Below are 55726 nucleotides of genomic sequence, written 5' to 3'. Positions count from 1 at the left end.
CCCGCTGGACCCACTTAAGGTGCGGGGCCGGATTTGCCGGCCTCGCTGTGCGGAACCCGCGCACTGATGCCCACTAGAGCTTACTGGAGAAAACGCCTTGAAAGACTTACTGAATTTGCTCAAGTCCCAGGGACAAGTCGAAGAATTTGACTCCATTCGGATCAGCCTGGCTTCGCCGGAAATGATTCGATCCTGGTCGTTCGGGGAAGTTAAAAAGCCCGAAACCATCAACTACCGTACCTTCAAGCCTGAGCGTGAAGGTCTGTTCTGTGCCAAGATCTTTGGCCCGGTGAAAGACTACGAGTGTCTGTGCGGCAAGTACAAGCGCATGAAGCACCGCGGCATCATCTGTGAAAAGTGTGGCGTTGAAGTCACGCTGGCCAAGGTGCGTCGCGAGCGTATGGGCCACATTGAGCTGGCGAGCCCGGTTGCTCACATCTGGTTCCTGAAGTCTCTGCCCAGCCGCATCGGCTTGCTGCTGGACATGACCCTGCGCGATATCGAGCGGGTGCTGTACTTTGAATCCTACGTGGTCACCGACCCAGGTATGACCACGCTCGAGCGTGGCCAGCTGCTCACCGATGAGCAGTACTTCGAGTCGATGGAAGAGTTTGGTGACGAGTTCGAAGCGAAGATGGGGGCGGAAGCCATCCAGATCCTGATGAAAGACATCGATCTGGAAGCGGAAGTTAATCGTCTGCGTGAGGAGATTCCGAACACCAACAGCGAAACCAAGATCAAGAAGTTCTCCAAGCGTCTGAAGCTGCTGGAAGCTTTCGTTCATTCCGGTAACAAACCGGAGTGGATGGTGATGGAAGTGCTGCCGGTATTGCCGCCGGATCTTCGTCCTCTGGTTCCGCTGGATGGCGGCCGGTTTGCCACCTCGGATCTGAACGATCTGTATCGTCGCGTGATCAATCGCAACAATCGCCTCAAGCGGCTGTTGGATCTCAACGCGCCGGACATCATCGTGCGCAACGAAAAGCGCATGCTCCAGGAATCCGTGGATGCCCTGTTGGATAACGGTCGTCGCGGCCGCGCCATCACCGGCTCCAACAAGCGCCCGCTGAAATCCCTGGCCGACATGATCAAGGGTAAGCAGGGCCGGTTCCGTCAGAACCTGCTCGGTAAGCGTGTGGACTACTCCGGTCGTTCGGTGATCGTTGTGGGCCCGACCCTGAAACTGCACCAGTGTGGTCTTCCCAAGAAGATGGCCTTGGAGCTGTTCAAGCCGTTCATCTTCAGCAAGCTGGAGCTGCGCGGCCTGGCCACGACCATCAAAGCCGCCAAGAAAATGGTAGAGCGTGAAGAGGCCGTGGTGTGGGACATTCTGGACGAAGTGATTCGCGAGCACCCGGTTCTGCTGAACCGCGCACCGACTCTGCACCGTCTGGGTATTCAGGCGTTCGAACCGGTTCTGATTGAAGGTAAGGCGATTCAGCTGCACCCGCTGGTCTGTGCGGCCTACAACGCCGACTTCGACGGTGACCAGATGGCGGTACACGTACCGTTGACTCTGGAGGCGCAGCTCGAATCCCGCGCCCTGATGATGTCCACCAACAACATCCTGTCACCGGCTTCCGGTGACCCGATCATCGTACCGTCTCAGGACGTGGTTCTGGGCCTGTACTGGATGACGCGCGAGCGCATTAACGCTCAGGGCGAAGGTATGGTGTTCTCTGATGTGGCGGAAGTGTCCCGTGCTTACTATGCCAAACAGGTGGACCTGCAGGCACGCATCAAAGTGCGGCTGAAGGAAACCCTGGTGGGTGCCGAAGGTGAGCGCGAAGAGAAAACCCACATCGTCGATACCACGGTGGGCCGTATGCTGCTGTGGGAGATTGCTCCCGAGGGCATTCCGCTCGAGCAGATCAACCGTCCGATGGTGAAAAAGGCCATCTCTGCGGTGATCAACTATTGCTACCGCGTGGTGGGCCTGAAAGCGACCGTTATCTTCGCTGACCGCCTGATGTACATGGGTTATGACTTCTCCACCAAATCCGGTGCCTCCATTGGTGTGAATGACTTCACCATTCCGGAAGAGAAGGCCGGCATCATCGGCCGTGCGGAAAAAGAAGTTAAGGAGATTGAAACCCAGTTTGCCTCCGGTCTGGTGACTGCGGGCGAGAAATACAACAAAGTCATCGATATCTGGTCCCGGGCGAACGACCTGGTAGCCAAGTCGATGATGGAAGGTATCAGTAAAGAGTTTGTGACCAATAAAGAAGGCGAGGAAGAGGAACAGGATTCTTTCAACTCGGTCTTTATGTACGCTGACTCGGGCGCTCGTGGTTCCCCGGCGCAGATTCGTCAGTTGGCCGGTATGCGTGGCCTGATGGCCCGTCCAGACGGCTCCATTATTGAGACGCCGATTGTCGCCAACTTCCGTGAAGGTCTGAACGTACTGCAGTACTTCATCTCCACTCACGGTGCTCGTAAAGGTCTGGCGGATACGGCTCTGAAAACCGCCAACTCCGGTTACCTGACCCGCCGTCTGGTGGATGTGTCCCAGGATCTGGTGGTCACCTCCGTGGACTGTGGCACCGATGAAGGTCTGAAGATGTCGCCGGTGATTGAAGGCGGTGACGTCATCGAGTCACTCGGCGACCGTATCCTGGGTCGTATTGTGGCTCGCGACGTGATTCGTCCCGAAAGCGACGAAATCCTGGTGCCTGCGGGTACCATGATTGACGAGGCCTGGGTTGAGCGCGTCGAAGCCATGGGTATCGACGAAGTGATTGTCCGCTCTCCGGTGACCTGTGCCTCGCGCAACGGCGTCTGCTCCATGTGCTACGGCCGTGACCTTGCCCGCGGGCATCGTGTCAACCAGGGTGAAGCGGTGGGGGTTATCGCCGCCCAGTCCATTGGTGAGCCGGGTACCCAGCTGACCATGCGGACCTTCCACATCGGTGGCGCGGCCTCCCGGGCTTCCGCCGCCGACAATGTGCAGGTGAAGCAGGAAGGTAAGGTTCGTCTGATCAACGTCAAGGTCGTGACCAACAAAGATGGTCACCTGGTGGCGGTCTCCCGTTCCGGTGAGCTGGCTGTGGCCGATGCTGCCGGCAGTGAGCGTGAGCGTTACAAGATTCCTTACGGCGCCCTGATTACCGTCAAGGATGGAGACCAGGTTGACGGTGGACAGATCATCGCCAAGTGGGATCCGCACACTCACCCGATCGTGAGCGAAGTGGCCGGTAAGGTGCGCTTCTCCGGAATGGAGGATGGTCTGTCGGTTCGTCGTCAGACCGATGAGCTGACCGGCTTGAGTTCCATTGAGGTTCTGGATCCAGCGGAGCGTCCATCGGCCGGTAAAGATCTGCGCCCGGCAGTGACTTTGGTGGATGAGGCGGGGAATGAGCTTATTCAAGCCAACTCCAATGCGCCAGCCCACTACCTGTTACCGGCCAAGTCGATCCTGAGTATTGCGGATAACGATGACATCCAGGTGGGTGACGTTATTGCCCGTATCCCGCAGGAAGGCTCCAAGACCCGGGATATTACCGGTGGTCTGCCGCGCGTGGCTGACCTGTTCGAAGCGCGTAAGCCGAAAGAGCCGTCCATTCTGGCGGAAATCTCCGGTACCGTCAGCTTCGGCAAGGAAACCAAAGGTAAGCGTCGTCTGGTGATTACCCCGACGGACGGCCAGCCGTTGCCGGATGGTTCCACGCATTACGAGGTGCTGATTCCGAAGCATCGCCAGTTGAACGTGTTTGAAGGTGAGAAAGTCGAGAAAGGCGAAATGATCTCGGACGGCCCGAGCAATCCGCACGATATTCTGCGGCTGCAGGGTATTGAGGCTCTGGCTCACTACATCACCAACGAAATTCAGGATGTTTACCGTCTGCAGGGCGTGAAAATCAACGACAAGCACGTTGAGACCATCGTTCGTCAGATGCTGCGCAAGGTTGAGATCACCGAAATGGGCGATTCCAGCTTTGTGAAGGGTGAGCAGGTTGAATTGAGCGCCGTTCTGGAAGAAAACGAGCGTCTGCGTGCAGAGGATCGTCAGCCGGCCCAGTTTGAGCGTCTGTTGTTGGGTATTACCAAGGCGTCTCTGGCGACCGAGTCGTTCATCTCGGCGGCATCGTTCCAGGAGACCACGCGGGTGCTTACCGAAGCGGCTGTCACTGGCAAGAAAGACGTGCTGGCAGGTCTGAAAGAGAACGTGGTCGTGGGTCGTCTGATCCCGGCCGGTACCGGTCTGGCCTACCATGCCGAGCGTAAGCGCCGTCGCGACACAGCTCTCAATGCCCCGGATTCGGGCGTGAGTGCTGAGGATGTCGAAGCGGCGCTGACTGAGGCATTGAAGTCCAGCAGCTAACAGAAAGTGGTGGCGGGTCGGCTTTCGCCGGGCCCGCCAGGCGGTGAGGGACACTTTGGCTTGACGCTGGAGGTTGACCTCATTACAATGCGCCACCCACTTTTTCCAAAGTGGGGAGCGGACTTGACCGCTCTCTTTAATCAAGCCTTCCAGGGGAAGGCGTTTTTATACTTGTGGAGTTTATTTTCATGGCAACGATCAACCAGTTGGTTCGTAAGCCGAGAAAACGCAGGGTTCAAAAGAGCGACGTTCCCGCTCTGCAAGCCAACCCTCAGAAGCGCGGCGTTTGCACCCGCGTTTACACCACCACGCCGAAGAAGCCTAACTCGGCCTTGCGTAAGGTTTGCCGTGTGCGCCTGACCAATGGTTTCGAAGTGTCTTCTTACATCGGTGGTGAAGGGCACAACTTGCAGGAGCACAGCGTTGTTCTGATCCGTGGTGGCCGAGTGAAGGACTTGCCGGGTGTGCGTTATCACACTGTGCGCGGTTCTCTGGACACCTCCGGGGTCAACAACCGTAAGCAGGGTCGTTCCAAGTACGGTACCAAGCGACCCAAGTAACCCTGAGCGGGCCATCTGGCTCCCCGGGTTGTTATGCGTTTTCGGCGGCGCCCCCATGGGCGCGAACCGAGTAAGGCTAAGCGCGGCGCTGACCTGATGGGATAGTGACCGGAGTCTTAGACAAATCCTGAAGAGAGGCTATTTAAGATGCCAAGAAGAAGAGTTGTCGCCAAGCGCGAAGTTCTGCCGGATCCTAAGTACGGCAATGTGACGCTGGCGAAATTTATGAACCACGTGATGGTCAGCGGGAAGAAGTCCGTGGCCGAGCGTATTGTGTACGGTGCTCTGGAGTCGGTTGAGTCCAAGCTGAATCGTGACCCCATCGAAGTGTTCGATGAGGCGCTGGAAAACATTGCACCGCTGGTGGAAGTTAAGTCCCGCCGCGTGGGTGGTGCCACCTATCAGGTGCCGGTTGAAGTACGCCCGAGCCGTCGTATTGCCCTGGCAATGCGTTGGTTGGTGGATTTCTCTCGCGGTCGTAGCGAGAAATCCATGCCACAGCGTCTGGCCGGTGAGTTGATCGATGCCTCCCAAGGCAAAGGTGCAGCGGTCCGTAAGCGTGAAGATGTTCACCGTATGGCCGAGGCCAACAAAGCCTTCTCACACTATCGCTTCTAAGGCCGTCGCCTGAAAAGGGCCGATAGATAGAGAGGGTGAGGGCAGCCAAGCGGCTGCCTTTTCCCGTTTTAATGAATTTGCAATTGGAGATACAGTCGTGGCACGTAAAACTCCTATCGCACGCTACCGCAACATTGGTATCGTCGCCCACGTAGACGCGGGTAAGACAACCACTACTGAACGCGTTCTGTTCTACACCGGTCTGTCTCACAAGGTGGGTGAGGTTCATGATGGTGCGGCCACCATGGACTGGATGGAGCAGGAACAAGAGCGCGGTATCACTATTACCTCTGCTGCGACGACCTGCTTTTGGCAGGGTATGAGTCAGCAGTTTGATCAGCACCGGATCAACATCATCGACACCCCCGGGCACGTCGACTTCACCATTGAAGTAGAGCGTTCCCTGCGGGTTCTGGATGGTGCGGTTGTGGTGCTGTGTGGCTCCTCCGGTGTTCAGCCGCAGACCGAGACTGTATGGCGTCAGGCCAACAAGTACGAAGTGCCTCGCATGGTATTCGTTAACAAAATGGACCGTACTGGCGCCAACTTCACTCGCGTAATTGACCAGCTCAAGACCCGTCTTGGTGCCAATGCCGTGCCGCTGCAGATGACCATCGGCACCGAAGAAGAGTTTAAGGGTGTTGTTGACCTGATCGAGATGAAGGCCATTCTGTGGAATGAAGCCGATCTGGGCATGAGCTTCGACTACGCCGAAATTCCGGACGACCTGAAAGAAACGTGCGAAGAAATGCGCGAGTTCATGATGGAGGCGGCCGCCGAAGCCAATGAAGAGTTGATGGAGAAGTACCTGGAAGAAGGTTCTTTGACCAACGAAGAAATCAAGGCGGGCATCCGCGCTCGTACCCTGGCCAATGAAATTGTCCCGGTTCTGGGCGGTTCAGCCTTCAAAAACAAGGGTGTTCAGGCGGTGCTTGACGCCGTGATTGAATACCTGCCGGCTCCGAACCAAGTTCGTGCCATCGAAGGTGTTCTGGATGACGGTAAAGATACCGTTGAGAGCCGCGAAGCCGACGATGATGCGCCGTTTGCCGCTCTGGCGTTCAAGATTGCTACCGACCCCTTCGTGGGCACGCTGACGTTCTTCCGGGTTTACTCCGGTAAGTTGAACTCCGGTGATTCGGTGTTCAATCCGGTGAAAAGCAAGAAAGAGCGTGTCGGCCGTATGGTGCAGATGCACTCCAACAACCGCGAAGAGATCAAGGAAGTGCTGTCCGGTGATATCGCCGCAGCCGTCGGTCTCAAGGACGTAACTACCGGTGACACCCTGTGCGATCCGAACCATGTGATTACCCTGGAACGTATGGAATTCCCGGATCCGGTAATTCACGTTGCGGTTGAGCCGAAAACCAAGGCCGACCAAGAGAAGATGGGTGTGGCTCTGGGCAAACTGGCTCAGGAAGACCCTTCCTTCAGCGTAAGAACAGACGAAGAGAGTGGGCAGACCATCATCGGTGGTATGGGTGAGCTTCACCTGGACATCATCGTTGACCGTATGCGTCGCGAGTTCAAGGTTGAGGCGAACATCGGTAAGCCGCAGGTGGCCTATCGTGAGGCGATCCGCAATAAGTGCGAAATTGAAGGCAAGTTTGTTCGTCAGTCCGGTGGTCGCGGTCAGTACGGTCACGTCTGGATCCGGTTCGAGCCAGGCCAGGACGAGGACGCCGAAGGTCTGGAATTTGTCAACGAAATCGTGGGTGGTGCCGTTCCGAAGGAATACATCCCGGCGGTACAGAAAGGTATTTCTGAGCAGATGCAGAACGGTGTTCTGGCCGGCTATCCGCTGCTGGGCCTGAAGGCCACTCTGTACGATGGTTCGTTCCACGATGTTGACTCCAACGAGATGGCCTTTAAAATTGCCGCCTCGATGGCCACCAAGAAGTTGGCGCAGCAGGGCGGTGCGGTACTGCTTGAGCCAGTCATGAAGGTGGAAGTTGTGACGCCTGAGGAGAACATGGGTGACGTGGTGGGTGACCTCAACCGTCGTCGCGGCATGATTCAGGGCATGGAAGAAGGTGTTTCCGGCAAGATTGTTAACGCTGAGGTACCTCTTGCGGAGATGTTTGGTTATGCGACGGATCTGCGCTCGGCCACTCAGGGTCGCGCAACCTACGCGATGGAGTTCAAAGGCTATGCGGAGGCTCCGCGTAACGTAGCCGATGAAGTGATTGCCAAGAGCAAAGTGGCTAAAGACGATTAATTTCTGATTTGCAGACATTCTAGAGGAAGAAGACAGTGGCAAAAGAAAAGTTTGAACGCAGTAAGCCCCACGTCAATGTGGGCACCATCGGTCACGTTGACCACGGTAAAACCACGCTGACCGCGGCTCTGACCCGCGTGTGCTACGAAGTCTGGGGCAGCGGTTCTGCCATGGCCTTTGACGGCATCGACAATGCGCCGGAGGAGCGTGAGCGTGGTATCACCATTGCGACCTCTCACGTAGAGTACGATTCACCGACCCGTCACTACGCGCACGTAGACTGCCCGGGCCACGCCGACTATGTGAAGAACATGATCACCGGTGCGGCTCAGATGGACGGTGCGATCCTGGTGTGTGGTGCCACTGACGGCCCGATGCCCCAGACTCGCGAGCACATCCTGCTGTCTCGTCAGGTAGGTGTACCCTTTATCGTGGTATTCCTGAACAAGGCGGACCTGCTGGCTGAAGATTGCGGCGGCGTAGGTACTGAGGAATACAATGAAATGCTGGAACTGGTCGAGATGGAGCTGCGTGAGCTGCTGTCCGACTATGATTTCCCGGGTGACGACACGCCGATCATCGCCGGTTCCGCCCTGATGGCTCTGAACGGTGAAGACGAGCACGAGCTGGGCACTACCGCCGTCAAGAAGCTGGTGGAGACTCTGGATGAGTACATTCCGGAGCCCGAGCGTGCCATCGATCAGCCGTTCCTGATGCCGGTAGAAGACGTTTTCTCTATCTCTGGTCGCGGTACCGTAGTAACCGGTCGTGTAGAGCGCGGCATCGTGAAGGTGGGCGAGGAACTGGAAATCGTCGGCCTGAAGGACACCACCAAGACCGTATGTACCGGTGTTGAGATGTTCCGCAAGATGCTGGACGAGGGTCGTGCCGGTGAGAACGTTGGTGTTCTGCTGCGCGGTACCAAGCGTGACGAAGTTGAGCGTGGTCAGGTACTGGCCAAGCCGGGTTCAGTGACCCCGCACGCCAAGTTCGAAGGCGAAGTGTACGTGCTGTCCAAAGACGAAGGCGGCCGTCACACTCCGTTCTTCAAGGGCTATCGTCCGCAGTTCTACTTCCGTACCACTGACGTGACTGGCGCTTGTGAGCTGCCGGAAGGCGTTGAGATGGTTATGCCGGGCGACAACGTGAAGATGAGCGTGACTCTGATTCACCCGGTAGCGATGGAAGAAGGTCTGCGCTTTGCGGTTCGTGAAGGCGGCCGTACTGTAGGCGCTGGCGTGGTCGCTAAGATCATCGAGTAAGCGATACAGGCTCTGAAAAAGGCCCCTGCGGGGGCCTTTTTTTGTCTCCGGAGCGATTTTAGACGTTCTGTCGGAGAGATAAGTCTTTGATTTTAAAAAATAATGGTGCGTTTTCCGGAATTCCGGGAATATCATGGGATATCCCTTGACAGGGGGCTGCCCCGCCATTAGAATTGCGCCTCCATTTTGCAGGGTATCAACGAGCTCAGCTCGGACGCCATCGCCAATTTGGATAGTTCTTTAAAGTTTATTACTGGAGTTTGGTTCACATGCAGAATCAACGCATTCGGATTCGCCTGAAGGCCTTTGATCATAAGCTCATCGATGCCTCTACCCAGGAAATTGTTGAGACAGCAAAGCGCACAGGCGCACAAGTCCGTGGCCCGATTCCGCTGCCGACTCGCAAAGAGCGCTTCACTGTATTGATCTCCCCGCACGTCAACAAGGACGCGCGTGATCAGTACGAGATTCGTACACACAAGCGTTTGCTGGACATTGTTGAGCCCACTGAAAAAACCGTTGATGCCCTGATGAAGCTGGATTTGGCTGCAGGTGTAGAGGTTCAGATCAGTCTTAACTAATACAAAGTAAATGTTAATCCCGGTTTCGGCCGGGTTTGTGTAACGCTCTGAAATGGGCGGCCATAGCGGGTAAAAGCCCCGTACACTGAGAGGTTAGCAACATGACGATTGGTATTGTCGGCCGCAAGAGCGGCATGACTCGCATATTTACCGATGATGGTGTTTCCATTCCTGTTTCCGTGATTGAGGTTGCTCCCAATCGCGTCACCCAGGTGAAGAATGTAGAAACCGACGGATACTCTGCAGTGCAGGTTACCGTAGGGTCTCGTCGCGCCTCACGTGTTACCAAGCCCGCAGCGGGCCACTATGCCAAGGCGAATGCCGAAGCTGGACGTGGTTTGTGGGAATTGCGTAACGATACTCAAGAATCCTTCGAAGTTGGTGCAGAGATTACGGTTGACGCCTTTGAGGCTGGCCAGAAGATCGATGTCACCGGTTCTTCCAAAGGTAAGGGCTTTGCCGGTACCGTCAAGCGTTGGAACTTCGCCACGCAGGACGCTACCCACGGTAACTCCCTTTCTCACCGTGCCCCCGGTTCCATCGGACAATGTCAGACTCCGGGTCGCGTCTTTAAGGGCAAGAAGATGTCAGGTCACATGGGTTCCGAGCAGGTTACTGTTCAGAATCTTGAAGTGGTCCGCGTCGACGCTGAGCGTAATCTGCTGCTGGTCAGAGGTGCCATCCCCGGAGCTCCGGGTGGTGACGTCATTGTTCGTCCCGCAGTTAAAGCGCGCAGTAACGGTTAATTGTCCGAGGGGAAACGACCATGGAATTGAATATTGTAAAGCCCGATGGTGCCAAAGATACGCTCAACGTATCTGAGGTGGCGTTTGGCAAAGAATTTAATCAAGACCTGGTGCATCAGGCGGTAGTCGCCTACCTGGCGGGCGGCCGTCAGGGCACCAAGGCTCAGAAAACTCGCTCTGAAGTGTCTGGCGGCGGTAAGAAGCCGTGGCGTCAGAAGGGCACCGGTCGCGCGCGTGCGGGTACCATCCGCAGTCCGATCTGGCGCTCTGGTGGTAAGGCATTCGCCGCCAAGCCGCGCAACTTCGAGCAGAAGCTCAATAAAAAGATGTACCGCGCTGCGTTGCGCTGCATCTTCGCTGAGCTGAATCGTCAAGAGCGTTTGGTGGTGGTTGAGGACTTCTCAGTCGACGCCCCCAAAACCAAAAGCCTGATTCAAAAGCTGGCTCAGTACGATCTGTCAGAAGCGCTGATTGTGACTGAGGACGTGGACGAGAATCTTTACCTGGCGTCGCGCAACCTGCATAAGGTTGACGTACGTGATGTGCAGGGTGTTGATCCGGTTGCCCTGATTGGCTTTGAAAAGGTTGTGGTCACCGTTCCGGCTCTGAAAAAGTTCGAGGAGATCCTGGGATGAACCAAGAACGCATCTATAAAATCTTGTTGGGTCCGGTAGTGTCCGAAAAGTCCGCGATGGCGGGCGAGAACGGCAACCAGGTAGTCTTCAAAGTGGCGACTGATGCCAGCAAGATCGAAATTAAAGCGGCCGTGCAGGCGCTGTTTGATGTCAAGGTAGAGAGTGTTCGCGTGCTGAACGTGAAGGGTAAGACCCGTCGCACTCGCTTTGGTATTGGTCGACGCAGTGACTGGAAGAAGGCCTACGTTCGTCTTGAGCAAGGTCAGGATATCGACTTTGCGGTAGCTGAGTAAGAGGATTGTTGCAATGCCTATTGTAAAACGTAAACCAACCTCGCCCGGTCGCCGCTTTGTAGTAAGTGTCGTTAATCCGGATTTGCACAAGGGTGCTCCTTACGCGCCTCTGTTGGAGAAGAAGTCCAAGAGTGGCGGCCGTAACAGTGGTGGCCGTATCACAACCCGTCACGTGGGTGGTGGTCACAAGCAGCACTACCGTGTGATCGATTTCCGTCGCAATAAAGACGGCATCCCGGCCACAGTAGAGCGCCTGGAGTATGATCCGAACCGCACCGCCTACATTGCGCTGGTTTGTTATGCCGACGGTGAGCGCCGTTACATTATTGCGCCCAAGGGCCTGAAGGCCGGTGACAAGATCGAGTCAGGCGATGCGGCGGCGATTAAAGTGGGTAATGCCCTGCCGCTGCGGAATATTCCGCTCGGCAGCACTGTTCACTGCGTCGAGCTGAAGCCCGAGAAAGGTGCCCAGGTGGCCCGTTCGGCCGGTGCTTCTTGCCAGCTGGTGTCTCGCGACGGTACTTACGCGACTTTGCGTCTGCGTAGCGGTGAAACTCGCCGTGTATTGGTTAATTGCCGGGCGACCTTGGGCGAAGTGTCCAATAGCGAGCATAGCTTGCGGTCACTCGGTAAGGCCGGCGCCAAGCGGTGGCGCGGTGTTCGTCCTACAGTGCGCGGTGTCGCCATGAACCCGGTAGATCACCCGCACGGTGGTGGTGAAGGTCGTACTTCTGGTGGCCGTCATCCGGTATCGCCTTGGGGTGTTCCGACCAAGGGTTACAAGACGCGCAAAAACAAGCGCACTACCAAGATGATTGTCCGTAGTCGCTCCAAGCGCTAACGGCAAATCAACAGCGGAAAAGAGGAAGCAACAGTGCCACGTTCACTGAAGAAAGGTCCTTTTATCGATCTTCACCTCATTAAGAAGGTCGAAACAGCGATCGAAAAGAATGATCGTCGTCCAATTAAAACCTGGTCGCGGCGCTCAATGATCATGCCAGAAATGGTTGGTCTGACGCTGGCAGTACACAATGGCCGTCAGCACGTGCCCGTCCTGGTGAATGAAGAAATGGTTGGACACAAACTTGGCGAGTTTGCGGCTACCCGCACCTATCGCGGTCATGTCGCAGACAAAAAAGCGAAAAAGCGCTAAGCGCTAATAGTGCCTACGAGGTAACACGATGGAAGTAGCAGCAAAACTCAGCGGTGCTCGTCTGTCGGCGCAAAAAGCGCGCTTGGTAGCCGATCAGATTCGCGGAAAAGGTGTTGAGGAGGCGTTGGACCTTCTGGCATTCAGCCCCAAAAAGGGCGCCGCGTTAATCAAAAAGGTGCTCGAGTCCGCAATTGCGAATGCCGAACACAACGAAGGCGCCGACGTCGATGAACTGAAAGTGTCCACGATCTTTGTGGACGAAGGTTTGAGCATGAAACGCATCAAGCCTCGCGCTAAAGGTCGTGCTGACCGCATTCTTAAGCGCACTTGTCATATCACCGTTAAAGTAGCCGACCAGTAAGAGAGCAGGCGTTATGGGTCAGAAAGTAAATCCGACAGGTATTCGTCTGGGTATCGTCAAGAAGCATACCTCAGTGTGGTATGCCGGCAGCGATCAGTACGCAGACAAACTCAACAATGATTTGGCAGTGCGTTCTTACATTCAGGACAAGTTGTCCAGCGCGTCTGTAAGCCGCGTGGACATTGAGCGTCCCGCCAATACCGCACGTATTACCATTCACACTGCCCGTCCGGGCATCGTGATTGGCAAGAAAGGCGAAGACGTGGATCGTCTACGTGCAGAAGTGAGCGAGCGCATGGGTGTGCCAGTGCACATCAACATTGAAGAGATCCGTAAGCCTGATCTGGATGCTTCACTGGTTGCCCAGAATGTTGCTCAGCAGCTGGAGCGCCGCGTGATGTTCCGCCGTGCCATGAAGCGTGCCGTGCAAAACGCCATGCGTCAGGGTGCGGAAGGTATCAAGATCCAGGTGGGAGGCCGCCTGGGGGGTGCCGAGATCGCTCGTAGTGAGTGGTATCGTGAAGGCCGCGTACCGTTGCACACATTGCGTGCAAACATCGACTACGCAACCGCCGAAGCGTCTACCACCTACGGCATCATCGGTGTGAAAGTTTGGATTTTCAAGGGTGAAGTCATCGGCGATATTGACGAAGCTGAAGCTGCACCTAAGAAAAAAGGCTCTAAGTCCAAGTAAGGGGTACGCAAGATGCTGCAACCAAAGCGTACGAAGTTTCGCAAGCAAATGAAGGGTCGCAACCGCGGCCTGGCCCATCGGGGCGCCAAGGTAAGCTTTGGTGATTTTGGCTTGAAAGCTACTGGTCGCGGTCGCATTACAGCTCGCCAAATTGAGGCGGCCCGTCGTGCGATGACTCGTCACATTAAACGTGGCGGTAAAATCTGGATTCGTGTGTTTCCGGATAAACCAATTACCGAGAAGCCCCTGGAAGTACGTCAGGGTAAAGGTAAGGGTAACGTGGAATATTGGGTCGCGCAGATCCGTCCTGGTAAAGTCCTGTATGAAATGGATGGCGTCAGTGAAGATCTGGCTCGTGAGGCCTTTGCGTTGGCCGCAGCCAAGTTGCCTATTACAACAACTTTCGTAAAACGTTCGGTGATGTGATGAAAGCTTCAGAACTCCGGGAAAAATCCGTTGAAGAGCTGAACGGCGAACTGCTGACTCAATTGAAAGAGCAGTTCAAGCTGCGTATGCAGGCTGCTACTGGCCAGCTGGGTCAGACTCACCTGCTCAAGCAAACTCGCCGCGATATTGCTCGAATTAAAACGGTGCTTAAACAGAAGGCAGGTAATTAACGATGACTCAGGCAGATAATCTGGCTCGTACACTGACCGGCAAGGTTGTTAGCGACAAGATGGATAAAACCATCACAGTGCTGATCGAGCGTCGCGTAAAGCATCCGCTTTACGGCAAGTATGTGAGCAAGTCATCAAAGCTGAAAGCGCATGATGAAAACAATGACTGCAAGATCGGTGATACGGTGACTATCGCTGAATCTCGTCCGCTGTCAAAGACCAAATCATGGGCTTTAGTGAACATTGAAGAGCGCGCTACTGAAATCTAAGTGATTCAGGCGACTTAATAGTTTCGGAGACGGACGATGATTCAAACAGAAACCTACTTAGATGTAGCTGATAATAGCGGCGCTCGTCGGGTTCAGTGCATCAAGGTTCTTGGCGGCTCCCATCGGCGCTATGCCGCTGTGGGTGACATCATCAAAGTTACTGTGAAGGAAGCGATTCCTCGCGGTAAGGTGAAGAAAGGCCAGGTGATGAAAGCGGTGGTAGTGCGCACCAAGAAAGGTGTTCGCCGCCAGGATGGTTCGTTGATCAAGTTCGACGACAACGCTGCTGTGCTGCTGAACAACCAGGATGCTCCGGTGGGTACTCGTATCTTTGGGCCGGTGACTCGCGAGTTGCGTGGCGAGAAGTTCATGAAAATCATTTCTCTCGCACCGGAAGTGCTGTAAGCACTTGGTACGGGCAGAGAGCTGAGGGCAGACAAATGCGAAAGATTAAACGTGATGACGAAGTGATTGTTATCGCTGGTCGCGACAAAGGTAAGCGCGGGAAAGTTACCCGTGTGTTGGCTGATGGCCGCCTGATCGTGTCTGGTATTAACATGATCAAGAAGCACCAGAAACCGAATCCGCAACTGGGCGTGCCCGGCGGAATCGTAGAGAAGGAAGCCTCGATCCAGGCCTCCAATGTTGCCATTTACAATCCGGCGACTCAGAAGGCGGATCGTGTTGGCTTCAAGATCCTTGAAAACGGCGACAAGGTCCGCGTTTTCAAATCCAATGGCGAAGCCGTAGAGGCGTAAGTAGACATGGCTAGGCTAAAAGAACTGTACAGCAAAGAGCTCGCGCCCAAGCTGAAAGATGAGCTGGGTCTCGCGAACGTGATGGAAGTTCCGCGCATCACCAAGATCACCATTAACATGGGTGTCGGTGAGGCTGTGGGCGACAAGAAAGTGCTTGAGAATGCGATCGGTGACTTGGAAAAAATCGCCGGCCAGAAGGTCGTGATTACCAAGGCACGCAAGTCAATCGCGGGTTTCAAAATCCGTGATGGCTGGCCGATTGGCTGCAAAGTAACTCTGCGTAAAGATCGTATGTATGAGTTTCTGGATCGCCTGGTCAGCATCGCTATTCCGCGCATTCGCGACTTCCGGGGTATCAGCCCGAAGCAATTTGACGGCCGCGGTAACTTCTCCATGGGCGTAGGCGAGCAGATTATCTTCCCGGAAATTGACTACGATAAAGTCGATAAGCTCCGCGGTCTGGATATTTGTATCACAACGACAGCACGGAACGACGAGGAAGGTCGCGCGCTGTTGAAAGCGTTCAACTTCCCGTTCAAAGGTTAAGGGTAGCGTCATGGCTAAGAAATCAATGGTTGCACGCGAAGTAAAACGTGCCCGCACAGTCGCCAAATACGCCGCTAAGCGCGCGGAACTGAAAGCGATTATTGCCAGCCCTGCTTCTTCCGAAGAGCAAGTCTGGGAAGCGCAGATCAAACTGCAGCAGCTGCCTCGCGATGCGAGCCCGAGCCGCGGGCGTCGTCGCTGTCGCGTAACTGGCCGTCCGCACGGTGTGTATCGCAAGTTCGGCTTGTGCCGCCACAAGCTGCGTGAAGCTGCCATGCGGGGCGACGTTCCCGGTTTGGTCAAGTCCAGCTGGTAAGCCCAGGGCTTAACATTAGGAGCAGAATCAGATGAGCATGCAAGATCCGTTGGCCGATATGCTGACTCGCATTCGAAACGCCCAGCAGGTGGGAAAGTCGAATGTCACCATGCCCTCTTCCAAACTGAAGGCCTCTGTGGCAAAAGTTCTGGCAGAAGAAGGCTACGTTGATAGTTTCTCAGTGAGCGAGGGTGCCAAGCCCGAGCTGACCATTGAGCTGAAATATTTTGAAGGTAAGCCGGTAATTGCTGAGCTGGATCGGGTCAGTCGTCCCGGCTTGCGCAGTTATGCTGGTAAGTCGTCCATTCCGACCGTGCGCGGTGGTTTGGGTGTTGCCATCGTTTCTACCAGTAAAGGTGTTATGACTGATCGTGCCGCTCGCGCCGCTGGCGTTGGTGGTGAAGTCCTCTGCACAGTATTTTAACGGGAAGTCGTCATGTCACGAGTTGCAAATAGTCCGGTTGAAGTACCGTCCGCTGTTAAGGTCACCCTTCAGGGTCAGAGCCTTAGCGTTAAAGGCGGAAAAGGTACATTGGCTCTGGAAATTCACGACAGCGTTGAAATCCAGCAGGAAGAAAACCTGCTCAAGTTCACCGCTCGTGATGGGGCCAAGCAGTCCCGCGCGCTGGCAGGCACCATGCGTGCTCTGGTCGGCAGCATGGTAAAAGGCGTAGATCAGGGCTTCGAAGAGAAGCTGCAACTGGTCGGCGTTGGTTATCGTGCCAAAGCGTCGGGTAAAACTGTAAACCTGTCTGTCGGTTATTCTCAGCCGATCGATTACACCTTACCGGAAGGTGTAACGGCGGAATGTCCGGCCCAGACAGAAATTGTGCTGAAGAGCGCTGACAAGCAGCTGCTCGGTCAGGTGGCATCCGAGATTCGCGCGTTGCGTGAGCCCGAACCCTACAAGGGTAAAGGCATCCGCTATGCAAGCGAACAGGTTCGCCGTAAAGAAGCCAAGAAGAAGTAGGGCCAGGATATGAGCGATAAGAAGCAATCTCGTCTTCGCCGTGCGCGTCGTGCCCGTGCCAAGATTCGTGAACTGAGTGTTAACCGTCTGTCTGTTCATCGTACCCCGCGTCATATTTACGCGCAGGTCATTGCAGAAGATGGTGGCCGCGTATTGGCCAGTGCCTCGACGTTGGACAAAGATCTGCGTCAAGGCAAAACGGGTAACAGCGAGGCGGCGAAAGCTGTCGGCGCTCTGATAGCAGAGCGCGCTAAAGCTGCCGGTGTCTCCCGGGTGGCATTCGACCGTAGTGGGTTCAAGTTCCACGGTCGCGTAAAAGCCCTGGCGGACGCTGCGCGTGAAGCTGGACTGGAATTCTAAGGGTTAAGATATGGCATACGCGAAGAAAGAAGAAGGCAACAACGAAGGCTTCCAGGAAAAGCTGGTACAAGTCAATCGTGTTGCCAAGACTGTTAAAGGTGGTCGTATCTTTGCCTTCACCGCGCTGACTGTGGTTGGTGACGGTAACGGTAAGGTCGGCTTTGGCCGCGGTAAGGCACGCGAAGTGCCGGTTGCTATCCAGAAAGCAATGGAAGCCGCTCGCCGTAACATGATCGACGTTGAATTGAACGGTGATACTATCCAGTACCCGACCAAGGGTCGTCATGGCGCCTCCAAGGTGTTCATGCAGCCTGCCTCCCAGGGTACCGGTGTTATTGCTGGCGGTGCCATGCGCTCTGTGCTGGAAATTGCCGGTGTTCAGAACGTACTGGCCAAGTGCTACGGGTCTACCAACCCGGTAAACGTTGTTCGTGCCACTTTTAACGCGCTGAAGTCTATGGCGTCTCCGGACTCTGTAGCGGCCAAGCGTGGCAAAAGTGTCGAAGAGATCCTGAATTAATTGGCGTTGCCAGTTAACTGATTGCGGAATACGACCATGGCTAAGAAAATGATCAAAGTGACTCAAGTCCGTAGTACCGCGGGTCGCCTGAAGAAGCATCAGGCTAGCGTTGCCGGTTTGGGTCTGCGCCGTATCGGCCACACCGTTGAGGTGGAAGACACTCCCTCCGTGCGTGGGATGATTAACTCTGTAAACTATCTGGTACAGGTAGAGGGAGAATAAGATGCGTCTTAACGAGCTGAGTCCCGCCCCCGGTAGCACCCATAGCAAGAAGCGCGTGGGTCGCGGTATCGGTAGTGGCCTGGGCAAGACCGCCGGTCGCGGTCACAAAGGTTTGAAGTCCCGTTCCGGTGGTAGTGTTGCTCCGGGCTTTGAAGGCGGTCAGATGCCGCTGCAGAAGCGTCTGCCGAAGTATGGTTTCAGTTCTCGCATTGGTCGTGTCACTGCCGAAGTTCGTCTCTCAGAGCTGAACAAGGTGGAGGGCGATACCATCGATATCGAAACTCTGAAGCAGGCCGATGTCATTGGTGCTAACATGAAGCGCGCCAAGATCTTCGCATCTGGCGAGCTCAGCAAAGCGGTTACCGTACGCGGTATTGCGGTCACCAAAGGTGCCAAGGCTGCGATTGAAGCGGCCGGCGGGAAAGTCGAAGAGTAAGGGGCGCCAACATGGCAACTCCCGGTAATCCTTCGTTGGGGAATCAGAAAGGTCTGGGCGAGCTTTGGGCTCGCCTACGTTTTTTGTTCCTGGCGATCGTAGTCTACCGAATTGGTACTCATATTCCGGTTCCTGGTTTGGATCCCGAGCGGATTGCCAACCTGTTTAACCAGAATCAGGGTACCATTCTGGGTATGTTCAACATGTTCTCCGGGGGTGCCCTGGAGCGCATGAGTATTCTGGCGTTGGGTATCATGCCGTACATCTCTGCATCTATTATCATGCAGTTGATGACCGCCGTGACTCCCTCGCTGGAGCAGCTTAAGAAAGAAGGTGACGCGGGTCGCCGCAAGATCAACCAGTACACCCGTTACGGTACGGTGGTGTTGGCTACGGTCCAGGCGATGGCAATGTCAGTGAGCTTTTCCGGTTTTGCCTATGGTGGCGAAGCGGATTTTGCGTTTCACTTCATAGCGGTCACCTCTCTGGTTACCGGCGCCGTCTTCATGATGTGGTTGGGCGAGCAGGTCACTGAAAAAGGTATCGGCAACGGCATTTCAATGCTCATTTTCGCCGGTATCGTGGCGGGTTTGCCGAGCGCGGTCGGCCAGGCGTTTGAGAGTGCCCGTCAGGGCGATCTGCACCTGCTACTGTTGCTGGTGATTGCGGTTATCGCGTTGGCGGTAATCTGGGGTGTGGTCCGGGTCGAGCGCGGACAGCGTCGAATTACGGTAAACTACGCGAAGCGTCAGCAAGGCCGTAATGCCTATGCCGCTCAGACCAGTCACCTGCCGCTGAAGATCAATATGGCCGGCGTGATTCCGGCGATCTTTGCCAGCAGTATTCTGCTGTTCCCGGCGTCCATTGCCCAGTGGTTTGGCGAGGGCGGTGACGGTTTTGCCAGCGACTTCCTTCAGGATCTCGCTCTGGCGATTGGTCCGGGTCAGCCTCTGAACATTCTGCTGTTCGCGGCGCTGATCTCGTTCTTCTGCTTCTTCTACACGGCGTTGATGTTCAACCCGAAAGAGGTGGCGGATAACCTGAAGAAGTCCGGTGCCTACATCCCGGGGATTCGCCCGGGTGAGCAATCGGCCCGCTATATCGACAGTGTCCTGACCCGTCTGACGGTAGTGGGTGCTGTTTATATGTCGGCTGTGTGCCTGATGCCCCAGTTCCTGGTGGTGGCGGCCAATGTTCCCTTCTACTTGGGGGGCACGTCGTTGCTGATCGTGGTAGTGGTGGTTATGGACTTTATGTCCCAGGTTCAGGCGCACTTGATGTCTCATCAGTACGAGTCACTGATGAAGAAGTCTAACTTGAAGGGATATGGCAGCGGAAACGCTCGCTAATCCCCATTACTAGGGTAGGATCATGAAAGTTCGTGCTTCTGTTAAAAAGATCTGCCGCAACTGCAAGATGGTTAAGCGCAACGGCGTTCTGCGAGTAATTTGCCACGCTGAGCCTCGCCACAAGCAGCGGCAGGGTTAAGAATTGGACGTCCGGCCCCCTCCAGGGGCGGGGCGTACATGAGGGGGCGTTGACTGTCGTCCGGGGAGAAATCCCCGGGCTATTGATTTTTGGTGATTTTACCGCTATCCTTGCGCGCCTTTTAGGGTGTTGGGTGGCGTAAGTTGCCGTCAACGCTGCAATTTTAGTGTTACTGGAGTAATTTGAATGGCCCGTATTGCTGGTGTAAACATACCAGATCACAAGCACGCGGTTGTTTCCCTGACTTACGTCTATGGGATCGGCCGTACTACTGCGCAACAGATCTGTGCCGCTACTGGCATCGCCGAAGACGCCAAAATGGGTAGTCTTTCCGAGGAACAGCTCGACGCGATCCGTAACGAGCTTGGCAAGCATACCGTAGAGGGTGACTTGCGCCGTGTTGTGTCGATGAACATCAAGCGTCTGATGGACCTGGGCTGCTATCGCGGTCTGCGTCACCGTCGCAGCTTGCCGGTCAATGGCCAGCGTACCAAGACCAACGCTCGCACACGTAAGGGCCCGCGCAAGCCGATTAAGCGTTAATCGATCTGCGCCAGTCATTCAAATACGGTAACTACAGGTTAGGAAGAGATTGCTATGGCGAAGCCAGGTAATAAAGCCGCAACGAAAAAGAAAGTCAAGAAGACGGTGGTCGATGGGGTTGCCCACATCCACGCGTCCTTCAATAACACCATTGTCACTATCACCGACCGTCAGGGTAATACCCTGAGCTGGGCTACCTCTGGTGGCTCTGGCTTCCGCGGTTCGCGCAAAAGCACCCCGTTTGCTGCCCAGGTAGCTGCGGAGCGCGCCGGTGAGGCAGCGAAAGAATACGGTCTTAAGAACCTCGACGTAGAAGTGAAGGGCCCTGGCCCTGGCCGCGAATCCGCAGTTCGCGCACTTAATAATGTTGGTTACAAGATCACCAACATTGTCGACGTTACGCCGATTCCGCACAACGGCTGCCGTCCTCCCAAGAAACGTCGAGTGTAAGGGGAACTAGATAATGGCTCGTTATATTGGACCTACATGTAAACTGTCCCGTCGTGAAGGCACCGACCTCTTTCTGAAGAGTGGTGCTCGTGCGCTGGATTCGAAGTGTAAACTGGAAAGCGTTCCTGGCCAGCATGGTCAGCGTCGTGGTCGTCTGTCTGACTATGGTGTGCAGCTGCGTGAAAAGCAGAAGGTACGTCGCACCTATGGCATGATGGAAAAGCAGTTCCGCAGCTACTACAAAGAAGCCGCTCGCCGTAAGGGTGCCACCGGTGAGAACCTGTTGAAGCTGCTCGAAGGCCGCCTTGATAACGTTGTGTACCGGATGGGCTTTGGCTCTACCCGTGCAGAAGCGCGTCAGCTGGTGACCCATAAGGCGATCAGCGTCAACGGCAAAACCCTGAACATTCCGTCCTATCAGGTGCAGGAAGGTGATGTGGTTGCCGTTCGCGAGAAGGCCAAGAATCAGTTGCGTATCCAGAACGCCCTGACCCTTGCCGGCCAGCGCAGCAATGTTGAGTGGATCGATGTGAACGCGGACAAGAAAGAAGGCGTTTTCACCCGAGTTCCCGATCGCAGTGAATTGCCCGCTGAAATCAACGAGAACCTTATTGTCGAGCTTTACTCCAAGTAAGGGACTAACCGCTAACAGGTGTGGCTATGCAGACTGCAGTAAACGAATTTTTGACTCCGCGTCATATCGATGTGACCGAAAACAGTCCGACCCACGCTCGCGTGGTGTTGGAGCCGCTCGAGCGCGGTTTCGGTCACACTCTGGGCAATGCCCTACGGCGTATTCTGCTCTCCTCCATGGCGGGCTGTGCCATTACTGAAGCCGAGATTGACGGCGTGCTGCACGAGTACAGCGCGATTGAGGGTGTGCGGGAGGACGTTATTGAAATCCTGCTCAACCTCAAGAACGTTGCGGTTGTGATGCACGGTAAGGATCGCGCGGTTCTGACTCTGAAGAAGAAGGGTCCGGGTGTCGTTACCGCTGGAGATATCCAGGTTGATCACGATATCGAGGTGAAGAACCCCGATCACGTGATTGCCCATATCACCGGTGATACCGAGCTGAACATGCGTCTGACCGTGGCTCGTGGTCGCGGCTATGAGCCGGCTGATGCCCGTCGTCACGACGAGGACGAAAGTCGCGCGATTGGTCGCCTGCAGCTGGATGCGACTTACAGTCCGGTCCGTCGTCTTGCCTATACGGTCGAGAGTGCCCGTGTAGAGCAGCGCACTGACCTGGACAAGTTGATTCTGGATCTGGAGACCAACGGTACCATCGATCCGGAAGAAGCGATTCGTCGTGCAGCGACCATTCTGCAACAGCAGTTGGCCGTGTTCGTCGACCTGGAGGCTGAGAAGCAGTCCACGCCGGAAGAGAAAGAGGAAGCAATTGATCCTGTTCTTCTGCGTCCGGTTGATGATCTCGAACTGACAGTTCGCTCTGCGAACTGCCTGAAGGCAGAGAATATCTACTATATCGGTGATCTGATTCAGCGCACAGAAGTTGAGCTGTTGAAGACCCCGAACCTGGGTAAGAAGTCTCTGACAGAGATCAAAGATGTACTCGCCTCGCGCGGTTTGTCACTCGGTATGCGTTTGGAAAACTGGCCCCCGGCCAGCTTGAAGAACGAAGACTGATAATACATTGTTTCGTCGCCGGTCGTTTGGCCGGCGGTTAACGAGATCGCTGTGAAGCGATCGTTAGTGAAGGGTTTAGCGTCATGCGTCATCGTCATAGTGGCCGTCAACTGAATCGTAACAGCTCTCATCGCAAAGCCATGTTTCGCAATATGACCGCGTCTCTGGTTGAGCACGAGCTGATTAAAACCACCTTGCCCAAGGCCAAAGAACTGCGTCGCGTAGCCGAGCCGCTGATTACTTTGGCCAAGAAGGACAGTGTTGCCAACCGTCGTCTGGCGTTCAGTCGCCTGCGTGATAAAGAAGCGGTAGGTAAGCTGTTCGCGGAGCTGGGTCCTCGTTATGAGTCCCGCCCCGGTGGCTATATCCGCATCATGAAGTGTGGCTTCCGTGCCGGCGACAAGGCCCCCATGGCCTATGTTGAGCTGGTGGATCGCCCCCAGATTGAAGCGGGTGAAGAGCCGGTAGAAGCGGCAGCGGATTCGGCCGAGTAATATCGGCGCCGCGCTGATGATGTCTTTTGTGGACATCATTGAAGCAGATACAAAAAAGCCAGGCTGATGCCTGGCTTTTTTGTATCTGGGGGGAATGCTTTTATTCAGGCTTTCTCGGCTTTCTTTTTCCCTTTTTTGCGCTTTGCCGCCACATTCAGCATCGGTTTGAGGAATCGCCCGGTGTGGGATTGTGGCTGCTCAGCAACCGCCTCCGGCGTGCCGGTGGCGATAATCTCGCCTCCACCCGAGCCGCCTTCCGGCCCCAGGTCGATAAGCCAGTCAGCGGTTTTGATCACGTCGAGATTGTGTTCAATCACCACCACTGTATTGCCGTGATCCCGTAACCGGTGCAGAACCGCCAGAAGCTGCTCGATATCGTAAAAGTGCAGCCCGGTCGTCGGTTCATCGAGAATGTAGAGAGTCTGGCCGGTGTCACGTTTTGAGAGCTCGCGGGAGAGTTTGACCCGCTGCGCTTCCCCGCCAGACAAGGTCGTCGCCGCCTGGCCCAGCCGAATGTAGGAAAGTCCCACGTCCATGAGTGTTTGCAGCCGATTGGCAATCGCAGGGACCGGGTCGAAGAAGGTTCTGGCTTCTTCGACCGTCAGCTCCAGCACTTCGTGAATGCTTTTTCCTTTGTATTTCACCTCCAATGTCTCGCGGTTATAGCGCTTGCCTTTGCATACGTCACAGGGCACATAGACGTCCGGCAGAAAGTGCATCTCCACTTTGGTGACCCCGTCGCCCTGACAGGCTTCGCAGCGGCCTCCGCGGACATTGAAGCTGAATCGTCCCGGTTTGTAGCCGCGTGAGCGGGCCTCCTGGGTTCCGGCAAACAGCTCTCTGATGGGGGTAAAAATACCGGTATAGGTTGCCGGGTTGGAGCGTGGCGTGCGGCCGATCGGGCTCTGATCGATGTCGACGCATTTATCGAAGTGATCCATGCCTTCAACGGTTTCATAGGGCGCCGCTTTGAGCGTGGTGGCACCATTGAGTTCCGTCGCCGCCAGCGGGTGAAGGGTGGCATTGATCAGTGTGGACTTACCGGAGCCCGAGACGCCGGTCACGCAGGTCATCAGGCCCACCGGAAGCTCCAGGGTGACGCTTTTCAGGTTGTTACCCCGGGCGCCCGTGATTCGGAACATCCGGTCGGGGTCCACAGGATGACGCTCCGCTGGCACAGCGATTTCCCGCTTGCCACTTAGGTACTCCCCGGTAATCGAGCCGTCGGTGGCCATGATGGTGTTGACGTCGCCCTGGGCGATCACCTGACCGCCGTGAACGCCAGCGCCCGGGCCGATATCGATCACATGGTCCGCTTGGCGTATGGCATCTTCATCGTGTTCGACCACAATCACCGTATTGCCGATATTGCGCAGGTGGGTCAGAGTGCGGAGTAAGCGCTCATTATCGCGCTGGTGCAGCCCGATCGAGGGCTCGTCCAGAATGTACATCACGCCCACCAGGCCAGCACCGATCTGACTCGCCAGGCGAATTCGCTGCGCCTCGCCTCCGGACAGGCTGTCCGCGCTGCGGTTCAGAGACAGGTAATTCAGACCCACATCCACCAGAAAACGGAACCGGTCGCGCAGCTCCTTGAGTATTTTCTCCGCAATACTCGCCTTGCTGCCATGAAAATTGAGGGCGCTGAAGTAGTCGTAGGCTTCCCCCACCGGCAGTTCGGTCATCTGGGGCAGGGTGTGCTCGTCGATGAACACATTGCGCGCCTCCTCTCGCAGACGCGCGCCGCCGCAACTGGGGCAGGATTGGGAGGACATGTATTTGGCCAGTTCCTCCCGAACTGACGAGGATTCGGTGTCCCGATAGCGCCGCTCCATATTGGGCAAGACACCCTCAAACCGGTGCCGACGCTGGTAGAGGTCGCCGCGCTCGTTAATGTAACTGAAGTCAATTTCCTCATCGTCCGAGCCGTATAGCACCACCCGCCGGTCTTTGGCTTTGAGCTTTTTCCAGGGCGTATCGATATCGAAACCGTAGTGCTCCGCCAGAGAGTCGAGCATGTGGTAGTAGTAGATATTGCGCCGGTCCCAGCCGCGAATGGCACCTTCGGCCAGAGATGCTTCGGGGTTCTGTATCACCCGGGATTCATCAAAGAACTGCTTCACACCCAGACCGTCGCAGGTCGGGCAGGCGCCGGCGGGATTGTTGAACGAGAACAGGCGCGGCTCCAGTTCACTCAGGCTGTAATCGCAGACTGGGCAGGCATGCTTGGCGGAGAACAGTTGGTCATCCTGTTCGCCATCCATAAAGCTGATGCCGGCCAACCCTTCGGTCAGATTCAAGGCGGTTTCGAAGGACTCGGCAAGCCGCGTCTGAAGGTCGGGCCGGACTTTGAACCGGTCTACCACCACTTCGATGGTGTGCTTTTTCTTCTTGTCCAGCTTGGGCAGGTCATCCAGATCCACCAGAATGTCGTCCACCCGGGCACGGATAAACCCTTCGCGCTTCAGTTGCTCGAAGATATGTAAGTGCTCACCTTTGCGATCCCGGATAACCGGGGCCAGAAGCATGAGCTTGGTGCCCTCGGGCAGGGCCAGCACTGTGTCGACCATTTCGCTGACCGTCTGCGCTGATAATGGCTCACCGTGCACCGGGCAGCGGGGCTCACCTACCCGGGCGAATAGCAGGCGCAGATAGTCATAAATCTCGGTAATGGTGCCCACGGTGGACCGCGGGTTGTGGGAGGTGGATTTCTGTTCGATGGAGATGGCCGGGCTCAACCCTTCCACGTGGTCGACGTCGGGCTTTTCCATCATGGAGAGGAATTGCCGGGCGTAGGTGGAGAGCGATTCCACATAGCGTCTCTGGCCCTCGGCGTACAGGGTGTCGAAGGCGAGTGAGGACTTACCCGAGCCGGACAGGCCGGTGATCACGACGAGTTTGTCCCGCGGTATGTCGAGGTCGATATTCTTGAGGTTATGGGTGCGCGCCCCCCGAACCAGAATGGTATCCATCATGTCTCCCGAAACGACCAAATCCCCCATTATACGCATTCCCACCGAGGGGCGGTCACCCGGGTTGTAAAGGATTGTAGTGAGTAATAGTCACGCCCGGTTTGGAGCGGGGCATACCCGACCCTGAGCCGGACTTGATGAAGGCTTAGGGTCAAAGGGTTTGGGCGTGCAGTGTGTTAGAATTCGCCTCCCATTTACCCATGTGAATCAGGAGCTGTCCTTGCCGATTGTTCAGGCCCCCTTCGAGCGCCGCACGGTGGTCTCCCTGGCACTGCTGTACGCCTTCCGTATGCTCGGGCTGTTCATGGTCCTGCCGGTGCTCACCCTCTATGGCGACGACTACCGCCACGCCACCCCCCTGCTACTGGGCCTGGCCCTGGGCGCCTACGGCTTCAGTCAGGCACTGCTCCAGATTCCTTTCGGTATCCTCTCCGACCGCATCGGCCGCAAGCCCGTCATAACGGTTGGTTTGTTAGTGTTCACTCTCGGCAGCGTGGTGGCCGCGCAGGCCGATTCGGTTTATGAACTGGTGCTCGGGCGCCTGCTTCAGGGGGGCGGTGCCATCGCTGGCGCGGTGATGGCCTTGTTGGCGGACCTTACGGCCGAAGAGAACCGCACCAAGGCCATGGCGACCATCGGTGGTGCGATTGGTGTCTCCTTCTCATTGGCGTTGGTGATTGGCCCCTTGTTGGCCAACTGGGGCGGCCTCGCGGCGGTGTTCTGGTTGACTGCCGCACTGGGGCTGGTCGGGCTGTGGATCGTCTGGCAACTGGTGCCGACGGTTCAGCGACCGCCGCGCCGGCGGCGCGAAGTCGGAGCCGTTCCGGAGCTGATCCGACAGGTATTGGCCAATCGCGAGCTGTTGCGCCTGAACCTGGGCATTTTCGTGCTGCATTTCGTGCTGATGGCCCTGTTTCTGGTCATGCCCCAGCGTCTGGAGGCTGACCTCGGTATTGCCCGGGGGGATCACTGGTATGTCTACCTGCCGCTGCTGGCGGGCGCATTTGCTGCCATGCTGCCGTTCATCATCATCGCCGAGAAGCGTCGGCAGATGAAGCCGGTGTTTCTCGGCGCCATTGCCCTGTTGGGACTCGCGCTGGCGGCACAGCCCTGGGTCAGCTCGTTATTCGCCGTGTTGGCCATTCTGTTTGTGTTCTTTATGGCGTTCAACCTGCTGGAAGCCAGCCTTCCCTCACTGGTCAGCAAGATTGCGCCAGCGGGGGGGAAGGGCACCGCCACCAGTATTTATGCCAGCTGCCAATTTTTCGGCGCCTTTGCCGGCGGTGCCTTGGGCGGCTGGGTGTTTCAGGTGGGCGGGTTGCCGGCGGTATCGGCGGTGGCGGTAGGGCTGGTGTTGCTCTGGTGGCTGGCCGCCGTGGGCATGCGCCCGCCCCGTTACCTGGCCAGCGTTCTGATTCCGCTCAAAGGCAAGGTCAGCGACCGGTTCAGTGAAGAGCTATACGCCGTTCCCGGCGTGGCCGAAGTGGTGGTCGTGGAAAGCGAGGGGACCGCTTACCTCAAGGTGGACCCCCGGGTGGTGGACCGCAAGCGGCTGTCCTCCATCGCCGAACAGTGTGTGTTGGCCCGGTGAACCCATTCACCGACTGACAGCCAAGGGCCGCTGGTGTATCCTGACGGCCATTTAAGACAGTTTACGAACAGGAGAACATCATGGCTCGGGGAATCAACAAAGTCATTCTGATCGGGAACCTGGGTGCCGACCCGGAAACCCGCTACATGCCCTCCGGTGGGGCGGTGACCAACGTCAATCTGGCCACCAGTGACCAGTGGAAAGACAAGCAGACCGGCCAGCCACAGGAGCGCACCGAGTGGCACCGGGTGGTCTTTTTCAACCGCCTGGCCGAGATTGCGGGCGAGTATCTGAAAAAGGGCAGCAAAGTCTACATCGAAGGCTCCTTGCGTACCCGCAAGTGGCAGGGGCAGGACGGTCAGGACCGCTATACCACTGAAATCGTCGCCAACGAGATGCAGATGCTCGACGGCCGTGGTGGTGACAACAGCAATTATGGCGGCGGTGGCGGTTATGGCAATCAGTCCGGCCCGTCGGACGATTACTCCGCGCCACAAGGTGGCGGCAATTACGGCGGCCCCCAGAATGCGCCCGCTCAGGGTGGGCAGCAGAACGCGCCACGGGGCGGCGGCCAGCCTCAGCAGCCAGCCGGCGGCTTTGACAGCTTTGATGATGACATTCCGTTCTAAAGCCACGTCCAGGTGAGTTGCCGCGTTTGAAACTGCTGTTGACTGACGCCTCCCATGCCCTGGGCAAAGCGCTCGAGCACGAGCTTGAGCGCGAACCCTTTGCGCTGATCATGCCCGAGTCGGCCCGACTTAACTGGACCGATATCGGGGAGGTTCGCGCCTGGATCGAGCATCAGCGCCCCAGGCTGGTGATCAACACCCTGGGTTGGGCCGATCGGCCCGATAGCGCTCACTGCTCCCTGATCCCCCGGGCCGCCGCCATCCTGGCTCAGGTTTGCGAGGAGCAGCGCCTGCCCATGATCCAGCTGTCCAGCTATCAGGTCTTTGGCGGGGATAACAAAAGCAGTCATGCCGAAAAAGACGAACCCATGCCCCAAAGTGACGCCGGGCGCGCCTGGTTGGCGGCCGAGCAGGCGGTGACCGGGGCGCTGTCGAAGCGGTTGATTCTCCGCCTGAGCTGGATGATTGGCAGCTATGGTGACAACCGCCTGACCCGCCTTCTTGGCGCGATTTTCAGTGGTCAGGGGGAGGTGCCGGTCCATGTCCGACTGAAAGGGTCACCCACGGCGCTGTCCGATGCGGCCCGAGTGATCGTGGGCGTGGTCAAACAGATCAGCTGTGGGGCGGAGAACTGGGGGGTCATGCATTACGCCAGTCGCGAGCCCTGCAGCGAAGCGGATTTTGCGGAAAAGGTGATTGCCGTACTGGGCCAGCTTGACAGCATGCCGGAGGGGGTCGAGCTGACGAGGCTGGAGTCCTTGCCTCCGGATGAGCCTATAAGCGCGGTGTTGGGTGGGCGGCGCCTGCGGGATGGCTTTGGCGTACAGGCAAGGGCTTGGGAGCCCTACCTGGTACCTATGGTCAAACAGTGGCTGCACCAGCGCCAGGGTTGATCAGCCGGAAGTCCGGACATAAAAAACGCGGCCGATGCCGCGTTTTTTATGTCCATCTGAACGGGATCTGGCGGTTCAGTCGGCCATGCGCTGGAACACCAGGCAGGCATTGGTGCCGCCAAAACCGAAGCTGTTGGACATGACCCGCTCCAGAGTCACCCCATCCTGACGCTCGGTCGCGATCGGCAGCCCTTCCGCTTCAGGGTCCAACTGGGTGATGTTCGCCGAGGCACAGATGAAGTCGTGCTTCATCATCAGGAGGCTGTAGATGGCCTCCTGTACGCCGGTGGCACCCAGAGAATGCCCGGTGAGGGATTTAGTGGAGCTGATGGTCGGCACCTTGTCGGTAAAGGTGGCGCGAATGGCCTTCAGCTCAGCCAGGTCGCCCACCGGCGTACTGGTACCGTGGGAGTTGATGTAATCAATATCCCCGTCGGTGGTCGCCAGGGCCTGCTTCATACAGCGAATGGCGCCTTCACCGGAAGGGGCCACCATGTCATAACCGTCAGAGTTGGCGCCGTAGCCAACCAGTTCGGCGTAGATTTTGGCGCCGCGAGCCTTGGCATGTTCATATTCTTCCAGTACCAGGCAGCCACCACCACCGGCAATGACAAAACCGTCGCGCTCCGCATCATAGGCGCGCGATGCTTGTTCAGGGTTGTCGTTGTACTTGGTGGACAGGGCACCCATGGCGTCAAACAGGCAGGTCAGCGACCAATGCTCTTCCTCACCACCACCGGCAAACACGATGTCCTGTTTGCCCAGTTGGATCTGCTCCATGGCGCTGCCAATACAGTGGGCACTGGTGGCGCAGGCGGAGGAAATGGAGTAGTTCAGCCCCTTGATCTTGAACGGAGTGGCCAGACAGGCCGAGGTGGTGCTGCCCATGGTCTGGGTGACCCGGTAGGGACCGACCCGCTTCAGGCCTTTCTCCCGCAGTACGTCGGCCGCTTCCACCAGGTTCTTGGAGGAGGCGCCGCCAGAGCCCATGATGATGCCGGTGCGCTCGTTTGACACCAGCGACTCATCGAGGCCGGCGTCAGCAATGGCCTGATCCATGGAAATATAGGCAAAGGCCGCCGCATCGCCCATGAAGCGAAGCACTTTGCGATCAATGCGCTCTTTCAGGTCAATGTCGATGGAGCCCGCGACCTGGCTGCGGAAACCCATCTCGGCATAGCTGTCCTGAAATTTGATGCCGGAACGGCCTGCGCGTAATGCCTCGAGTACGGTGGCAATATCATTACCTAAGCAGGACACAATGCCCATGCCGGTAACTACAACGCGTTTCATAGGCTACCTCTTATCTCTGTTTGTAGCGGAAGCAGTGGGCGCCATTATGCCATACAAACCGCTCTGTCGGGGCGGGGATTGGACCGCTCGACAGAAGCTGAGTTCAGCGCCACGGGCTGGCCCGGCTGCCCGATTTAGAAGGAATCAGTGTTCTGAAACAGACCAACGCGCAAATCCTTGGCAAAGTAGATGTCTTTGCCATCGACGGATACCCGGCCGTCGGCGATGCCCATGATCAGCTTGCGCTCAATGACCCGCTTCAGGTTGATGTGATAGGTGATTTTTTTGGCGGTGGGCAGAATCTGCCCGGTGAATTTCACTTCACCACAGCCCAGGGCCCGTCCCTTACCGGGGTTGCCCTTCCAGCCCAGGAAAAAACCCACCAGTTGCCACATGGCGTCCAGGCCCAGACAGCCGGGCATAACCGGGTCGCCGGGGAAGTGGCAGTCAAAGAACCACAGGTCGGGAGAAATATCGAGCTCGGCGATGATTTCGCCTTTGCTGAATTCCCCGCCCGTTTCGCTGATATGGGCGATCCGGTCGAGCATCAGCATATTGGGCACGGGCAACTGGGCGTTGCCGGGGCCAAACAGGCGGCCGTGGCCACACTCGAGCAGTTCGTCACGGCTGTAGGCGTTCTTTTGGGCAAAGGCGTTCATAATAGGGGCTCTGTTACAGTCTATATCGGCCCATCGGTCACCGTTGCGGGTGGATTCAGGGCGGCAAAGGTCGCCATTCTACCGACTGTGGGGAGCTTGTCTAGTGAGTCCGGGCCAGGGCGAACTCCGCCACCTCGGCCATGGCCCGGGTGTAGGCGTTCTCTGGCAGGGCCGCCAGCTGTGCCCTGGCGCTGGCGACCTGGGCGCGAGCGCGCTCGAGCGTGTATTCCATGGCGCCAGTTTCCTCGACGATGCGCAGGATCTCCGGCAGCTTTGTGGTGTCTCCCGCCCGGATCGCACCTGCCACCAGCGCCTTCTGGTCCGGTGTTCCCGTCTGCATAGCATAAATCAGGGGCAGGGTGGGTTTACCCTCCGCCAGGTCGTCACCGACGTTCTTGCCCAGGGCCTCGGCGTCTCCCTGATAGTCGAGCGCATCGTCTACCAGCTGAAAGGCCATACCGACGTGGTGGCCGTAGGCCCTCAGCGCCTGGCGCTGGTCGGGGGCTGCCTCGCTGAGAACCGCTGCCACTTCGCAGGCTGAGGCAAACAGGATGGCCGTCTTTTTGTCGATCACTGAGAAGTAATTGCTCTCCGTGACGGCGGGGTCCTTGGCGTTGACCAACTGCTGGACCTCGCCCTCCGCGATACGGTTAGTGGTTTCCGACAGCACCGACATGATGTCCATACTGCCAATGGCCACCATCATCTGAAATGCCCGGGAATACAGGAAGTCCCCCACCAGCACCGCCGGGGCGTTACCCCACTGGGCGTTGGCGGTAATGCGCCCGCGCCGGCGCTCCGAGGTGTCGACCACATCGTCGTGGAGCAGGGTGGCGGTGTGGATGAACTCGATGATCGCCGCCAGGTCCAGATTGTCCTGTCCTCTATAGTCCAGTGCCCGGCAAGTGAGCAGCACCATCAGCGGGCGCAATCGCTTGCCCCCGGCTTCAATAAGGTAGTGACCAATATTCTCGACCAGCTCTACATCGGAGTGGAGCTGTTCGATGATGCGCTGGTTAACGGCTTCGAAATCGTCCGCAACAACCTGGTGGAAAGGCAGCATGGGGCTTGGGCTCTGTTGCTGATAAAGGAAAGGCATCCTAGGCAGGGAGGGGGTGGCTGTCAAGAATTCCGGCGCCTACCGTCAACCGGCCCATCGGTGCCTCCCCTCCGGTGCTCGTCACAAAACCTTCACAAAACTGTCGCCCAAGATTCATAAAACTTGTTGAACATAGGCGCCACACGACGAGATGAGCCGAGTTGCTTGCAAGGCTTTCTCCGACCAGACATGGACTATGGGTCGAGGCCGGTAGTCCCCGTTTTCAAAAAAAGCGATCCATCAGGAGTGCTCAACCTATGAAAATCACGACCCTTGTTAGCGTAACCGCTTTGACTGCAGTGCTGGCGGCTTGTGGCGGCGGCGATATCGAGATCGATGCCCGCAACCAGTCCAGTGTCGACAACTCAGTTGGCGATAACAGCAACAATAACACCAGTGGTGGTGGAGGTGGCGAAACCGTAGATAACCCCTGTGCCTCCTATGAACAAGACGGCGAGACCTTCCAGGGCTCATACGATGCGCCCAACTGCGTATACGGCACCGATTTTGTCAGCCTGAGCAAGCCCTACACCGGTTCTGAAGAGCTGGTTTTTGGCGACCTGTCCAATGACGGCGCCCACATCTTCAATGACAGCCTGATGATCGGTCAGGGCTACGACAACGACGCTGACATGGAAGCGGCTGGCATTGCCCAGGGTGGTGACGGCTCTGTATTGCGCCTGGAAGCGGGCACCATTCTGGCCTTCCGCTCCAACGATGATTACTTTGTGGTCAATCGCGGTTCCCAGATCTTTGCTGAAGGCACTGTGGAAGAGCCGGTTGTGGTGACTTCTACCTCCGATATCGAAGGTACCGTAGGACCCGAAGATGTCCAGCAGTGGGGCGGCATGATCATCAATGGTTTCGGTATCACCAACAAGTGTGCCTACACCGGCACCATGATGGATGGCGATCTGGCGACCTCCGATTGCCATATCGCCGCTGAAGGTAAGGCCGGCGCTGGCCAGACTTACTACGGTGGTGACAACAATGAAGACAGCTCCGGCTCCCTGGAGTACTTCATGGTCAAGCACACTGGTGCCCAGGTGGCTCCGGGTAACGACCTGAACGGCATTTCTTTCAACGCGGTCGGTTCCGGTACCGAGGTGAACTTCCTGCAGGTTTACTCAACCTACGACGACGGTATCGAGTTCTTCGGTGGCGCGGTTGATATCAACAACTACGTGGGTCTGTATGTCCGCGATGACTCCATCGATATCGACGAAGCCTATGTCGGCACCATCAACAACGCATTGGTGATTCAGGGCGAGACCGATGGCGATCACTGCATCGAGTCCGACGGTATCGGCAGCTACAGCAGCCAGGATCAGGCCACTATCGACGATTTCGTGGCTCGCGGCCTGAACTCTCGCGCTACCATCAATAACCTGACCTGTATCGTCTCTCCGAATGCGGCGGGTACTCATGCTGATGGCCACGGCTGGCGCATCCGGGAAGCGCACTTCCCGACCATCCGCAACTCCATCCTGACCACCGCTTACATGGGTGACCAGGCGGACGATAACTACTGTGTTCGCATCGAATCGGCTGAAGGTCTGCAGGCGGCTCAGGACGGTGACCTGGTGATAGAAGAGTCCATCATCGCCTGTGCCACCCTGACCAACGGCGGCCCGCTGCCGGACAGCACCACCACTCGTGCCTTCCTCGAAGCCAACAACGACGTGATGCAGACCGCGGCTGACGGTGAAGACCCGACCGCTGACGACGTCGATGTCAATCTGGCCATCCTGGATGGTTTCTACTCCCTGCCGCTGGGCGACATGGTGGTCAACGGTAACGCCACTCAGGTGACTCCGGTAGATGCAGACTTTGTCGGTGGCGTGACCGCTGACAACGACTGGACCGCGGGATGGACTTACGGCCTGCACCCGGACAATCGTGCCCAGCCGCTGTGGTTCGAAGCGGCTGAATAAGCCCCGACTGCAACGAGTCAACACACGATTGCCGTAACGAAAGGGCGCCTTACGGCGCCCTTTCTACTAGGCGGCTCTCTACAGCTTCACTAGATAGGGCAGTTCAGATGAACAGCAAACAATTTTCAACTCACCTCGCTCGTGCCGGCTTCAGCGTCAGTCTGCTCAGCGCTTTGATCAGTGTTTCGGCGGTGGCCCAGGACGATGACAGTGCACCGACCCAGCCGCCGGTGATGGCACCGCCGGTCATGGAAGAGTTGCTGGTGACCGGCGGCCGCCTGATGAGCGGCGCGGAAAGTCTGGCCGTGGAGCGCCAGGAAGCGGCGGTGGCGACTGACCTGCTTGGCGCGGATCAGATCAGCCGGATTGGCGACTCAACCGTCGCGCTGGCGTTGACACGCGTTCCCGGGGTCACCCTGGTGGATGGCAAGTTTGTCTTTGTGCGCGGGCTGGGTGAGCGCTACTCCAACACCACGCTCAACGGCGCCATGGTGCCGTCCCCGGACCTGTCACGCAACGTGCTGCCGCTGGACATCATTCCGACCTCCATTGTGGATTCTCTGGCAATCCAGAAAGTGCCGTCAGCGGACAAGCCTGCCGCCTTTGGTGGTGGTAGTGTCGACATCCGTACCACCAGTATTCCGGACGATATTCTGTTCAACATTGAGCTGGGTACCGGCACCAACACCGCTTCCTCGGATTTTCTGACCTACACCGGTGGTGAGGATGATCGCTGGGGTTCCGATGATGGCGCCCGGGCGCTGTCGCCTCAGTTGAGTGCGGCTCTGGATCAGTACCGCGGTGATGTCTCCATCAACAATATCAATACGGTTGCCCGTCTGGATTCTATTGAGGACGCCGCGGCGATCAACCGTCAATTGGCCGCCGGTCTCAATCGGGACATCAGCCCTCGGGAAACCTCCGGCGAGCCGGATATCGAAGCCGAGATCAATCTGGGTAACAATTATTACCTGCCCAATGACATGGAGTTCGGCTTTCTGGCCGGTGCGGCTTATGACAGCAGCTGGCGCAATCGCGAAGTGGTCCAGCGCCGCTTTCAGGACCCTGAGAACCAGGTGGTCACCGAGGATGAGACCGTCAACTCGGTGGATATTTCCGGCAACCTGAGTTTTGGGCTTCGTCTGAACGCGGAGAACTCCATTGAAACCACCAGTATCTGGTTGCGCAACACCGACGACGAAGTGTCGGTGCGTGATTACTTCAACGCCAACCGTCTGCTGTCCGATGGACAGGGTTTCCGCAACACCGAGCTGCGCTACGAGCAGCGTGAGCTGGAAGTGCATCAGGTGCACGGGGAGCACGAGCTGGGTTGGGATACGCTGGATGCACTGGGCCTCAGTGACAGCCTGGACTTCCTGCGTGGCCTGAGCTTCGACTGGTATATTTCGGACAGCGAGGCGTCCACGGACCTGCCGAATGAAGTCAATGCGTTGAGCCTGACGGTAACCGATCCACAGACCGGTGAGGTTCAGTCGTCGGCGTTCAGCGGCGCCAACAATACTGCTGCGAGTTATCGCTACTCGGATCTGCGCGACTACGTCGACAGCAACGGCTTCACTATAACAATGCCGGCCACCCTGGGTAACTGGGAGTTTGCCCTGTCCGGGGGGATGGATTACTGGCAGAAGTCCCGCACCTACGAGCAGTATGAGTTCTATCTGGGCAGCACCACGCTCGGGAACAGCGATCCACTGTTCACTCAGGACCTGAGTAGCATCCTGGCGGACGACAACCTGCTCGATCCGGCCAATGGCTTCCAGGTCACCAACAACTCCGGCAATGCCAACAGCTATGTGGCGGCCAATAAGGTGAACGCGGCCTTCGGCCAGCTGGACATGACCTGGGATTACACCTGGCGTCTGGTGATTGGTAGTCGCTGGGAAGATTATCAACAGGTGAACCTGCCGTGGAACCCGGTCAACTATGACGGCAGTCAGTTCCCGGGCATGGAAAGCCCCGACCCGCAGGTCGTGGCCGACTACTTCCAGGAAGTGACTTACACCGAGGACGATGTGTACAACTCGGTGGCGCTGACCTGGATGACCCAGGACTTCTGGGCGGAAGACTTCCAGCTGCGGGCCAGCTTTGGTGAAACCACCGTGCGTCCGGACCTGAGGGAAATCTCCGGTTCCAGTTACTTTGATCCGATCACCGACATTGTGGTCAACGGCAATCCGGACGTGGTGCCTTCCCAGATCGATAACTTCGACCTGCGCGCCGAGTGGTTCTTCTCCGGTGGGGACAACTTCACCCTGTCCATGTTCTACAAGGACATTGTGAACCCCATCGAGCAGTTTGAAGGGGCCGCTACGGATGACAATATCCGGGCAGAGATCCACAACGGCGACAGCGCGGAGCTGTACGGGCTGGAAGTCGAGTTCCTGAAGAGCCTGGGCGATATGGCGGCGGTGCTGGATCCCTTCTTTGTGCAAGGTAACTTCACCTTCATGGATCAGGAGCTGGTGGCCGGCAACAATGCCGATGCACCCACCAACCCGATTCGCCCGCTTCAGGGCGCCTCCGATGTGGTCAGCAACCTGATTCTGGGTTACGACTCATCCGATGGCATGCACTCGGCCACGCTGTCCTACAACTCCTTCAGCGAGCGCCTGTTCTTCGCAGGTCGCAACGGGGCGCCGGACAGCTTCGAGCAACCGTTCCACTCCCTGGATTTCACCTACTCTTTCTACCCCAGTGACAACTTCACCGTGAAGCTGAAAGTGAAGAACCTGCTGGACGAGAACCTGGTGATCGAGCGGACCAATACCGCCTCCGACGGCAGCACGCAGGATGTGGAGATCTACAACCAGGAGCGGGGTCAGGATCTCAGTCTGAGTGTCCAGTACCGCTTCTGACGGTGTTCCGGATACTTTTCTGCTGCTTGAGCCGCTCTTTTGAGCGGCTTTTTTTTATAAAAAGTCAAAACTGTCATAATAAATTAACATAACTCTGGTAGGAGCAATGCTACTCTTTGGGCATGGGATAAAGGTTTTATAGCCGGATTTGCGCCGTCCGTCATCCAACAAACCCCCTCAGTGCCAATGAAAGAGGATAAGAGCATGAAAAAAGTCGTAGTCAGCGCCCTGGTCGCGCTGGGCCTGGGTTCAGTGGGCAGTGTCGCGGCCGAACAATATCAGCCTGCGGGCTTTGGTGAAGATACACTCCGCTACCTGGAGGCCGCTGTGGCGCCTCCAGCCTTGACCGCCAATACGCCGGTGGCCTCCGTCTACTGCCAGGCGGATGTGGGTACCGATGGTCTGACCCGCAATGTGTCCTGCTATGAGCGTGACGGTTTTGCCGACCTGCGTGATCAGGTGGAAGAGGCCATGGCGACCAGGAGCTTCTCCGCCGCCACGGTCGATGGTGAGCCAGTGCCGGTACGGATGGTGTTCCGGGTGGTCTATGCCGACCTGGAGGGCCAACCTCCTGTCATGTTGCTGCCCAACCTGGGGCACATGCAGGGCGATTTCGGGTATCAGTACAGCGCCCCACAGGAGCGGCTGGACGACCGCAACTGGTACTCCCTGTACCGTAAAAACGACTGGAGCCAGGGCCAGCCCTTCTTCAGCGATGAAGGCGAGTTGACCCGGGTATTGGCCTGGGTGAACGACAGCGGTCGGGTGATTTCGGTGCGCAGCCTGGAGAGCCATAGTGAGCACCGGCGCGATGCCCGGGCGGTGGAGAAAGCCCTTGAGGCTTCTCGCTTCCTGCCCGGCATGGTCAGTGGCAAACCGGAAAAAATGCGTTACGTGGCGGTGCTGCACTACCCGAACTAAGCCGATTCCAGAAGAACGCGCCGATCCACCGGCTGGCCGAGAGGCCAGTCGGTTTTTTGTGTCTGGCTGAGTCAATCTGATAAAGAGGTTGACCTTTTGCTAATGTGTCGATATGTTTCGACATATGGAAATTAAAGACGCTATTCCGAGCTTTGCCGCCCTTTCTCAGGAAACCCGTCTGGCGGCTTATCGTCTGCTGGTCCGCCACGAACCCGAGGGACTGGCCGCTGGTGAGATCGCCCGTCAGTTGGGGGTACCTCACAACACCATGTCCACACACCTTGCCACATTGGCCCGGGCGGGCTGGGTTGTTTCTGAGCGACATAGCCGGTCCATTATCTATCGCGCCAATATCCAGCATATGAACGACGTCATTCAGTTCCTGGTCCGGGATTGCTGCGCGGGTCACCCGGAAGTCTGTGTGCCGACAGCCGTTAGACCAAATGGGACTTGCTGAGCAGCAGGGGCACCGGGCTTACCAGAGGCCCTTATCCAATCAGGTTTGATGATTACAGTGGAGCAGACTAGTGGGATTGTTTGAGCGGTATTTATCGGTTTGGGTTGCTCTGGCCATCGGGGTCGGCGTTGCGCTGGGTCTGGTGTTCCCGGCAGCGTTCCAAATGCTGTCCGGTTGGCAGTATGCCCAGGTCAACCTGGTCGTGGCGGTTTTCATCTGGTTGATGATCTACCCGATGATGGTGCAGGTGGACTTAACCTCCATCAAAGATGTGGGTAAGCGCCCCCGGGGCCTGTTTCTGACCCTGGTGGTCAACTGGTTGATCAAACCCTTTACCATGGCGGCGCTGGGCTGGTTATTTTTTCGCGTGTTTTTTGCCGGTTGGGTTGACCCGCAGACCGCCACGGAATACATCGCGGGGATGATCCTGCTGGGGGTGGCGCCATGCACCGCCATGGTGTTTGTCTGGAGTCAGCTGACCAAGGGTGATCCCAACTACACGCTGGTGCAGGTCTCCATCAACGATCTGGTACTGGTGTTTGCGTTTGCGCCGCTGGCCGCGTTTTTGCTGGGCATGACCGATATCACTGTGCCCTGGCAGACACTGGTATTGTCTGTTGTTCTTTACGTGGTGCTGCCGTTGATCGCCGGTGCGGTCACTCGTCGTTGGCTATTGGCCCGCGGCGGCGAGCCAGCTCTCAATGAATTTCTGCACAGGGTCAAACCGGCGTCCATTCTCGGGCTGCTGGCGACAGTGGTCCTGCTGTTCGGTCTGCAGGCGCCGGAAATCATCGATAACCCTCTGGCGATTGTTCTGATTGCCATACCGTTACTGATTCAGTCGTACGGCATTTTCATGTTGGCCTATTGGATGGCGCACAGGCTGCGCTTGCCCCACGATGTGGCCGCCCCGGCCTGCATGATCGGGACCTCGAACTTTTTTGAGTTGGCGGTGGCCGTGGCCATCTCCCTGTTTGGAATGCAATCCGGTGCGGCATTGGCCACCGTCGTCGGTGTTCTGGTGGAGGTGCCGGTCATGTTGTCTCTGGTGGCATTTGCGAATCGGACCCGTCACTGGTTCAAGGTTTGATAATAGGAGCGTGTTATGACGATTAAAATTGGCATTAATGGCTTTGGCCGTATGGGGCGCCTGGCGTTGCGGGCCGGTTGGGACTGGCCGGAGGTCGAGTTTGTCCAGATTAACGACCCGGCAGGAGACGCGGAAATACTGGCACACCTGTTGAACTTTGATTCGGTACACGGTCGCTGGACTCACGAAGCGCGGGTGGACGGACAAGCCATTGCCATTGGTGAGCAGCGGGTGGCAGTCACTCATAACCGGGCCATTGGCGACACTGAATGGTCCGGTTGCGATGTGGTCATTGAAGCCTCGGGCAAAATGCGGGATCGGGAGCTGCTCCAGGCCTATCTGGATCAGGGGGTGAAGCGCGTGGTGGTCACCGCGCCGGTGAAAGCCGATGACATCCTCAATGTGGTGATGGGCGTGAATGACGATCAGTACGACGCGGACCGCCATCGCATTGTCACTGCGGCGTCCTGTACCACCAACTGTCTGGCACCGGTGGTCAAAGTGATTCATCGGGCGCTGGGCATCAAGCACGGCTCCATGACCACGCTGCACGATATCACCAACACCCAGAGCATTCTCGATCAGCCTCACAAGGATCTTCGTCGTGCCCGGGCCAGCAGCATGAGCCTGATTCCCACCACCACCGGATCGGCCAAGGCGATTACGGAGATTTTCCCGGAACTGAAAGGGCGGCTCAATGGCCACGCCGTGCGCGTTCCCCTGGCCAATGCGTCGCTGACCGACTGTGTTTTTGAGGTGGAAAAGGCCACCGATGCAGCTCAGGTCAATCAGCTGCTGAAGCGTGCGGCCGAGGAGGAAATGCCGGGCATTCTGGGCTATGAGGAGCGACCGCTGGTGTCGGTGGACTACAAAACCGACCCGCGCTCCAGCATCATCGATGCCCTGTCGACACTGGTAATCGACGGCACCCAGGTAAAAATCTATGCGTGGTACGACAACGAATGGGGCTATGCCAACCGTACGGCGGAACTGGCGCGTAAGGTTGGCCAGAGCGACCAGGCGAGTTAATCCATGCTGGCACACCTGTCCTCGGCCATTCGTCAGTACTTGCTGATTACCGCCAATTATTGGGCCTTCACCCTGACCGATGGCGCCCTGCGAATGTTGGTGGTACTGCATTTTCACCAGCTCGGTTACAGCCCTCTGGCCATCGCCATGCTGTTCCTGTTCTATGAGATTTTCGGGGTGATCACCAATCTCGTGGGCGGCTGGCTCGGTGCCCGCCTGGGCCTGAACCGGACCATGAATCTGGGGCTGGTGTTGCAGGTCGTTGCGCTGTCCATGCTGTTGGTGCCGGCCGCCATGCTTGCTGTGCCCTGGGTGATGGCGGCGCAGGCGCTTTCGGGTGTGGCCAAAGACCTGAATAAAATGAGCGCCAAGAGCTCCATCAAATTGCTGGTGCCGGACGGGCAGGGTGGCGCCCTCTATAAATGGATCGCAGTGCTGACCGGCTCAAAAAATGCGCTGAAAGGTGCGGGCTTCTTTTTGGGTGGCGCGCTGTTGATGGTCATGGGGTTTGCCGGCGCCGTCGGCGCCATGGCCGCCGCGCTTTTTGTGGTCTGGATCATCAGCCTGATTTTTCTGAAGAAGGATCTGGGCCGGGCCAAGAGCAAGCCCAAGTTCTCCGAAGTGTTTTCCAAAAGCCGCGCGGTCAATGTGCTGTCCGCCGCCCGCCTGTTTTTATTTGGCGCCCGGGATGTCTGGTTCGTGGTGGCGTTGCCGGTGTTTCTGGCCAGCCAGTTCGACTGGGACCACTGGCAGGTGGGGGGCTTTCTGGCGCTTTGGGTGATTGGCTATGGCGCGGTGCAGTCCGTCGCTCCGAAAATCACGGGGCGCTCCGGGCGGGGTTTGCCGGATGGACGTACCGCATTTGGTTGGGCGGCGGTTCTGACGGTCATTCCGGTGTTGATTGCGCTGGCGTTGTGGCAGGGTATTGCGCCAGGTGTGAGTCTGGTGGTGGGGTTGCTGATTTTTGGTGTGCTGTTTGCGGTGAACTCTTCCCTGCACAGTTATCTGATTGTCAGCTATGCCAAGGAGGACGGGGTCTCGTTGGATGTCGGTTTTTACTATATGGCCAATGCGATGGGTCGTCTCGTGGGCACGGTGCTCTCCGGTTGGGTGTATCAGGTCGCGGGGCTGATTGCCTGCCTGTGGATCTCGGCCACCTTTTTGGCTCTTGCGGCGATAATTGCCCTCTGGTTGCCGCGTAGGTTGGTCGATGAGAGTGCGTAGCGATTTATTCGGTACTTCGAGAGTAGTACTTGGTTTGGGTAACGGCGGATGCGCCTTCGGCTTATCCGCCCTACGCGGAGTTCTACTGCTGCGCTCGGCCGTAGGGCGGATAAGCCGAAGGCGCATCCGCCGTTACACGGGGGGCGGAACGAAAGCGTGCTAGTTCCCGGAACGTTACGTTGGCACTGCGGAGGGAGGGTATACCCTCCCGCAGCACTCTAAGCGAAGTACCGTCAATAGTTAAGCAGCGCCATCAATGCAACTTCAACCTCGGTCGTAACCACCGGTTGATTTTACCCGCCAGCATCAGCAAACCGGTCTTGATCAAACCGTGCACCGCCACCTGATGCATCCGGTACAGCGAGATATACACCACCCGCGCCATACGACCCTCAATAAACAGACTGCCCCGAGTGAGGTTGCCCATCAGGCTGCCTACGGTCGAGTAGTTCGCCAGAGAAATCAGCGAGCCGTGGTCTTTGTAGTGGTAGGTTTTCAGCGGCTTGTTGTGCAGACAGGCGAGCAGGTTGTCGTAGCAGGTATCCGCCATCTGATGGGCCGACTGCGCTCGTGGCGGCACTCGCTTGCCATCTTCCTGAATGAACTCGGCGCAATCACCAATGGCGAAAATCCGTTCGTCCCGCGTGGCCTGCAAATGCGGATTGACGGTCAACTGATTGATCCGGTTGGTTTCCAGACCGCCGATGTTGGCCATAAACTCCGGTACCTTGATGCCGGCGGCCCAGACCATCAGGTCCGCTTCAATGAAATCACCGTCTTTGGTGTGCAGGCCGTTATGCTCGGCTGAGGTGACCATCGTCTGAGTGCGCACCTTGACCCCGATGTTGGTCAGCTCGCGGGTGGCCGCGGTGGAAATGCGTTCGGGCAGCGCGGGCAGGATCCGTTCGCCGGCCTCCAGCAGCGTCACGTGCAGGTGCTCATTGGTGATGGCATCAAAGCCATAGTGGTGAAACTCTTTGACGGCATGATGCAGCTCCGCGGAGAGCTCCACGCCGGTTGCGCCGGCGCCCACAATGGCAATGCGTACTTCATCCGGTTCGTCGGGAACGCGCTGAATTCGCAAGAACCGGTTGAGCAACTTGTTGCGAAACCGGTGCGCCTGCTTGGCGCTGTCGAGAAAGATGCAGTGCTCTTTCACACCGTGAGTGCCGAAATCATTGGACACCGACCCCAGAGCCATCACCAGGTAATCGTAATCAATGCGGGTGGCGGGAATGTACTCCACACCTTCCTCGTCCAGAACCGGCGCCAGCACAACCTGGCGCTGCTCGCGATCGATGTCGGTCAGGGTGCCGATGCGAAAGTGAAAGCCTTTGGCGTACGCCTGGGCGCGGTAGCTGACCGCATCGTTGCCCTCATCCATGGTGCCCACCGCTATTTCATGCAGCAGCGGTTTCCATAGATGGGTGGTGTTGCGGTCCACCAGGGTAATATGGGCTTTCTTCTTTCGGCCCAGCTTGCGACCGAGCCTGGTGGCGAGTTCCAATCCGCCGGCGCCACCGCCGACCACAACAATTTTCTCCATGAAATGCCTCTCCTCAGTCCAGATTGACCCAGCGGCTTTCGTCCGAGCTGGTGAAAAGCGCATCAATAATGCGCATATTGGCTTCCGCATCCCACAGCGGGGTAGGGGCCGGCGTGTCCTCCTGGATGCTCTGGCTGAAGGCGTCCACCATCAGCTGGTACTGATTGGGTTCTGGAAAGCTGAAGGTCTGCTTTTCCCCACTGATAACCAGGGTAACCCGGTTCTCATCGCCGGGTTCGGGGTTGAACGGCTTCTCCAGGCGGATCATGCCTTTCTCACCGTGGATTTCCGCCCACTGCGTAGCCTCGGTTTTGGTGGTGACGGTAAAGGTGGCGGTGCCGTCGGGGAACTCCATGATGGCCGAGGTCAGGCAGTCCACCTCGTAGCCAGCCAGTGGCTGCACGCTGCCGACCACACGCACCGGCTCTGCGCCGTAGACATGCCGGGCGGAGGAGATGCCGTAGCAGCCAATGTCCATCAGCCCGCCACCACCGATGTCCGGCAGGTTGCGGATGTTCTCATCGTCCCGGTTATTGTAGGCAAAGAAGGCGGTGTAAGTCCTTACTTGCCCCAGGTCCCCGCGCTCCAGCCATTCGCGCACATGCTGCCACTGGGGGTGGAAGCGGTACATGAAGGCTTCCATCAGCTTCTGCTTGGGGTGGGCCTTGGCCGCGGCCTTGAGCGCCTGCAGGTCTTTGACGTCCAGGCTGATGGGCTTTTCACACAGTACGTGCTTGCCCGCTTCCAGCGCCTGAATCGACAGCGGCACATGCAAGTGGTTGGGCAGGGGGTTGTAGATGGCGTCGATATTTGGGTCCGCCAGCAGGGCTTCGTAGCTGCCGTGGGCCACGGGAATGCCTAGCTCGTCGGCAAAGGCGCGGGCACTGTCTTCGGAGCGCGAGCCCACGGCGACCACTTCACCTCGCTCGGAGGCCTGAATGGCGGGAATGACTTTCTTGCGACCAATATTGGCGGTGCTGAGCACCCCCCAGCGAATCTTGTTCATGGCAAGCTCCCTAGCGTTGTGGGGACAGGATCAGTAGGCCGATAGTGTACACCAGGGGGCAAAAAAGGCCTCAACTTTGCTGGCCCCCCGCCGACAGCCTTATCAGGGCCGGCACGGTGGTACTTGAAGTCCTGTGCTAGAGTCCAACAGGGGCCGTGGTGCCCGTGACGAACGAGACAATGACTTTGAAAACTGTGGGAATATCCCCGGCCAGGGGTGTTGGTTTTCATACCAGAAAATTTGGGGCGAGTGAAAAGGAATAACAACAGCCCGGAATCTTGGGATCAGATTATGTTTTTACGCGCGTTAAATATCGGCCCTCGTCTGGCCGCAGGTTTTGGGGCGGTGCTTCTGCTGTTGATTGGCCTCGGGCTCTTCGCTTTGTATGAAATGGCCCGGATGGACGAGATCTCCACGGAGATCAATGAGGACTGGTTGCCCGGTGTGCGTGCGGTGGGCGATCTGGGGACCAGCATGATGCGTTACCGGGTGTTCACCTTGCGGGCCGCCGCCGACGAAGATCCGGTGATGGTTGAGCAGAATATCGAGCGTATGGAAGCCGTTAAGGCGGATGTCCGAACCAATCAGGAGCGCTACGAACAGGTGATCAATACGCCGGAGGAGCAGGCGGTTTATGACCGGTTTGTTGAGGCTCAGTCCGAATACTTCGAGAATGCCGACATTCTCGTTGATTATGTGCAGCAGGGGGACTTCTCCTCGGCGATGGGGATCGTCACCATCGCGCTCGGCGCGCCGGCGGATCGAATGGCTGAGGCGTTGCTGGAGTTGTCGGATATCAATCAGGAGGGCTCTCGCCTGGCGGATGAACGAGGTGCCGCGGTATTTGCCGAAGCGAAAATGGCGGTGATTGTGGCCATTGCGGTGGCGGTGCTGCTTGGTATCGGGCTGGCGGTATTCCTCGCCCGCAGTATCGTCCAGCCGTTGGCCCAGGCTCTGGATAATGCCGAGACGATCGCGGCCGGCGATCTCAGTCAATCGATCAACGTCAGGGGCAACGACGAACCGGCCCGCCTGCTCAATTCGCTGGCGGTCATGCGGGAGAACCTGCGCAGTGCCATCAGCCAGATCTCCAACTCCTCCACCCAATTGGCTTCAGCAACTGAGGAGTTGAGTTCGGTGGCAGAAGACTCCTCGCGCAGCCTGCAGGAGCAGACCGACGAGATTCAGCAGGCGGCCAGTGCGGTTACCGAAATGACCGCGGCGGTAGAAGAAGTGGCTCGCAATGCCACGGAAACGTCGGAGTCGTCCGGTGAATCCGCCAGCGCCACCAAAGATGGGCTGGCCAAAGTGCGCGAGACCCGAAAATCCATCCAGTTTATGACCGAAGAAATCGACAAGACCTCGGAGTCGGTCAATGGCTTGGCCGAACAGGCCAATGACATCGGTAAAGTAATGGATGTGATTCTGGCCATCGCTGAGCAGACCAACCTGCTGGCCCTGAATGCGGCGATTGAAGCGGCCCGGGCCGGGGAAGCCGGTCGCGGTTTTGCTGTGGTGGCGGACGAAGTACGCGCTCTGGCGCACCGAACTCAGACTTCCACCAAGGAAATCGAGACCATCATCAACAACATTCAGAGCGGTACCAAGGATGCGGTGTCTTCCATGGAACTGAGCAGCACCCGCGCCACGGAGACCCTGGCGGTGGCCAAGGCCGCCGGCGAGGCGCTGGAGCGAATTGCCGAGGGCATCGACGATATCAACGAGCGCAACCAGGTCATTGCCAGCGCCTCGGAAGAGCAGGCCAGCGTGGCGCGGGAAGTGGACCGCAATCTGGTCAAGATCAGCGACATCGCCACCCAGTCGGCGGCGGGCGCGAATCAGACCAGTGCGTCGGCCGAAGAGCTTTCCAAACTGGCGGTGGAGCTCAATACGCTGGTCAGCCGGTTCCAGCTGTAAGCGTGTTGCGGTGGGCTTTCGGGCCCACCGCGCTCGCCCCCGATTTTTTTTGCCCGCCTTTGAATCCAGACCCGCCATTGCCCTCGTCTTGATTGGTAACCCAGCGCCTCGCTGGACGCGCTAGAATGACTGATACGAGGAAATGGACCATGAAACATCTGACTCTGAATCACCTGTTGCGCATTGCGGCCGTAGCGCTGCTCGCCTTTGGCTTGATCAGTGGGGCTGTGCCCGCTTTAGCGGAAACCGCCAATTGGCAGCAACATATGCCCGAGCATATTCCCGGGGGCGATGCGGCGGCCCTGATCATTCCGGTTGTTGCCATCCTGATGGTGTTTGGCGCTCCAGCGCTGGCGGTGATTCTGATTGCCCTGTTCGTCTTCCGCCACCGGGAGCGGCGCCAGCAACTGCTCAACGAACGTATCCAGAAGTTTCTGGAGGCTGGCCAGCCGGTGCCGGAGAACCTGATGGAGGACGCGCTGCCAAGCCCGGTCCGCAACCTGAACCAGGGGTTGGTACTGCTGGGGGCGGGTATCGGTCTGACGGTGTTCCTGACCCTGATGACCGGTTTCGCTATTGGCAGCATCGGGCTGATCCTGGTGGGCATGGGCCTGGCCAAGATCCTGATCTGGAAACTCGCTGAGCGTCAGGCGCAGTAATGATCCCTAATCCTGAGCCTCTGTCTGACGCTGGCCTGATTGCCCGCGTCATGACCCAGCAGGACCAGCACGCCTTCCGGCAGTTGGTCCTGCGCTATCAGTCGCCGGTACGCCGTTGGGCCCGGCGCCTGTGCAATGGAGACGAGGCCGCGGCCGACGATCTGGCTCAAGAGGTGTTCATCAAGGTCTACCGCTCGCTGCACAGCTTTCGGGGCGAAGCGCGTTTTTCCACCTGGCTGTATCGCATTGCGTTCAATCTGGCGGCCAGCCAGAAGCGGCTGGCGCGGGAGCGCTGGACCAAGGTTGACCTGGAGGACGCCACGCCTGAGCTGGACAGTCATCAGGTGCAGGCGGGGCATGCCGGCTCCCTGGACGCCCGGCGCGACCTGGAAGCGGCCATGGCCCGATTGAGCCAGCCCCAACAGTGGGCCCTGCGCCTGAGCCTGGAGGAAGAGCTCACGCAGGAAGAGGTGGCCGAGGTGATGGGCATTCCCCTTGGTACCGTTAAAACCCACCTGCTCCGTGGTAAAAAGGCCCTGAGAACCCATCTGTCATCCTGGCAGGAGACGGCACAATGAAATCCGATATTCCCAACGACGAGCGCGAACTGGACGCCTGGCTGAGCCAGACGCTGCAGCGTAACAGCGACCACATTGACGACGCCGGTTTTACCGATGCGGTGATGCACCGCCTGCCAGTGCGCCGCGCGGGGCGTTTGTCCAGAGTCCTCTGGGTGCTGTTGATGGCGGGACTGGCCGGTCTGCTGGCGCTGGTACTGATTCCCGCCCCAACCTGGGCCTATGCGCTGGCGGGGGCGCTGCTGGCAACGCCGTTGACGGTCGTGATTCAGGTGGGGCTGCTGGCGACGGCGGTGTTGGTGGCCGGCGCCAGCTACTGGGTCTGGCAGGAGGATTGATCGTTTGGCGATAGCCCCTCATTCGCGTTAGAATTGGCGCCACTCCTCGGGGAGGTCATGTACCTGAGACGCTCTGACCACAGAGCGGACCCGTTGAACCTGATCCGGTTAATGCCGGCGTAGGGATAGGAAGAGGAACCAGCGCCCTCGAAATAGTCGTAGGGTGCCGCAGGCCAGCCCCTTGGCCCGCCACAATAAATAGCGTTCCAGCACACTCCCGCTCGCATACCGGGTCTCCACTTAAACGTTGTTTTGGAGACTCTGCCCATGAACCCGACACGCTTTTCGCTTTCCGCTTTGACGGCCGCGCTTTTGACGGTCAGCACTCAGGCACAGGATGTGGCCCAGATCGATGAAGAAATTCTGGTCACCGCCGATTTTCGCCAGTCCGGCCTTCTTGACCTGGCCGCCAGCGCCTCGGTCATTGATGCCGAAACCATCCGCCAACGCGGCGCCGACCACCTCTCCCAGGTGCTGAACACCGCGCCCAACGTCAATTTTTCCGCCGGCACTTCCCGGGCGCGTTTCTTCCAGATTCGCGGTATCGGTGAGCGCAGCCAGTTCGTCGAGCCGGTCAACCCGTCGGTTGGCCTGATCATCGACGGTATTGATATGACCGGCATTGGCGCCGGCGCCACCACCCTGGATATCCAGCAGGTCGAAGTGCTGAGGGGGCCTCAGGGCACGCTCTACGGCGCCAACGCCATGGCGGGCCTGATCAATATGGTCTCGGGCACGCCCACTGAATCATTCGAAGGCACGGCCAGCCTCGGGGTGGCCGAGTACAACACCCACACCGCCAGCGGCGTCATCAGCGGCCCGGTATCGGACACGCTCAGCTATCGCCTGGCGGCGGGCACCACCCTCAGTGATGGCTATCAGGAAAATGCCTATCTCGGCACCGACGACAATGCCGATATCGATGAGCAGACCCTGCGGGGCAAACTGCGTTGGCAGCCCCGCGCCGACCTCACGGTCGACCTGACTGCCTTCTATGTCGATGTCGACAACGGTTACGACGGCTTCTCCCTGGACAACACCCGCACCACTCTGTCGGACCAGCCGGGCCACGACCGCCAGGAGAGCACCGCCGGTTCGGTGCGCCTGCAGTGGCAGGCTACCGAGGCGTTTGATGTGGAGGCGCTGGTCAGTCACGCCCAGTCCGATCTCGAATATGGCTACGACGAAGACTGGGCCTACGAAGATATCTGTGTCGACTTCGAGTGTGTTTTCGACGGCTACAACTCCTTTGATAACTACCTGCGGGACAACGACAATACCAGCGTCGACCTGCGCCTGGTATCGCGCAATGCAGAGGATGAGCTGGGCTGGGTGGTCGGTACTTACTACCGGGACCAGAGTGAGGACTTACGCCGGGAGTACACCTACCTGGAAGAGGATTTCCGAAGTGCCTTCAGTACCGAGAACACCGCGCTCTACGGTCAGTTGGATATTCCCCTGGCCGAGCGCCTGACCCTGAAAGCCGGCCTGCGCCACGAAACCCGCGATGCCGACTACGCCGACAGTGACGGCGCCGTGTTCAGCCCGTCGGAAGACATGTGGGGCGGCAAGCTGGCTCTGGAATATCGCGACGCAGAGGATAACCTGTGGTACGCCCTGGCCTCGCGCGGCTTCAAGGCCGGTGGCTTCAACAGCAGTCAGACGCTGGCGGCGAATGAGCGGGAGTTTGACACTGAAACCCTATGGAATTACGAAGCGGGCTGGAAGGGCGAAGCACTCGACGGTGCCCTGCAGACCCGCGTGGCGGTGTTTTACCAAGATCGGGACGATGTACAGACCAAGCAGTCCCGGGTGGTCCCGGACGAGGGCGATAACTGTCCCTGCAGCTTTATCGATTACACCACCAACGCCGCGGCGGGCAGTGCCCGGGGCCTGGAGTTCGAAGCCAATGCCCGACTCAATCCCATGACCGAGGTGTTTGCCAGCGTGGGCTTGCTCGATAGCGAATTTGACGACTTCCAGAGCTTCGCGCACGTCGGCGCAAACGAAGAGACTGGTGAGCCGGAGGATCTGAGCGGCCACGATCTGCCCCATGCCCCGAGCTATCAGTTCGCGGTGGGTGCGCTGTTTAACCTGACGGAGCACTGGTATGCTCGCGTGGAGTTGGAGGGCAAAGATGATTTTTATTTCTCCAGCCGCCACGAGGCGCAGTCCGATGCGTATGAGTTGTTGAACGGCCGGATCGGTTATCGTGCCGATAGTTGGGAGGTGGCGCTCTGGGGCCGCAATCTGACCGATGAGGATGTCAAAACCCGGGGCTTCGGCGCCTTCGGTAACGACCCGCGAGATGGTTACGAAACCAAGCCCTATTATCAGTTTGGCGAACCGCGGGTTGTGGGTGTTGATTTGACCTTGCGGTTTTAGTGTTTTGTGAGTTGTGGGGGGCGTCGGTGTCAGAAACCTTGGATCAGGACACGCCGTAAACCCATCCCTGGGGGCTCGGATCGCGGGTCCCCCGCTCTACGGTCCTGATCCAAGGTTTCTGACACCGACTTATCGAAACGTTCATGCAGCTAAAAAAGCTGAACAATGCAAGTTTGAAACGGGGTCAGACGTCCGGCGAAGTGGCGGTCCGGTGCACTGACCCAAGACCGTGGAGCGGGGGACCCGCGATCCGAGCCTACAGGGGCCGCTCTTTGGCATCCATGCCATCGCGGCATTAGTGCATCCATGCACGTCACGTATGTACGGCGTGTCTTGGGTCAGTGCACCGGATCGACACGCCACCAACATCTAATCAAAATATTCCGAGTAGAGAGGCAACACCATGAAACTCTCAGTAGAAATCAGTATGTACCCGTTTAATGGCGACTACATTCCGCCCATCAAAGGGTTTATCGACTGGCTCAACCAGCAGGAAGGCATTCTGATTCAGACCGTGCCCACCTGCACCATCATCACCGGCGACTACGACCGCGTCATGGACATCCTGCGTGATGGCATGAAATACAGTTACGAAAAGTATGGCAAAGCCGTATTCGTCACCAAATTTCTGCCCAATTATGAAGCCCTGAACTGATGGAAACCCTGAGTTGATGAACGACATCACCCAACAATTGGCCGACACCTGGTCCCAGTGGCTCGGATGGGAACTGGTCGCGGTAACGCTTGCGCTGGCCTACCTGGTATTAGCCGTGCGTCAGAACGCCCTGTGCTGGTACGCAGGCTTTCTGAGCACCGCCATCTACACCGCGCTCTACTGGAACGTCAGCCTGCTGATGGAGTCCGGGCTCAACGTCTACTACATGGCCATGGCCGTTTACGGTTGGTGGCAATGGCGTCACGGTGGTCGGGGAGATACCGAGCTGCCGGTGCAGACCTGGCGCTGGCGAACCCACCTGCTGGTGATCGGGGGCATTGTGCTGGTCAGCCTGGCCTCCGGTACCTGGTTGACGATGTTCACCCAGGCCGCCTGGCCCTATCTGGACTCCTTCACCACCTGGGCCGCCGTGGTGACCACGTATATGGTGGCCCGAAAGGTTCTGGAAAACTGGCTTTACTGGATGGTGATCAATAGCCTGCAAATGATCATCCTCTGGGAGCGCAGCTTGTACCTGACCGCACTGTTGATGGCGCTGTATCTGATCATCTCGGTCTTTGGTTGGCTAAGCTGGGTTCGTGACTATCGCGGCCAGAGCAGTGATCGCGCCGAGGAAGCGGCCTGTGCCTGACGCGTTTACCCGTCTCGAAACCGCCCTCGCCACCTGGCGGAAGTGGCCGCTGCCGTTCACCGACGCTCCCCGCGTGCTCGGTCCCATTGAGGGCGGGCGCACCAATCGTAGCTTTCGCCTGCGAGCGCCGGGGCTCGGCGATGACCTTCTGCTGCGCCTGAACAACCCCCGAGGCCCGCGCCTTGGGATTGACCGGGCGCAGGAGGCCGCGATTCTTGACACCGTCGCCGAGGCGGGATTGACCCGGGGTGCCTGTTATTGGTCACCGCAGCGAGACTTCACGGTTTTTCCGCATATTGATGGGCGCACCTGGAGCGACGCTGATTTTCAGGACCCCCGGCAGCGTCGTCGGTTAATGGAGTGTCTGGGGGCGGCGCAGGTGCTGGCCCCGGGTACGCCCCGTCGTTCCTATACCGCTTACCTGGACCACTATTGGCAGCAATTGGAAAACGCGGGTGCGATTGACGCAGCACTGGCGTCGAGCTGGTGGCTCTTTCGGGAAACCCTGGTGGCGTTCGACCGGTCGGATTGGCCAGCAGTCCTGACCCATCATGATCTGATTCCCGAAAATGTCCTGGAGACCGGCGATCGTCTGTATCTGATCGACTGGGAGTATGCCGCCGTGGGACATCCGGATATAGATCGCTGGTGTATCGACCCCGCACTGGTGCGGGAGCCGTTCATTCACGAGTTGGCCCGGTGGACCAACGCGCTGTGGGAGCGGATCGTTACCCTGTCTGACGAGCACCGGACGGTCACCTGACGCGATTCTTCCGGGGCTCATCTGGCACTTTTGGGCGAAAGCGTGCAGCATACCCGGAGTCGCCGGGTGATTGTGGCCCTATGTCCACGTAACGGTGGATGAGAGTAACGGTGAATGAGAGTGAGGTGAACGAGAGTGATGAACCAGTCCGTCCTGATCCAGTGCGCCGACCAGGCCCGCGATGTTGATGATACGCGGGTAAACCCCAGCGATAACCGACACCTCAATCAGGTCAGCCACGCCCGGCGCCGGGTTCTGAAAGGTGGCCTGGGCCTGTTGGCCGGCCCCTTTGCGGCGTCCACCCTGCTCAGCGCCTGTGCCAGCCGGGAAGGCGCGCCCGCCGCTTTTCGGGACAGTCCGCGCCCAGCCATCGGGTTCAAGCCGGTGCCGGTGGCGAGTGATCCGGGTTACGACCGGGTGGATGTGCCCGAGGGCTACACGGCCCGACCCTTTTTCAGTTGGGGGGACCCAGTGGAAAGCGGGGCGCCCGAATGGCGTCCCGATGCGCAGAACACCTGGACCGAGCAGGCCCTGCAGTCCGGTCAGAACCACGACGGTATGCATTTTTTCCCTTTTCCGGATGCGCCCAATGAGCGCGGCCTGCTGGTGATCAACCACGAGTACATCAACGCGACGATTCACCCCGATGGCCCCACCGTCACCGAAGATGAACAAGGCCGGCGGGTAAGGCCGCTCAATGAAGTCCGCAAGGAGCAGGCGGGCCATGGGCTGAGCATTATCGAGCTGCGCAAAGATCCCCGGGGCGACTGGCAGCGCGTTTACCCCTCGCGCTATAACCGTCGCCTGACCGCATACACACCCATGACCCTCAGCGGCCCCTGCGCGGGTGCGGAGGCGATGAAAACTGCCGACGATCCGCAAGGGCGGGAAGTGCTGGGGACCCTGAACAACTGCTCCATGGGGGTGACCCCCTGGGGCACCTACCTGATTGCCGAGGAAAACTGGAAAAACTATTTCGTCAATCGCGACGCGGCGGATCATGCCCGTCGGCGTGAACACCATCGCTACGGCATTGCCGCCGGTCTCAACAGCCACTACAACTATTGGGAATCGGCCGATCCGCGCTTTGATGCGACCCCTCGGGCCGAGCAGCCCCACGGTGGCCATGTGAACGAACCCAACCGGTTTGGCTGGGTGGTGGAGGTGGATCCGTTTGACCCTGACTCCAGGCCGGTCAAGCGCACCGCGTTTGGTCGCATTGTGCGCGAAGGCTGCACCTGCGTTCAGCATCCGGATGGCATCCTCGCGTTTTATTCCGGCGATGATACCCGGGGCGAATACGTCTACAAGTTTGTGCCGGAAGGTCGCTTTGATGCCGATAACCCGAAGGCCAATCGGGATCTTCTGGACAAGGGTACCGTTTACGTCGCGGTCTATCACGAAGATGGCACCGGCGAGTGGCGCCCGCTGGTCTGGGGGGCGCCGGGCCTCACCGAAACAGATGGCTTCCGCGATCAGGCCGATGTGCTGATCAACTTGCGCAGTGCGGCCGATGCGGTGGGCGCAACCCCAATGGATCGCCCAGAGTGGACCGCGGTGAACCCCTTTACCCGCGATGGCTACGTGACCCTGACCAATAACACCGATCGGGGTGTCGATCCGAACGAGCCGGTCGACGCCGCCAACCCGCGCCCGGAAAACCATCACGGCCAGATATTGCGCTGGCGGGAGGACAACCGGCATCCGGCGGCCACCGCCTTTCACTGGGAGCTGTTTTTGCTCGCTGGCGAGCAGCCCCCGACCGACGAAAGCTGGCAAACCGATCACCAATACGGCACCATCAAGGGGGATATTTTTGCCAGCCCTGATGGCCTATGGTTTGATCCTGAGGGGCGCCTCTGGATTCAGACTGACTTCAGTGACGGCAAGTCGGTTTACGATGCCATGGGCACCAATCAGATGCTCTGCGCCGATCCGGTGACCCGGGAGGTGCGTTGTTTTCTGACCGGCCCGTCCGGCTGCGAAATCACCGGTATTACCGCGACGCCGGATGGCACCGCGATGTGGATCAATGTTCAACACCCGGGCATCAGCTACCCGGCCAGCGATGGCAAAACCCGGCCGCGTTCCACCACGGTACTGATCACCAAAAACGACGGTGGCGTGATCGGCACCTGACCGCTCAAGGCTGGCAGGTCATGTGGCGTAAACGGTTGGCGATCCGTCAATAGAGAGACTGTTGATGAACCTTGGCGCAAGTTCTTCAGTTATCACCGTAGTGGCCACGGCGGTCGTGGTGGCCCTGGGGGTGGTGTTTCATTACGAAGTGATCCAGTGGCTCAACCGCTGGCATATCGACCGACACCGACGCTTTGGTCGCAACCACCGGACCCGCCCGGTCGTGCTGCTCACCATGTTTGTTCTGCTGTTCGCCCATGTGGTTGAAATCTGGATGTTCGGTTTTGTGTTCTGGTTGCTGTTGGGTTTGGATGGCTACGGAGTGATTCAGGGCTACAGCGAGCTGACGCTGCTCGACTGCGTATATTTTTCGGCCGCGAATTACACCACGGTGGGGTGGGGCGACTTGTCGGCCGCCGGAGATATACGATTTCTCGCCGGTACCGAGGCTCTGGTGGGTTTTATGATGATCACCTGGTCCGCGTCGTTCAGCTACCTGGTGATGAATCGGGCCTGGGGTGGCGATTAGGGGACACGCTGGGTCGCGTAGGGCGGATAAGCCGAAGGCGCATCCGCCGTAACTCAACCTACGCAAACTGCACGACCAACAACACCAACAGAATCAACGACACACCCTGCCAGAACAATACCGGGTTGCGCTCAATCAACGGCGGTTGCGATTTTCGAGCGAACGCGGGGTTGGGGTTGTTAAGATCATAGATAAACTCTGATAGCTCGGTGTAGCGCTTGTGCGGACTGATCTGCGTGGCCTTGCGCAAGCATTCATCCACCCAGTCGGGAACCGAGGGCCGGTGTTCCTGAGCACTGCGATAACGCAGTTTGTGTTGTTCCGCTCGGGTCCGGGTCCGGGCCACCTTGGGACCATAGGGGTGCTTGCCGGTCAGCATTTGATAGACGATCACGGCCAGGGAATAGAGATCGCTGCGCAGGTCTCCCGGTTCGCCGAGAAAATATTCCGGGGCGGCGTACAGGGCCGCGCCGTAGATCACCCCGTCGCGGCTTCGTCCTTCACTGAGGCCCGCGACGCTGGCGGAGCCGAAATCAATAATCGTGACCGTTCCCTGAGCGTCAATCATCAGGTTATCTGGACGCAGGTCGCGGTGCACCATGGCCTGACGATGCAACGCCTGCAGTCCGCTTGCAACCTGTTGCACGATATCCCGGACTCTGGCCAGATCGGGATAGGGGTTATCTTTCAGCCACTGACTCAAGGTCTGGCCTTCAAGATATTCCGTCGCAACGTACAGAAAGCCGCGTTCATGCTCTCGCCGAGCGGCTTTAAGCAGGTGGTTGTGGTTAAACCGCCGGGCGATCCAGTC

60 protein-coding genes and 1 riboswitch (1 of these 61 running past the window's edge) are annotated in these 55726 nt (G+C 57.9%); of the genes, 53 read left to right on the top strand and 7 right to left on the bottom strand.

Annotated features, from left to right (window positions below; genetic code table 11):
* Positions 1–97 precede the first annotated feature (97 nt).
* The 33 genes from rpoC to rplQ all read left to right on the top strand — a co-directional run bounded on the left by rpoC (position 98) and on the right by rplQ (position 23081).
* Complete coding sequence (gene rpoC, locus EDC38_RS16200; protein WP_123639566.1) at positions 98–4321, top strand: DNA-directed RNA polymerase subunit beta'; 4224 nt, start codon at positions 98–100, stop codon at positions 4319–4321.
* 188 nt (positions 4322–4509) lie between these two features.
* The gene (rpsL, locus tag EDC38_RS16195; RefSeq protein ID WP_024462568.1) at positions 4510–4881 is read left to right on the top strand and encodes a 30S ribosomal protein S12; all 372 of its coding nucleotides are present in this window, start codon (positions 4510–4512) and stop codon (positions 4879–4881) included.
* Between the two features lie 147 nt (positions 4882–5028).
* Positions 5029–5499 (top strand): 30S ribosomal protein S7, encoded by a 471-nt coding sequence (gene rpsG, locus EDC38_RS16190; protein ID WP_024462567.1) that lies wholly within the window; start codon positions 5029–5031, stop codon positions 5497–5499.
* A 97-nt stretch (positions 5500–5596) separates the two neighbouring features.
* On the top strand, positions 5597–7717 hold the full coding sequence (fusA, locus tag EDC38_RS16185; protein ID WP_123639565.1) for an elongation factor G: 2121 nt from the start codon (positions 5597–5599) through the stop codon (positions 7715–7717).
* A 35-nt stretch (positions 7718–7752) separates the two neighbouring features.
* Positions 7753–8979: an elongation factor Tu gene (gene tuf, locus EDC38_RS16180; RefSeq protein ID WP_123639564.1), complete on the top strand. Its 1227-nt coding sequence runs from the start codon at positions 7753–7755 to the stop codon at positions 8977–8979.
* 269 nt (positions 8980–9248) lie between these two features.
* The gene (rpsJ, locus tag EDC38_RS16175; RefSeq protein ID WP_024462473.1) at positions 9249–9560 is read left to right on the top strand and encodes a 30S ribosomal protein S10; all 312 of its coding nucleotides are present in this window, start codon (positions 9249–9251) and stop codon (positions 9558–9560) included.
* A gap of 101 nt (positions 9561–9661) precedes the next feature.
* Positions 9662–10306, top strand: a complete 645-nt coding sequence (gene rplC / locus EDC38_RS16170) for a 50S ribosomal protein L3 (RefSeq protein ID WP_123639563.1) — start codon at positions 9662–9664, stop codon at positions 10304–10306.
* A 20-nt stretch (positions 10307–10326) separates the two neighbouring features.
* Positions 10327–10941: a 50S ribosomal protein L4 gene (gene rplD, locus EDC38_RS16165; protein ID WP_123639562.1), complete on the top strand. Its 615-nt coding sequence runs from the start codon at positions 10327–10329 to the stop codon at positions 10939–10941.
* Positions 10938–11234: a 50S ribosomal protein L23 gene (rplW, locus tag EDC38_RS16160; protein WP_123639561.1), complete on the top strand. Its 297-nt coding sequence runs from the start codon at positions 10938–10940 to the stop codon at positions 11232–11234. Before rplD ends, rplW begins: the two co-directional genes overlap by 4 nt.
* A gap of 13 nt (positions 11235–11247) precedes the next feature.
* On the top strand, positions 11248–12075 hold the full coding sequence (rplB, locus tag EDC38_RS16155) for a 50S ribosomal protein L2 (RefSeq protein WP_123639560.1): 828 nt from the start codon (positions 11248–11250) through the stop codon (positions 12073–12075).
* 33 nt (positions 12076–12108) lie between these two features.
* The gene (gene rpsS, locus EDC38_RS16150; protein WP_024462478.1) at positions 12109–12387 is read left to right on the top strand and encodes a 30S ribosomal protein S19; all 279 of its coding nucleotides are present in this window, start codon (positions 12109–12111) and stop codon (positions 12385–12387) included.
* Between the two features lie 28 nt (positions 12388–12415).
* Entirely contained in the window at positions 12416–12748 is a 333-nt protein-coding gene (gene rplV / locus EDC38_RS16145) for a 50S ribosomal protein L22 (RefSeq protein ID WP_123639559.1), read from the top strand.
* A 13-nt stretch (positions 12749–12761) separates the two neighbouring features.
* Positions 12762–13442 (top strand): 30S ribosomal protein S3, encoded by a 681-nt coding sequence (gene rpsC, locus EDC38_RS16140; RefSeq protein WP_123639558.1) that lies wholly within the window; start codon positions 12762–12764, stop codon positions 13440–13442.
* A gap of 12 nt (positions 13443–13454) precedes the next feature.
* Positions 13455–13868, top strand: a complete 414-nt coding sequence (gene rplP / locus EDC38_RS16135; protein ID WP_024462481.1) for a 50S ribosomal protein L16 — start codon at positions 13455–13457, stop codon at positions 13866–13868.
* Positions 13868–14059: a 50S ribosomal protein L29 gene (rpmC, locus tag EDC38_RS16130; protein ID WP_024462482.1), complete on the top strand. Its 192-nt coding sequence runs from the start codon at positions 13868–13870 to the stop codon at positions 14057–14059. Before rplP ends, rpmC begins: the two co-directional genes overlap by 1 nt.
* Positions 14060–14061: 2 nt before the next feature.
* Positions 14062–14328, top strand: a complete 267-nt coding sequence (gene rpsQ, locus EDC38_RS16125) for a 30S ribosomal protein S17 (RefSeq protein WP_024462483.1) — start codon at positions 14062–14064, stop codon at positions 14326–14328.
* Positions 14329–14364: 36 nt separating this feature from the next.
* Complete coding sequence (gene rplN, locus EDC38_RS16120; protein ID WP_024462484.1) at positions 14365–14733, top strand: 50S ribosomal protein L14; 369 nt, start codon at positions 14365–14367, stop codon at positions 14731–14733.
* 35 nt (positions 14734–14768) lie between these two features.
* Positions 14769–15086 carry a 50S ribosomal protein L24 gene (gene rplX, locus EDC38_RS16115; protein WP_123639557.1) on the top strand — a complete coding sequence of 106 codons (318 nt, stop codon included), beginning with the start codon at positions 14769–14771 and terminating at the stop codon, positions 15084–15086.
* A gap of 6 nt (positions 15087–15092) precedes the next feature.
* Complete coding sequence (gene rplE / locus EDC38_RS16110; protein ID WP_024462486.1) at positions 15093–15632, top strand: 50S ribosomal protein L5; 540 nt, start codon at positions 15093–15095, stop codon at positions 15630–15632.
* Between the two features lie 10 nt (positions 15633–15642).
* A complete protein-coding gene (gene rpsN, locus EDC38_RS16105; RefSeq protein ID WP_024462487.1) occupies positions 15643–15948 on the top strand; it encodes a 30S ribosomal protein S14 in 306 nt (101 codons plus the stop codon).
* 31 nt (positions 15949–15979) lie between these two features.
* Positions 15980–16372 (top strand): 30S ribosomal protein S8, encoded by a 393-nt coding sequence (rpsH, locus tag EDC38_RS16100; RefSeq protein WP_024462488.1) that lies wholly within the window; start codon positions 15980–15982, stop codon positions 16370–16372.
* Between the two features lie 12 nt (positions 16373–16384).
* A complete protein-coding gene (gene rplF / locus EDC38_RS16095) occupies positions 16385–16918 on the top strand; it encodes a 50S ribosomal protein L6 (RefSeq protein ID WP_024462489.1) in 534 nt (177 codons plus the stop codon).
* 9 nt (positions 16919–16927) lie between these two features.
* A complete protein-coding gene (gene rplR, locus EDC38_RS16090) occupies positions 16928–17278 on the top strand; it encodes a 50S ribosomal protein L18 (protein WP_024462490.1) in 351 nt (116 codons plus the stop codon).
* Positions 17279–17288: 10 nt separating this feature from the next.
* Entirely contained in the window at positions 17289–17798 is a 510-nt protein-coding gene (gene rpsE, locus EDC38_RS16085; RefSeq protein ID WP_024462491.1) for a 30S ribosomal protein S5, read from the top strand.
* Between the two features lie 36 nt (positions 17799–17834).
* Positions 17835–18020: a 50S ribosomal protein L30 gene (gene rpmD, locus EDC38_RS16080; protein WP_024462492.1), complete on the top strand. Its 186-nt coding sequence runs from the start codon at positions 17835–17837 to the stop codon at positions 18018–18020.
* Position 18021: 1 nt separating this feature from the next.
* Positions 18022–18456, top strand: coding sequence for a 50S ribosomal protein L15 (rplO, locus tag EDC38_RS16075; protein WP_024462493.1), 435 nt, complete (start codon positions 18022–18024; stop codon positions 18454–18456).
* A gap of 11 nt (positions 18457–18467) precedes the next feature.
* Positions 18468–19805 carry a preprotein translocase subunit SecY gene (gene secY, locus EDC38_RS16070; RefSeq protein ID WP_024462494.1) on the top strand — a complete coding sequence of 446 codons (1338 nt, stop codon included), beginning with the start codon at positions 18468–18470 and terminating at the stop codon, positions 19803–19805.
* Between the two features lie 22 nt (positions 19806–19827).
* The gene (rpmJ, locus tag EDC38_RS16065) at positions 19828–19944 is read left to right on the top strand and encodes a 50S ribosomal protein L36 (protein WP_081666256.1); all 117 of its coding nucleotides are present in this window, start codon (positions 19828–19830) and stop codon (positions 19942–19944) included.
* Positions 19945–20130: 186 nt separating this feature from the next.
* Positions 20131–20487, top strand: coding sequence for a 30S ribosomal protein S13 (gene rpsM, locus EDC38_RS16060; RefSeq protein WP_024462495.1), 357 nt, complete (start codon positions 20131–20133; stop codon positions 20485–20487).
* 54 nt (positions 20488–20541) lie between these two features.
* Positions 20542–20937, top strand: coding sequence for a 30S ribosomal protein S11 (rpsK, locus tag EDC38_RS16055; protein ID WP_123639556.1), 396 nt, complete (start codon positions 20542–20544; stop codon positions 20935–20937).
* A gap of 13 nt (positions 20938–20950) precedes the next feature.
* The gene (gene rpsD / locus EDC38_RS16050; RefSeq protein WP_024462497.1) at positions 20951–21571 is read left to right on the top strand and encodes a 30S ribosomal protein S4; all 621 of its coding nucleotides are present in this window, start codon (positions 20951–20953) and stop codon (positions 21569–21571) included.
* Between the two features lie 26 nt (positions 21572–21597).
* Positions 21598–22587: a DNA-directed RNA polymerase subunit alpha gene (locus tag EDC38_RS16045; RefSeq protein ID WP_123639555.1), complete on the top strand. Its 990-nt coding sequence runs from the start codon at positions 21598–21600 to the stop codon at positions 22585–22587.
* A gap of 83 nt (positions 22588–22670) precedes the next feature.
* Entirely contained in the window at positions 22671–23081 is a 411-nt protein-coding gene (gene rplQ / locus EDC38_RS16040; protein WP_123639554.1) for a 50S ribosomal protein L17, read from the top strand.
* Positions 23082–23185: 104 nt separating this feature from the next.
* Here rplQ and uvrA read toward each other — a convergent pair whose 3' ends face one another.
* Complete coding sequence (gene uvrA, locus EDC38_RS16035) at positions 23186–26053, bottom strand: excinuclease ABC subunit UvrA (RefSeq protein ID WP_123639582.1); 2868 nt, start codon at positions 26051–26053, stop codon at positions 23186–23188.
* Between the two features lie 220 nt (positions 26054–26273).
* Between uvrA and EDC38_RS16030 the strand changes: the two genes are divergently transcribed.
* The 3 genes from EDC38_RS16030 (at position 26274) to EDC38_RS16020 (ending at position 29166) form a co-directional block, all read left to right on the top strand.
* Positions 26274–27644, top strand: a complete 1371-nt coding sequence (locus tag EDC38_RS16030; RefSeq protein ID WP_342769079.1) for an MFS transporter — start codon at positions 26274–26276, stop codon at positions 27642–27644.
* Positions 27645–27724: 80 nt separating this feature from the next.
* Positions 27725–28273 (top strand): single-stranded DNA-binding protein, encoded by a 549-nt coding sequence (ssb, locus tag EDC38_RS16025; RefSeq protein WP_024462502.1) that lies wholly within the window; start codon positions 27725–27727, stop codon positions 28271–28273.
* Between the two features lie 26 nt (positions 28274–28299).
* On the top strand, positions 28300–29166 hold the full coding sequence (locus EDC38_RS16020; protein WP_170162976.1) for an SDR family oxidoreductase: 867 nt from the start codon (positions 28300–28302) through the stop codon (positions 29164–29166).
* Positions 29167–29241: 75 nt separating this feature from the next.
* On the opposite strand, the gene fabB is transcribed toward EDC38_RS16020, so the two are convergent.
* The 3 genes from fabB to EDC38_RS16005 all read right to left on the bottom strand — a co-directional run bounded on the left by fabB (position 29242) and on the right by EDC38_RS16005 (position 32181).
* On the bottom strand, positions 29242–30459 hold the full coding sequence (fabB, locus tag EDC38_RS16015; protein ID WP_123639551.1) for a beta-ketoacyl-ACP synthase I: 1218 nt from the start codon (positions 30457–30459) through the stop codon (positions 29242–29244).
* Positions 30460–30593: 134 nt separating this feature from the next.
* The gene (gene fabA / locus EDC38_RS16010) at positions 30594–31118 is read right to left on the bottom strand and encodes a 3-hydroxyacyl-[acyl-carrier-protein] dehydratase FabA (RefSeq protein WP_024462505.1); all 525 of its coding nucleotides are present in this window, start codon (positions 31116–31118) and stop codon (positions 30594–30596) included.
* A 100-nt stretch (positions 31119–31218) separates the two neighbouring features.
* Positions 31219–32181, bottom strand: a complete 963-nt coding sequence (locus tag EDC38_RS16005; protein ID WP_123639550.1) for a polyprenyl synthetase family protein — start codon at positions 32179–32181, stop codon at positions 31219–31221.
* 293 nt (positions 32182–32474) lie between these two features.
* Here EDC38_RS16005 and EDC38_RS16000 point away from each other — a divergent pair, with 293 nt between their 5' ends.
* The 7 genes from EDC38_RS16000 (at position 32475) to arsJ (ending at position 41748) form a co-directional block, all read left to right on the top strand.
* The gene (locus tag EDC38_RS16000) at positions 32475–34151 is read left to right on the top strand and encodes a serine/threonine protein kinase (RefSeq protein ID WP_123639549.1); all 1677 of its coding nucleotides are present in this window, start codon (positions 32475–32477) and stop codon (positions 34149–34151) included.
* Positions 34152–34258: 107 nt separating this feature from the next.
* Entirely contained in the window at positions 34259–37027 is a 2769-nt protein-coding gene (locus EDC38_RS15995; RefSeq protein ID WP_123639548.1) for a TonB-dependent receptor domain-containing protein, read from the top strand.
* A gap of 204 nt (positions 37028–37231) precedes the next feature.
* On the top strand, positions 37232–37948 hold the full coding sequence (locus EDC38_RS15990) for an energy transducer TonB (protein WP_123639547.1): 717 nt from the start codon (positions 37232–37234) through the stop codon (positions 37946–37948).
* 112 nt (positions 37949–38060) lie between these two features.
* The gene (locus EDC38_RS15985) at positions 38061–38405 is read left to right on the top strand and encodes an ArsR/SmtB family transcription factor (protein ID WP_238559289.1); all 345 of its coding nucleotides are present in this window, start codon (positions 38061–38063) and stop codon (positions 38403–38405) included.
* A gap of 70 nt (positions 38406–38475) precedes the next feature.
* Positions 38476–39495: an ACR3 family arsenite efflux transporter gene (gene arsB, locus EDC38_RS15980; RefSeq protein ID WP_024462511.1), complete on the top strand. Its 1020-nt coding sequence runs from the start codon at positions 38476–38478 to the stop codon at positions 39493–39495.
* Positions 39496–39510: 15 nt separating this feature from the next.
* A complete protein-coding gene (locus EDC38_RS15975) occupies positions 39511–40524 on the top strand; it encodes an ArsJ-associated glyceraldehyde-3-phosphate dehydrogenase (RefSeq protein ID WP_024462512.1) in 1014 nt (337 codons plus the stop codon).
* Between the two features lie 3 nt (positions 40525–40527).
* Positions 40528–41748 (top strand): organoarsenical effux MFS transporter ArsJ, encoded by a 1221-nt coding sequence (gene arsJ, locus EDC38_RS15970; RefSeq protein WP_123639546.1) that lies wholly within the window; start codon positions 40528–40530, stop codon positions 41746–41748.
* 253 nt (positions 41749–42001) lie between these two features.
* Here arsJ and EDC38_RS15965 read toward each other — a convergent pair whose 3' ends face one another.
* Positions 42002–43294 (bottom strand): NAD(P)/FAD-dependent oxidoreductase, encoded by a 1293-nt coding sequence (locus EDC38_RS15965; protein ID WP_123639545.1) that lies wholly within the window; start codon positions 43292–43294, stop codon positions 42002–42004.
* Positions 43295–43307: 13 nt separating this feature from the next.
* Positions 43308–44300: a Gfo/Idh/MocA family protein gene (locus tag EDC38_RS15960; protein WP_123639544.1), complete on the bottom strand. Its 993-nt coding sequence runs from the start codon at positions 44298–44300 to the stop codon at positions 43308–43310.
* Positions 44301–44591: 291 nt separating this feature from the next.
* On the opposite strand from EDC38_RS15960, the gene EDC38_RS15955 reads away from it, so the two are divergent.
* The 10 genes from EDC38_RS15955 (at position 44592) to EDC38_RS16625 (ending at position 54915) form a co-directional block, all read left to right on the top strand.
* On the top strand, positions 44592–46217 hold the full coding sequence (locus EDC38_RS15955) for a methyl-accepting chemotaxis protein (RefSeq protein ID WP_123639543.1): 1626 nt from the start codon (positions 44592–44594) through the stop codon (positions 46215–46217).
* Between the two features lie 149 nt (positions 46218–46366).
* On the top strand, positions 46367–46876 hold the full coding sequence (locus tag EDC38_RS15950; RefSeq protein ID WP_123639542.1) for a DUF6249 domain-containing protein: 510 nt from the start codon (positions 46367–46369) through the stop codon (positions 46874–46876).
* Complete coding sequence (locus tag EDC38_RS15945) at positions 46876–47454, top strand: RNA polymerase sigma factor (RefSeq protein ID WP_123639541.1); 579 nt, start codon at positions 46876–46878, stop codon at positions 47452–47454. Before EDC38_RS15950 ends, EDC38_RS15945 begins: the two co-directional genes overlap by 1 nt.
* Positions 47451–47792: a DUF5056 domain-containing protein gene (locus tag EDC38_RS15940; protein ID WP_123639540.1), complete on the top strand. Its 342-nt coding sequence runs from the start codon at positions 47451–47453 to the stop codon at positions 47790–47792. The genes EDC38_RS15945 and EDC38_RS15940 overlap by 4 nt, the downstream gene beginning before the upstream one ends.
* Before the next feature lie 37 nt (positions 47793–47829).
* Positions 47830–47936, top strand: a riboswitch (TPP riboswitch).
* A 123-nt stretch (positions 47937–48059) separates the two neighbouring features.
* Positions 48060–50177: a TonB-dependent receptor gene (locus tag EDC38_RS15935; protein WP_123639539.1), complete on the top strand. Its 2118-nt coding sequence runs from the start codon at positions 48060–48062 to the stop codon at positions 50175–50177.
* 403 nt (positions 50178–50580) lie between these two features.
* The gene (locus tag EDC38_RS15930) at positions 50581–50832 is read left to right on the top strand and encodes a YkoF family thiamine/hydroxymethylpyrimidine-binding protein (protein WP_123639538.1); all 252 of its coding nucleotides are present in this window, start codon (positions 50581–50583) and stop codon (positions 50830–50832) included.
* A gap of 16 nt (positions 50833–50848) precedes the next feature.
* Positions 50849–51484 (top strand): nicotinamide riboside transporter PnuC, encoded by a 636-nt coding sequence (pnuC, locus tag EDC38_RS15925; protein WP_123639537.1) that lies wholly within the window; start codon positions 50849–50851, stop codon positions 51482–51484.
* The gene (locus tag EDC38_RS15920; protein WP_170162975.1) at positions 51477–52247 is read left to right on the top strand and encodes a phosphotransferase; all 771 of its coding nucleotides are present in this window, start codon (positions 51477–51479) and stop codon (positions 52245–52247) included. The genes pnuC and EDC38_RS15920 overlap by 8 nt, the downstream gene beginning before the upstream one ends.
* 138 nt (positions 52248–52385) lie before the next feature.
* Positions 52386–54386, top strand: coding sequence for a PhoX family protein (locus EDC38_RS15915; RefSeq protein WP_123639535.1), 2001 nt, complete (start codon positions 52386–52388; stop codon positions 54384–54386).
* A gap of 64 nt (positions 54387–54450) precedes the next feature.
* Positions 54451–54915, top strand: a complete 465-nt coding sequence (locus EDC38_RS16625; RefSeq protein WP_123639534.1) for an ion channel — start codon at positions 54451–54453, stop codon at positions 54913–54915.
* A gap of 58 nt (positions 54916–54973) precedes the next feature.
* Here EDC38_RS16625 and EDC38_RS15905 read toward each other — a convergent pair whose 3' ends face one another.
* Positions 54974–55726: the 3' portion of a bifunctional protein-serine/threonine kinase/phosphatase gene (locus tag EDC38_RS15905; protein ID WP_123639533.1), read on the bottom strand. 960 nt of this gene lie beyond the right edge of the window; 753 of the gene's 1713 nt are visible here — the last part of the coding sequence; its start codon lies off the right edge, out of view; its stop codon occupies positions 54974–54976.

Origin of the sequence: Marinimicrobium koreense, assembly GCF_003762925.1 — a bacterium.
Taxonomy (GTDB): Bacteria; Pseudomonadota; Gammaproteobacteria; order Pseudomonadales; family Cellvibrionaceae; genus Marinimicrobium; species Marinimicrobium koreense.
The sequence above is the reverse complement of the archived record's forward strand: the minus strand, read 5'-3'. Positions and strand labels throughout refer to the sequence as shown.

What these genes read in the sequence shown, in the direction of transcription:
- rpmC (WP_024462482.1), top strand. Translation starts at nt 13,868, where the DNA reads ATGAAAGCTTCAGAACTCCGGGAAAAATCCGTTGAAGAGCTGAACGGC.
- rplR (WP_024462490.1), top strand. Translation starts at nt 16,928, where the DNA reads ATGAGCGATAAGAAGCAATCTCGTCTTCGCCGTGCGCGTCGTGCCCGT.
- EDC38_RS16005 (WP_123639550.1), bottom strand. Translation starts at nt 32,181, where the DNA reads ATGCTGCCTTTCCACCAGGTTGTTGCGGACGATTTCGAAGCCGTTAAC.
- EDC38_RS15945 (WP_123639541.1), top strand. Translation starts at nt 46,876, where the DNA reads ATGATCCCTAATCCTGAGCCTCTGTCTGACGCTGGCCTGATTGCCCGC.
- rplF (WP_024462489.1), top strand. Translation starts at nt 16,385, where the DNA reads ATGTCACGAGTTGCAAATAGTCCGGTTGAAGTACCGTCCGCTGTTAAG.
- rplB (WP_123639560.1), top strand. Translation starts at nt 11,248, where the DNA reads ATGCCTATTGTAAAACGTAAACCAACCTCGCCCGGTCGCCGCTTTGTA.
- rpsM (WP_024462495.1), top strand. Translation starts at nt 20,131, where the DNA reads ATGGCCCGTATTGCTGGTGTAAACATACCAGATCACAAGCACGCGGTT.
- EDC38_RS15950 (WP_123639542.1), top strand. Translation starts at nt 46,367, where the DNA reads ATGAAACATCTGACTCTGAATCACCTGTTGCGCATTGCGGCCGTAGCG.
- secY (WP_024462494.1), top strand. Translation starts at nt 18,468, where the DNA reads ATGGCAACTCCCGGTAATCCTTCGTTGGGGAATCAGAAAGGTCTGGGC.
- rpmJ (WP_081666256.1), top strand. Translation starts at nt 19,828, where the DNA reads ATGAAAGTTCGTGCTTCTGTTAAAAAGATCTGCCGCAACTGCAAGATG.
- rpsD (WP_024462497.1), top strand. Translation starts at nt 20,951, where the DNA reads ATGGCTCGTTATATTGGACCTACATGTAAACTGTCCCGTCGTGAAGGC.
- EDC38_RS16000 (WP_123639549.1), top strand. Translation starts at nt 32,475, where the DNA reads ATGAAAATCACGACCCTTGTTAGCGTAACCGCTTTGACTGCAGTGCTG.
- EDC38_RS15955 (WP_123639543.1), top strand. Translation starts at nt 44,592, where the DNA reads ATGTTTTTACGCGCGTTAAATATCGGCCCTCGTCTGGCCGCAGGTTTT.
- EDC38_RS15930 (WP_123639538.1), top strand. Translation starts at nt 50,581, where the DNA reads ATGAAACTCTCAGTAGAAATCAGTATGTACCCGTTTAATGGCGACTAC.
- EDC38_RS16625 (WP_123639534.1), top strand. Translation starts at nt 54,451, where the DNA reads ATGAACCTTGGCGCAAGTTCTTCAGTTATCACCGTAGTGGCCACGGCG.
- rplD (WP_123639562.1), top strand. Translation starts at nt 10,327, where the DNA reads ATGGAATTGAATATTGTAAAGCCCGATGGTGCCAAAGATACGCTCAAC.
- EDC38_RS15965 (WP_123639545.1), bottom strand. Translation starts at nt 43,294, where the DNA reads ATGGAGAAAATTGTTGTGGTCGGCGGTGGCGCCGGCGGATTGGAACTC.
- EDC38_RS15975 (WP_024462512.1), top strand. Translation starts at nt 39,511, where the DNA reads ATGACGATTAAAATTGGCATTAATGGCTTTGGCCGTATGGGGCGCCTG.
- EDC38_RS15915 (WP_123639535.1), top strand. Translation starts at nt 52,386, where the DNA reads ATGAACCAGTCCGTCCTGATCCAGTGCGCCGACCAGGCCCGCGATGTT.
- rplP (WP_024462481.1), top strand. Translation starts at nt 13,455, where the DNA reads ATGCTGCAACCAAAGCGTACGAAGTTTCGCAAGCAAATGAAGGGTCGC.
- rpsJ (WP_024462473.1), top strand. Translation starts at nt 9,249, where the DNA reads ATGCAGAATCAACGCATTCGGATTCGCCTGAAGGCCTTTGATCATAAG.
- rplC (WP_123639563.1), top strand. Translation starts at nt 9,662, where the DNA reads ATGACGATTGGTATTGTCGGCCGCAAGAGCGGCATGACTCGCATATTT.
- rpsL (WP_024462568.1), top strand. Translation starts at nt 4,510, where the DNA reads ATGGCAACGATCAACCAGTTGGTTCGTAAGCCGAGAAAACGCAGGGTT.
- rplX (WP_123639557.1), top strand. Translation starts at nt 14,769, where the DNA reads ATGCGAAAGATTAAACGTGATGACGAAGTGATTGTTATCGCTGGTCGC.
- rpsQ (WP_024462483.1), top strand. Translation starts at nt 14,062, where the DNA reads ATGACTCAGGCAGATAATCTGGCTCGTACACTGACCGGCAAGGTTGTT.
- EDC38_RS15940 (WP_123639540.1), top strand. Translation starts at nt 47,451, where the DNA reads ATGAAATCCGATATTCCCAACGACGAGCGCGAACTGGACGCCTGGCTG.
- EDC38_RS15985 (WP_238559289.1), top strand. Translation starts at nt 38,061, where the DNA reads ATGTTTCGACATATGGAAATTAAAGACGCTATTCCGAGCTTTGCCGCC.
- fabA (WP_024462505.1), bottom strand. Translation starts at nt 31,118, where the DNA reads ATGAACGCCTTTGCCCAAAAGAACGCCTACAGCCGTGACGAACTGCTC.
- rpsN (WP_024462487.1), top strand. Translation starts at nt 15,643, where the DNA reads ATGGCTAAGAAATCAATGGTTGCACGCGAAGTAAAACGTGCCCGCACA.
- rplQ (WP_123639554.1), top strand. Translation starts at nt 22,671, where the DNA reads ATGCGTCATCGTCATAGTGGCCGTCAACTGAATCGTAACAGCTCTCAT.
- rpsH (WP_024462488.1), top strand. Translation starts at nt 15,980, where the DNA reads ATGAGCATGCAAGATCCGTTGGCCGATATGCTGACTCGCATTCGAAAC.
- rplN (WP_024462484.1), top strand. Translation starts at nt 14,365, where the DNA reads ATGATTCAAACAGAAACCTACTTAGATGTAGCTGATAATAGCGGCGCT.
- EDC38_RS15935 (WP_123639539.1), top strand. Translation starts at nt 48,060, where the DNA reads ATGAACCCGACACGCTTTTCGCTTTCCGCTTTGACGGCCGCGCTTTTG.
- rpsG (WP_024462567.1), top strand. Translation starts at nt 5,029, where the DNA reads ATGCCAAGAAGAAGAGTTGTCGCCAAGCGCGAAGTTCTGCCGGATCCT.
- rpsC (WP_123639558.1), top strand. Translation starts at nt 12,762, where the DNA reads ATGGGTCAGAAAGTAAATCCGACAGGTATTCGTCTGGGTATCGTCAAG.
- EDC38_RS15990 (WP_123639547.1), top strand. Translation starts at nt 37,232, where the DNA reads ATGAAAAAAGTCGTAGTCAGCGCCCTGGTCGCGCTGGGCCTGGGTTCA.
- rplW (WP_123639561.1), top strand. Translation starts at nt 10,938, where the DNA reads ATGAACCAAGAACGCATCTATAAAATCTTGTTGGGTCCGGTAGTGTCC.
- rpsE (WP_024462491.1), top strand. Translation starts at nt 17,289, where the DNA reads ATGGCATACGCGAAGAAAGAAGAAGGCAACAACGAAGGCTTCCAGGAA.
- rpsK (WP_123639556.1), top strand. Translation starts at nt 20,542, where the DNA reads ATGGCGAAGCCAGGTAATAAAGCCGCAACGAAAAAGAAAGTCAAGAAG.
- ssb (WP_024462502.1), top strand. Translation starts at nt 27,725, where the DNA reads ATGGCTCGGGGAATCAACAAAGTCATTCTGATCGGGAACCTGGGTGCC.
- EDC38_RS16045 (WP_123639555.1), top strand. Translation starts at nt 21,598, where the DNA reads ATGCAGACTGCAGTAAACGAATTTTTGACTCCGCGTCATATCGATGTG.
- pnuC (WP_123639537.1), top strand. Translation starts at nt 50,849, where the DNA reads ATGAACGACATCACCCAACAATTGGCCGACACCTGGTCCCAGTGGCTC.
- rplO (WP_024462493.1), top strand. Translation starts at nt 18,022, where the DNA reads ATGCGTCTTAACGAGCTGAGTCCCGCCCCCGGTAGCACCCATAGCAAG.
- rpmD (WP_024462492.1), top strand. Translation starts at nt 17,835, where the DNA reads ATGGCTAAGAAAATGATCAAAGTGACTCAAGTCCGTAGTACCGCGGGT.
- EDC38_RS15995 (WP_123639548.1), top strand. Translation starts at nt 34,259, where the DNA reads ATGAACAGCAAACAATTTTCAACTCACCTCGCTCGTGCCGGCTTCAGC.
- EDC38_RS15960 (WP_123639544.1), bottom strand. Translation starts at nt 44,300, where the DNA reads ATGAACAAGATTCGCTGGGGGGTGCTCAGCACCGCCAATATTGGTCGC.
- rplV (WP_123639559.1), top strand. Translation starts at nt 12,416, where the DNA reads ATGGAAGTAGCAGCAAAACTCAGCGGTGCTCGTCTGTCGGCGCAAAAA.
- rplE (WP_024462486.1), top strand. Translation starts at nt 15,093, where the DNA reads ATGGCTAGGCTAAAAGAACTGTACAGCAAAGAGCTCGCGCCCAAGCTG.
- uvrA (WP_123639582.1), bottom strand. Translation starts at nt 26,053, where the DNA reads ATGGATACCATTCTGGTTCGGGGGGCGCGCACCCATAACCTCAAGAAT.
- fabB (WP_123639551.1), bottom strand. Translation starts at nt 30,459, where the DNA reads ATGAAACGCGTTGTAGTTACCGGCATGGGCATTGTGTCCTGCTTAGGT.
- arsJ (WP_123639546.1), top strand. Translation starts at nt 40,528, where the DNA reads ATGCTGGCACACCTGTCCTCGGCCATTCGTCAGTACTTGCTGATTACC.